Source organism: Chloroflexota bacterium, from assembly GCA_016235055.1.
In the GTDB taxonomy this organism is placed as follows: Bacteria; Chloroflexota; Anaerolineae; order JACRMK01; family JACRMK01; genus JACRMK01.
The window spans coordinates 1-57,671 of record JACRMK010000069.1; the positions used below are offsets into that span (position 1 = coordinate 1).

The following is a 57,671-nucleotide window of genomic DNA, read 5'->3' on the forward strand; positions in this document are numbered from 1 at the left end:
CACAACGCAAAAACAACCACGAGTTCATCAAACTCGCGACGCGTTAGCCCGGTCAGTGTCAGAAAATCTTTAGGGTTCCTTTTGAGCGTCTCGTAACTCAACATGCATAGTAGGATACCTTATTTTGAATAGAGTCTAATGGAACACGCTCAGTTATGGAAATCACGGATCAACAACTGACCGAGGGATTGTCTCGCAGCGGCCTGCGGCCATTCGCATGGGGACTGGCGGCGCTATGCGCGGCCATTGCCGTCTTGAATTGGCTGGTGCTGCCTCCTCCGCAATCGGTCGTACTGTCTGTTCTGGCGCTGGTGGCAGCCGGAGCGTTGGCCGCAAGCGCCTGGGCCGCCGGGCGCAGCACCGCTTGGCGGCGGCCGTCCGTGCTCGTCGCCTCAATGATCGCGCCTCCTTTGTTTCTGGCGTGCGCGCAGATGCTCGTCATGCGGGATCCGCTGCAGTCGACCTCATTCGCGATGATGGTGCTCGGCCTGGGCGCTGTCGCCCTGTCGAAGCGCATCTATGTTGCGGCGCTCATTGCCATTGAGGCGCTTTGGCTGCTTGGCGTCATCGTCATCGGACTGTCGCCACTCTGGCTGCACATGACTATCCTGCAACTGGCGGCCACGGTCTTTTCGTTGCTGCTGCGGGCTATCCAGATTGACGCGTTCAAGCGCTCGGCCGCAGCGCAAAAACTCGCCGCGGCGCGGACCACGGAATTGACCGCCGCCCTGAATGTCCTGCGGCACAGCGAGTCGGCGCGGCGCGTCAGCGAAGAACGCTACCGGGAGACGTCCAGCCTGGCGTCGGATTACATCTATAGCGTTACCGTGTCTGACCCCGGGCTGCTGCTTCTCGATTGGGCCACCGAGCTATCGCCGTTGACCGGGTACACGCCAGCCGAGTTGTCCGCGCATGGCGGCTGGCTTTCCATCGTACACCCTGACGATCGTCCGGCCTGGCTGCAAAGGCTTAGCCGCCTGCAACAAGGACACACCGACGCCAGCGAGTATCGTATCGTAACCAAAGACGGCGCCGTGAAGTGGTTGCGCGACTACGCGCGGCCGCGCTATGACGAGTTGTCGGATCGGGTGACCGGCTACACGGGAGCCGCGAAAGATATCAGCGAACAACGCGCCGCCGAAGACGCGCTTCAACTGAGCGAGCGCCGCTACCGCGAGGTGGTCGATCGCGCGGGCGAAATCATCTATGAGACCGACGCCGATGGGCGCGTCACGTTCTGCAACGACGCCGTCACGCGGGTCATCGGGTTTGAGCCATCCGATGTGATCGGTCGCACGCTCACGGACTTCGTACGACCCACCCATCGGCGCGTCGCGAAGTACGGCATGCGCCGGCAACTGTCTGGCAGGGCGCTGCCGACAACCATCGAACTGCCCAGCACGGCCAAAGATGGACGCACCGTATGGCTCGGGCACACGATCCAACCCATGATCGATCGTAATCGATCACAGGGACTTCAGGGCATTGCCCGAGACATTACCGAGCGACGGCTGGCGCAGGAAGAACTGCGCCGCCAGAAGCGCTTGTTCGAGAATCTCTACCGGGTCGCCCACGCCACCGGTGAATTGTCGGTGTTGGCCGAAACGCTGCAACATACACTGCGTATCGCGGCTTCACTCACTGGCGCGGCCAGCGGAAGCTTGTTCCTGGTGGACGAGCGCGGTGAGGTCACTCACAGCATTCTGGCTCAGGGCCGCTCCGGCACCATGCAGATACAGACGGTCGTCAAAGAGGTGATGGCCGACGGACTTGCCGGTTGGGTCGCCCGCCAGCGGGAGCCTGCGCTGGTATCCGACACCCTGCAGGATGCGCGCTGGCTCAGCACGCCCGGACAACCCTATGAGGTCCGCTCGGCGCTGGCGATGCCGATCCTGCGCGGTCCCCGGCTGCTTGGCGTCCTTACCCTGATGCACCCGTCGGCCAGCCATTTCGGGAGCGCCGAGCAGGAGTTCATGCTCGCGGCCACGGCCCAGATTGCGCTGGCGGTGCAGAACGCGCAAATGTACGACGCCCAGAAGGAACTGGCCGAGCAGCTCAGCCAGGCCCGTGATGCGGCGGAGGCCGCTAACCGGGCCAAGAGCGCCTTCCTGGCTACCGTCAGCCACGAACTGCGGACGCCGTTGGCCGTCATACTGGGCTTCGTCGAGACGCTGACCGACATGGACATTTCGTCTGTCGACACGCTTGACGTCATGCGGCAAGGTCTGGCACACATACGACGGTCCGCAGAACAGCAGTTGGAGACGGTCACGGCAGTACTCGACTACTCGCGGCTGGAGTCTGATCCACGACCAATTGTGGTCAGTCAAGTCGATCCGTGCGATTTGGTGGAAAGCGTGATCAGCGAGCATGCTGCCCGGGCTCATATGAAAGGGACAGGGATCGAGTGCCTGTGCGAGCCGAATCTGGGGCTTATGTGTACCGACCGTACCAAACTTCGACAGATCATTGGCAAACTGATCGAGAACGCGGTCAAGTTCACCGAGGCGGGCCGGATTCAGGTACTGGTCTCGCGCAGCGACCGAGTCGGTGCTCAATGGCGTTTTCGTATCAAGGATACCGGCGTCGGCATGACCGACGAGCAGCGCGCTCGCCTGTTCGTGCCATTTGCCCAGGGCGAACAGTGGATGACCCGTCGCGCGGGCGGCACCGGGCTTGGCCTGGTGATTAGCAAGCGGTTGATCGAAAGGCTTGGTGGAACAATCAGCGTCGTGAGCGCGCCCGGTCAGGGATCGGAATTCGTTGTCACGCTGCCGGAGGCGCTGCAGCCGGTCGACACGGACGTGAACTAGAATTAATGCCCGGCTAACCTGTGCTATAATAAATATGGTTCGCAGCGATGCGGATCGCCTGACCCGGGGATGCATGGTTTCGACGGGGAGGGCTGGTCAAAGGTGGCAAGCCGAGGGGCACCCCCTCGCAAATCCGGTGCAAACAATCAAGTGCTAAGACTAACCGTCTTGCCGCGCTTCCTCTCGCCGCGTAATTGCTGCTAGAGTAGGCGTCCGTTCCCTTCGGGGAGCGCGCTTCCCCATGGCCGTCCCTGCGGGCGATGGGCCGAGGCGACACAATCTGTTGGGTGCTCCGTCGCAACACCGGTAGCGATGGTTAAGCGTTTCCTTCGGGAAACACCGGCTGGCTTCTGCGCGCGCTCGGTCGGATGAGAGCCGCAGGGCGAGATCAGCAAGTCCGACTACGCTTGTAGGCATCTGCGATCGAACTCTTCGGACGCGGGTTCGATTCCCGCCATCTCCACCAATGTAAGGCTACTCCCGCGCTGGAGTAGCCTTGCGTTTTTCTATCGCCAAGTCCGTGCAGAGGAGTGCGGTATGTTGAAGACCAGGCACGAAGCGCTGGGCGCCTTATATGCGACCGCGCCGGATGACGGTATCGTCGAATACGCTGCCGGCGCGGATCGAGAATACCGCACGGCGCACGCGGCGGCTGTACTGGCAGATCGCTCGCTGGCAGGCCGCATCGAAGTCAGCGGCGCCGACCGCGTCGAGTTCTTGCAGCGCATGTCGACCAATGACATGCGGAACTGCCCGGACGGGGCCGGTCTGCAAACGGTCCTGACCACCCCTGAAGGTCGTATTGTCGACTTGCTGACGGTGTGCATGCAGGCTGAGAAGGCGCTCGTATTGACCAGCCTGCCAAACCGCCGCATAGTCGGCGATTGGTTCCGTCGCAACATCTTCTTTCGCGACAAAGTCAAGGTATCCGATGTAACGGATCACACCTGCCAATTCATGCTGGTGGGACCGCAGGCCAGCGCGCTTCTGGCGCAGCTTGGCGCGGGTGCGCATTCCGATCTGTCGGCTTGGCACACGCGGGAGATTACCATCAGCGGTAGTGCGGTCACGTTGATGGCTCACCCTCAGTTAGCTGGCGGGGGTTTCGATCTCATCGCGTCGGGGGCTTCCGGTCCGGCGCTCTGGGATACCGTGATGGCGGCCGGCGCCGAGATGGGTGTACTACCGATCGGCAGCCGAGCGCTGGAAATGTTGCGAATCGAGGCGGGCATTCCCGCTGCCGGTGCAGAACTGGGCGATGATGTCAACCCGTTGGAAGCCGGGCTGCGGGATGCCGTCAGCTTTTCCAAAGGTTGCTATACCGGCCAGGAAGTGATTGCGCGCGTGGAGAACTACCAGAAGCTGAAGCAGGCACTTGTGTGCGTACACCTTGATACCGTGCCTGCAATGGATCTGCCGCTGCCGCTTGTTGATGGAGAAGAAGTCGGCCGGTTGACCAGTTGCGCTGCCCTACCGGGACAGCCAGGAGCAATTGGGCTTGGCTATGTGCGTGCTAAGCACATTGTCAGCGGAGCGTCGTTTGGCGTTGGACCGGATGGCTGTTATGGGATGGCCACGATCACGCCGTTGGACTCGCTTCAGACGGAGGCGACGCGATGAGCGACGATGTCAGGCGAGTCAAGGACTCGCAAGTTTCGCTGGCGCTGGTCATGGGGCCAACGGACGCCAATCTATATGGCAACGTGCATGGCGGTGTGATCATGAAGCTGGTCGATGAGGCTGGCGCAATTGCAGCGGCCCGGCACGCGCAGCGCCCGGTGGTCACGGTGGTGATCGACTCGATGACGTTCATCTCGCCAGTGCACGTCGGCGATCTGCTGCGCCTGGATGCCTCGGTCAACTGGGTCGGGCACACGTCGGTGGAGGTCGGCGTGCGCGTGCAGGCGGAGAACATCCTGACCGGCGCGCTGACGCATACCAACACCGCGTTCTGCGTTTACGTGGCGCTTGGCGACGACGGGCGACCGACGTCCATCTCGTCGTTGCGAGTTGAGACAGATGACGAGCGGCGTCGCTTTGATGAGGGTGCGGTTCGACAGCAAATCCGCCTGGCGCGCAGGACGGTGCGTTCATGAAAGGCACGCTTCCGGCCGTGGCTGTTGTGGGCAGCTTCAACATGGATCTGGTGGTGCGCACGGCGCGCCGCCCGGCGCCTGGCGAAACCGTGTTCGGCACCGAGTTCGGAATGTTCCCGGGCGGCAAGGGCTTCAATCAGGCCATTGCCGCCGCACGGTTGGGCGTACGTGTGGCGATGACCGGGCGCGTGGGAACGGACTATTTCGGTGATGAGTTCCTGAACGCTCTGCGTGTGGATGGGGTCGATGCGCACCACGTGCTGTGCGACTCGTCCACTGGGACGGGTGTTGGCTTGCCGGTTATCGGTGCCGATGGGGACAACAGTATCGTGGTCGTGCCGCGCGCGAATATGGCTCTCACTCCGGCTGATGTGGAGATGGCTGCCGGTACAATTGCCTCGGCCGATGTGCTGCTGCTGCAACTCGAGGTTCCGCAGGCGGCGTCGTTGCGCGCGGCGCAGATTGCCCGGCAGGCGGGAACGGTGGTGGTGCTTAATCCCGCGCCGGCTGCAGAGGTCATGGGTGAATTGATCGCCCTGTCAGACGTAATCGTGCCAAACGAGTGGGAAGCGCGGTCGATGACCGGCATCATGCCGGACTCCGGGGATGCGTGTATTGCAGTCTGCGAGCGACTCTTTGCGCTTGGCGCTCGACAGGTGATCATCACGCTCGGCGATCAGGGCGCGTACGTGGCGTCGCCAGAAGTACGCGTTAGACTGCGCCCCTATCGTGTGTCGGTAGTCGATACAACTGGTGCCGGTGACGCGTTCTGCGGGGCATTGGCGTATGCGCTGGCGCTAGGGCAACCGCTGCTCGCAGCCGCCAGCCTTGCCAATCGAGCCGCCGCCTTGTCAGTTACAGTCCTAGGTGCGTACCCGTCGATGCCACGGCTTGCGGCGGTCGAGGCGCTTTCTTCTTTTGGATAATTTTGTGGTTTGAATTGGATAGTAGATCAGCCTACGCGATAATGACTCAGACGAGCCACAGCGGCAGCACGGCATCAAGCGCCTTTAGTGCCCGCTCGCTGAAGGCCGCATAGCGCGCTTTCTTCTGTCGAACCTCCGGCACCAACATCGGCATGATACCGTAGTTTGCCTTCATCGGCTGGAAGTCGTCGCCGGCCGCCGAGCAGACATAGTGGCACAGCGCGCCGAGCATCGTTTCCGGCGGCAGCGTCAGCGGCGAATCGCCGCGCAACAGGCGCGCCGCATTGATGCCGGCCACGAGCCCACTGCCGATGTTGCCCACGTAGCCCTCCACGCCGGTGATCTGCCCCGCAAACAGGAGGTCGTCGCGTTGCCGAAACTGCATGGTCGGGTGCAGCAAAGCCGGCGCGTTGATGAAGGTGTTGCGGTGCATCTGCCCGTAGCGCATAACCTCGCACTGCCCAAGCCCCGGGATCATGCGCAGCACGCGCTTCTGCTCGCCATAAGTCAGGTTGGTCTGAAAGCCAACGATATTGTAGAGCGTGCCCGCAGTGTTATCCTTGCGTAGCTGCACGACGGCATGCGGCCGCTGCCCGGTGCGCGGGTCGCGCAGGCCGATCGGCCGCATCGGGCCGAACGCCAGCGTCTCGCGTCCACGCTTCGCCATGATCTCGATTGGCAGGCAGCCCTCAAAGAACCGTGGGTCGTCGCGCTCGAACGCTTTGAGCGTGATCGTCTCGGCGCCGATCAGTGCGTCGATGAACACCTCGTACTCATCCTTTGACAGCGGGCAGTTTATGTAGTCGCCCGCGGGCCCATCCGTCGTCTCGCCACCGGCCGCGTCCCGCCCCCAGCGCGAAGCGCGCCACGCGATCGACATGTCAATTGTGTCGTGTGCCACGATCGGGCACATGGCGTCGTAGAAGTACAGGTACTGGCCGCCGCACAGCCGCGTGATGTCGGCCGTCAGCGCCTCGGACGTCAGCGGGCCGCTGGCGATGATCGTAGGTGCGTCCGGCACATGGATGACCTCTTCGCGCCGCAGCTCGATGTTCGGGTGCGCGCTGACGCGCTGCGTGACCAGTTCGGAGAAGCGGTCGCGGTCGACCGCCAGCGCATCGCCCGCCGACACCGCCGTGGCGGCCGCGCACTCCATCACGAACGAGCGCAGCCGGCGCAGTTCTTCCTTCAGCACGCCACCCGCCTTGCCAGTGCCGGTTGCGCCGAGCGAGTTGGAACAGACGAGCTCGGCCAGCCGGTCACTGGCGTGCGCCGCCGTCATGCGCACTGGCCGCATCTCGTAAAGCGCGACCTTCACGCCGCGTTCGGCCGCCTGCCACGCCGCCTCCGCGCCGGCCAGCCCACCACCGATGACAATCAGTTGAGCAGACATGCTGGGTAGTATAGCATCGGCGCGCAGCAATTCTCAATTTGGCTTTGTACGGGTACTTTCCAATGCCGCTTGCGATGCGCTGGCTCTCAGGCGCTTGTCACGCAAGCTGGCCCGCCGAAAAAGTGGCGCTGCCCTCCCCCCGACCCCCTCCCAACTTCGTGGGAGGGGGCGAGATTCTTAGGGGAGGTGCGCGGCGGCGCAGCCGCCGCGCACCTCCCCGTTAGCTTTTCCCCTGCTCCCCCGCGCGCGCGGGGGAGAAGGGGCTGGGGATGAGGGGGCACATTGGCAGCCGACTCCAAAATGAGAATTGCTGATCGGCGCGACCAGGCGTTGAATCGACGCGCAGACCGTGCTATACTCGCTGTGAGGACGACATTGAGCCGAATGAAAGGCAGACAGGCATGCGCGCCGTTGATCTAATTGCCCGCAAACGCGACGGACAGGAGTTGTCCGCATCAGAGATCGAGTTCCTCGTAGACGGCTTCACGCGCGGGGATATACCCGATTACCAGGTATCCGCCTGGCTGATGGCCGTCTATCTGCGCGGCATGACCAGCGCCGAAACGGCCGAGCTCACGCTGGCGATGGCCCGTTCCGGGCAAGTGCTTGACCTGTCGGACGTCAAAGCCAGTCTGGCCGTTTCCGGGGGCGTCCCGCCGCTCATCGCCGACAAACACTCCACCGGCGGCGTGGGAGACAAGACCACGCTAACCGTCTTGCCGATTGTCGCATCGTGCGGTGTGCCGGTCGGCAAGATGAGCGGGCGGGGACTCGGGCACACAGGCGGCACGCTGGACAAGCTCGAAAGCATTCCCGGTTTCTGCATCGATATCGACCAGACACAGTTCAAGCGGCAACTGGCCGACATCGGGTTGGTGCTGGCCGGGCAGACTCACGACCTGGCCCCGGCCGACGGCCGGCTCTATGCGTTGCGCGACGTCACAGCCACCGTGGCGTCGATGCCGCTGATTGCCAGTTCGATCATGAGTAAGAAGATCGCCGCCGGCGCCGATGCCATTGTGCTTGACGTCAAGGTCGGGCGCGGCGCGTTCATGCAGACCGAAGCGGATGCCGTTGCGCTGGCGCGCACGATGGTGGACATCGGCGACAGCGTCGGGCGCAAGGTCAGCGCGCTGATCGCCGATATGAATCAGCCGTTGGGAACAACCGTAGGTAACGCCTTGGAAGTGATGGAGGCCGTCGCCGCGCTGATGCCGGGTCGCAAATTCACTCAGGGTGCGCTTGAAATCGAGGCGGGTGAGGACTTCTGCGCTCACTGCGAAGCGGTCGCGGCGGAGATGCTCCAGTTGACCGGCCACGCCGCCTCGCCCGACGAGGCGATCGCAAAAGCGCGGCAGGTCATCCATGATGGCCGGGCACTCGCAAAATTTCGCAGTTGGATCGCGGCTCAGGGCGGCGACACGAGCTTTCTCGACGGTCAGGCGCGTCTGCCGCTGGCGTCACTGCACGTCACGATTCCTGCGCCGCGCGATGGCTATGTCGCCGGTCTGGATGCACTGGCGGTCGGAACGAGTGCCATGCATCTGGGCGCCGGGCGCGCCCGCAAGAGCGATTCAATTGATCTGGCGGTGGGGGTTGTGCTGCACAAGAAAGTTGGTGACCGAGCGAAGGAAAGTGAGCCGCTCTTTTCCGTTCACGCGAACGACGCCAGCCGCGCTGACGCTGCGCAGGCCGCCCTGCTGAGCGCCTATGCCTGGTCCGGTGCGCCCGTGGCCCGTCCGCCACATGTGCATCGGATCATCCGCTGACGCGCTTACCAGTTGGCGACAGCCCGCTCGGCGCAAATGCGCTGCATGATCGCCAGCTTCTGTTCGGCAATCGACCGCCAGCTATAGTGCTGGCGCACATCCGCGTAGGCACGTTCGGCGCGCAACTGAGCGGCGGCCGGATCTTCGAGCGTTATCGCAATCGCGTCGGCGAGCGCGCCAATCGACATCGGCGGCACGGACAGCCCGGTTTCGCCCGGCCGGACAACTTCCGCCAGGCCGCCGACCGCCGATGCCACCACGGGGCAACGCGCCGCCATCGCCTCCAGCGCGACGATTCCAAACGGCTCGTATAGCGAGGGGAACACCGCGCAGTCGGCGACCTTGAACATCGCGTCGCGCTCGGCGTCGTCGATATAGCCCATGAAAGAGCAGTTGGCGGCGATGCCGAGCGCGTCGGCGCGCGCGCGTAATACGTCCAACATGCTGCCTTTTCCGGCCAGTACGAGCTTGGTGTGTGGAACACGTGCCAGCACCGCAGGAGTCGCTTCGACGAGCACGTGCGCACCCTTCTCATAGACCATGCGCCCGATGCTGAATACCAGTTTCTCGGTTTCGGCCACATGGCGCGCACGAAACGCGGACATAGCCTCGGCTTCTAGCGCATCGTACGGACTGGTGTCCACGCCGTTCGGCACAACGTCGATCTTGTCGGCGGGCAGCGAGAAAAACGCGGCCAGCTCGGTCGCCATCGACCGACTGACCGTGTCCACCCGCCACGCCTCAAAGGTTAGCTGCCATTCGGCGCGGCTGATCGCCAGCGACAACCCGCCCTGAACGCTTCCGTTGTTGCGGCCGCGCTCCGTCGCGTGGACCGTTGCGAGCAGCGGAACGCGAAAGCGGTGCTTGAGGCGCGCGGCTGCGGCTCCGACCAGCCAGTCATGCGCGTGAATAATGTCGAACGGGAATGACCCACTCTCCAGCGCCTCGGCGGCCCTGGACAGCAGATCATTGACATACATGACTCGCGCATACCAGTCTTCGGGAGCGCCGCCAACCGCTACGCGATGAATGGTCAGCCCGGGCAACTGCTCGTGCGCCGCACCGCCCGCCAGCAGCGGCGTTACGACGGTAACGGCGGCGCCGAGATCGCGCAGCGCGGGCACAAGCGCCGTGATGTGGCTGCCAATGCCGCCAATCACATGCGGCGGATACTCCCAGGCCAGTTCAAGGATTCGCATGGCAATCGGTCTCTCGTCCGGCAACCGAACCGTGGTGTTAGCGCACGACCGTCGACGGCGACAAGACTGTGGTGGCGGCCTCATATACGGCGGCGGCCACGACGCCGGGCGGTGCGCCGCCCGAAATCTCGGCGTAACGCCGCGCAAACGCATCGTCCGTCGCGGGCGCAGTCGCCGCCACTCTAACGTACCGCACGGGTGGGCTTAGCACGGTGTAGGCAGCGCGAGCGAGGGTTTCGTCTTCCGGCGCGATCACAACGATCACGAAGAGCACATCAGGATCGACGGCCAGCGCGCGCGCCTGCCGGTGCAGCGCGTCAGAATTCGCACCACTGTCCAGCGCCAGCAGTTCTATGCGCGTTGTCGACTGGCGACCGCGATCATCCCGAATCGCCAGCCTGGCGGCATAGAGCGCATCGTAGCCGATGGCGCGGTTGCGCCCTTCAAATGGGGCCACCAAACCCAGCTTCGCAATGCGCGGCGTGACCGCCAGCAGCGGCGCGCACGCGCATGCGCAATACACGACGGCGATCGCAACCCCGGAAGCCAGCCTAGCGCTGATACTTCGCAATGTTGGCCTGATGCTCCTCGAATGTCCTGGCGAAGACATGCGAGCCATCGCCGCGTGCCAGGAAGAACAGGTATTCGGTCTTGGCCGGCTCAAATGCGGCCCGAATCGCTCCCAGTCCGGGACTGCAGATCGGCGTCGGCGGCAGGCCGTCGCGCAGGTAGGTGTTGTACGGCCCCGTCACCTTGCTGTACTCCTCAAGCTGCACCGGCGTCTTCCACCAGGTGCCCTTGTCCGGCTGATAGCCCATGGCGTACTGCACCGTCGGGTCCGCTTCCAGCCGCATGCCCTTCTTGACGCGGTTGAGGTACACGCTGGCGATGACCGGGCGCTCGTCGGCTTTAACCGCCTCGCGCTCCACAATCGAAGCGACAATCAGCAACTGGTAGGGTGACAGCTTCAAATCGCTCGACTTACTCCACACATCCGCAGGCACTTTGCGGTCGAAGTTTGCCAGCATAATGCCAACCAATTGCGCCGCCGTGGCGTCACGAGGAATCTGGTAGGTATCAGGGAACAAGAACCCTTCAAGTGATGAGCCGGATGGACGATCCTTGAGCGCCGGAATACCGAATGTCCCGGCCTTGGCCGCCGCCACAAAATCCGCCGCCTTCACTACACTCTGTCGCTCCAGCAGTTGCGCCACCTCTTCGACCCGGCGGCCCTCGGTAATAACAATCGTGTTCGGGCGCGTCACCCCATGTTGCAGCGCAACCAGGATTTCATCCATCGACATGCCGCGCTGAAGCGTGTAGTCGCCGACCTCAAGCGACTTCTCAACCGCCCGCGCCTTAGCCACTTGCCGGAACAAGTCGACGTCCTGCACCAGTCCGAGCTTCTGAAGGCGCGTCCCGATCGTGGCCGGATTGTCGCCCGCCTGCACGGCGAATGCGACATCGCCCGTTCCCGGCGATCGCCACTCCACGTCCGACTGCCGCACACGCAGATAGATGTCCACAGCCAGTTGGTCAAACGATGTGATGCGCGTCAGATCAATGCCCGGGATTTCGCCGCCCTCGACGCTCAGCAAGCTGGTGAAGGCGAAGTAACCTGCGCCGCCGCATACGGCGATCGCCAGTACAAATATGAGGAAACGAATCGGGGAGTATCTTGGTTTGTGCTCGGCATCCACTTTGGCGCGAAACGATTTGCGTTTCTCCATCCGCAATCCTTTGGCTCAGCAGGCCTATTCGAAGAACGGGTCTTCGACCACCGCCCGGCGCGCATCGAGGTACTCCTGCAATATGATCGCGGCCACCATGGCGTCCACGTGCGGTCGCTTGCGTGCGTGGCGGTACCGGCCGCCGCGCTCGACCAGCATCTGCTCGCTGCGGACGGTGGTCAATCGCTCATCCCACAAAGTCATTGGCAGGCGCAGATGGGTCTGAATGCGTTGGGCTTCGTCCTCCACCAGGCGGGCTTGCGGTCCGACATGGCCGTTCAGGCTGCGCGGATAACCGATAACGACGGACTCCACGTGTTGGCGCGCCACCACATCGGCCAGTTGCGCCAGCAGCAATTCAAAAGACGTGCGCGTCAGGATGCCGTAGGGCGTGGCGAGCGACTGCCCTTCATCGCTCAGCGCCACGCCAACCCGCTTCTCACCCAGATCAATAGCCATGATTCGCATGGACTTGCGGCTTTACGGGGCCACCTCGACCTGCACCCGGAACGCAAAGAACGGCAGGCGTCCCATATTTAGGACATCGGATCGGAGCTCAATCATCGGTTCACGGCGCATCGCCAACCGCTTGCTGAGCCGGGCCGCTGCATCGGCCGCGCCCATGCCGCGCACCTCGTTCGCCACAACGCCGCGGTCGATGGCCGTCGCCATCTGCCCTTTGGCCGTCAGATCGAAGCGCACACTATCGGCCGTCGTGCCGGTCAACTCGCCGGGCACAAATTGAATTGTGTCCGGCAGCAACTCGAAGCCATTGCGCACTGCCGTCTTCAGCCGTTCAAGCGCGACGATATTCGCGTCAGCGCCATTGACGATCAACGCGCGCCCCACCGCGTTGGCTGAAATCATCAAGCTGTCGGCGGGCTCGTCAACCAGAAAATCAAACGTGGGGAAATCAAGCGTGACGCTGACCGATTCGGGCGCCACGAACTCGCCCTCTTTCAGCATCCCTCGGAAACTTGTCAACGCTTCCTGGCGCAGGCGCTGAACAAGCAGAACGGCCGCGCGCTGCTTGTCCGACTCCGCCACAACCGGCACGCGCTTGACGCTGCCGCCGGCCATATTGTTCGAGTTGACTACGTTGACCGCCAGCGCAAACGGGCCTTCCGCCGTATTGATCGTAAAGCGGGCCACATTGCCGCCCGGCCCGGCTTCGACAGCCTGCACCGTCACTTCGGCCCGCCCGCGCGGCGCCAGTTCGGCGTCGGTCTGCGTCGAGAAACGGATCGGCACGCCGGATGATGTGGAAACTATGCTGCCTTTTGGGATCTTGATCGCCTGGTCGCTCTTGCTCGTGAAGACCACGATTCCGGTCGCCCTGGCGTCAGGCACGTCTTTCTTGTTCGCGGGCACAACCTTCTCGGAGCCGCCAAGCTGGATTTCCTGGATACGCGCCGGAATCTGCCCGAGCAGCGTGTTGACCGTCTTCTGTGTGGCGCTGGCCGTGATCGCTGTCTTGACGCTGGCCGACTCGCTGACGGGATACAGCGTTATCTTCGCAGACGGCATGAGCAGTGCGGACGTGGCCGCGATGAGCACCACGAGCACGGCCAGAATCACCGCGCCGGCAATGCGATAGGCGCGGCTGACGCGCGGCTCCGTGGGCGCAATGACCTTGAGATCGCCATCGATGTCGCCCGGTACAAACTCGGGCGCAGCGGCGGCGCCCCAGTTGTGCATGCCGGGCAGGCCGCGCTTCGTCCAGAAGACCGGCAGGCCGATCTCCCGCGCAAGCTTGGCCGTATCCTGATGGAAGGCCACCAGTGCCACGCTGACGGCTTCGTCGACCGCCGTGCGCTGCACGAGCTTGAGATTCATCTTATCGCGCATGGCGCGGTTGCGGTACGGCACCACCAGCACCACGCGCGGCGCATCCGCCCAGATGATCTTATCGCGGATCGAACCGATCTGATCGTCCGGGTCCAGATGAATGACCTGCTCTTTGTTGTCGTCGGCCATGTCAGTACGGGACATTCGTTGGTTGCTCGCGCGGTTGCCCCGCGGCTATTTCTTCATGCTCTGGGCGACGAACGCTGGAACGGACGCCATCGCTTCGCCTAACCGGCCGGCGTCTTTCCCGCCGGCCTGCGCCATATTCGGACGGCCGCCGCCGCTGCCGCCAATGCGTTGAGCCGCCTGCTTGACGATATTCCCGGCGTGCGCGCCGCGCGCGATCAGGTCCGGCGTGACCGACGCGATTATCAGCGGTTTATCGTCAACCACCGCCCCCAGCGCCACGATGCCCGAGCCCAGTTTGTCGCGCAGCCAGTCGCTCATCTCGCGCAGCACGTCCACACTGGCGGCGTTTACCGGGGCGGCAATCACCTTGACATCCCCCACGGTCTGAACGCCAGCCAGCAGCTCTTCAAGCCCGGCTTTGGCATGGGCTCGTTGCAGCGCCTGCAATTCGCGGCGCAGCGCGTCGCGTTCGGCGCGCAGTGCATCGATCTTGGTCGGCACCGCATCGGTCGTCGTTTCGAGCTGCATCGCTATGGCCCCCAGCATGTCGATCCGTTCGCGTGCATAGCGGCGCGCGCCGCGACCGGTGGTCGCCTCAATGCGCCGCAGGCCGGCCCCGACCGAGCTTTCACCAAGCAGAATGAACGCGCCGATCTCGCCGGTCGACTTGAGATGGGTGCCGCCGCACAGTTCGCGCGAGTAACAGCGCTCGCGGTCGCCCCAGTCGGCGACACAGACAACGCGCACCTCATCGCCGTATTTTTCGCCAAAAAGCGCCATCGCCCCCTGCCGCGTCGCGTCTTCCTTGGAGGTCACATACCAGTGGACCGGCAGGTCCCGTAGTATCACCTCGTTGACGCGCGCCTCAATCTGTTCGAGTTCATCGCGCGTCACCGCCGCCAGATGATTGAAGTCAAAACGCAGGTGATCGGGCGCCACGAGCGAGCCGCGCTGTGTGGCATGATGCCCCAGAATCTCGTGCAGCGCGCGGTGCAGGAGGTGCGTGGCCGTGTGATTGCGCATCGTATCATAGCGGCGCGCCTCGTCCACGCGTGCACGCACCGTGTCGCCGGTCCGCAGCAATCCTGAGTCCACCCGCACGTGGTGCGCGTAGACGCCTGGCACCGGCTTCTGCGTGTCGCTGACCGTGGCGCGCACCTGGGCACTCTCGATCAGACCGCTGTCGCCCACCTGCCCGCCCGATTCCCCGTAGAACGGCGTGCGATCCAGCAGAACCTGCACCTGGTCGCCGGCGCGCGCATCCGGCACGATCGCGCCGTCGCGGACGATTGCCACGACCAGCGCACCAGCCGACAGTGTTTCGTAGCCAACGAACTTTGTCTCGTCAAACCCGAAGGCGCGGTACGCATCCGCCTGATCGCCCATCTTGAAGCGGCCGGCTGCCTGCGATTGTTTGCGCTGTTCATCCATGGCACAGCGGAAGCCGTCGTCATCGAGCGTGAATCCGCGCTCCTGCGCCACATCGCGCGTCAGGTCAATCGGGAAGCCATAGGTATCCCACAGCAGGAACACGTCGGCCCCATCTATTACGGCGCTGTCGCGCCGCTGCGTCTCGGCGAAAATGCCCTCAAGGATGGCCAAACCCTTGTCTAACGCGGCCTGGAAGCGCTCTTCCTCCTGAGCAATGGCCTTGATGATGAACTCTTGCTTTTCCTGCAGGTCGGCATAATGCGCGCCCATGTGAGCGATCACCGCGCGTGCCACGTCGCCCAGGAACGGGCGCTGCACGCCCATCTTCTTGCCAAATCGCATCGCGCGCCGCATCACCATGCGCAGGACGTATGCGCGGCCCTCGTTGCCCGGCAGCACACCGTCCGACAGCAAGAACGTCATCGCGCGGCCGTGATCGGCAATCACGCGGTACGCGACCATGTTCTTCGCGCGTGTGGCGTCATCATGGCGCAGGTCTTCCTGAATCGCGTCCATGATCGGGGTGAACAGGTCGCTCTCATAATTACTGGCTACGCCCTGCACCACGGCCGCGAGGCGCTCCAGCCCCATGCCCGTGTCAACTCCGGGCCTGGGCAACGGCTCATCGAACTGGCCGGTGTGCCTTTCGTCCGGCTGCGTCCGGTTGTACTGCATGAATACCAGGTTCCACAACTCCAGGAACCGGTCGGTCTCGGCCTGCAAAGCCGGGATAACACCTTCGATGCCCGCTTCCGGGTTTCGGTCCCAGTGAACTTCGGACGTCGGGCCGCACGGTCCCGTGTCGGCCATCTGCCAGAAATTGGTTTTTGGCCCCATGCGCGCCACCCGGCGCGGATCGACGCCAACCTCGTCAACCCAGATCCTGTACGCTTCCTCATCGTTGTGAAAGACCGTGAACGCCAGCCGCTCGGGCGGCAGGCCGTAGACTTTCGTCAGCAACTCATAGGCAAACTTGATGGCGTCGCGTTTAAAGTAGTCGCCCAGCGAGAAGTTGCCAAGCATCTCGAAAAATGTGTGATGACGCGGCGACGGACCGACATTTTCGAGGTCGTTGTGCTTTCCGCTGACGCGCATGCACTTCTGGGACGTCGTCGCTCGCTCGTAAGCGCGCTTTTCGAGACCCAGAAAGGCATCCTTGAACTGCACCATGCCGGCATTCGTGAAAAGCAAGGTGGGATCAGATGGGACGAGCGATGACGAAGCCACCTCGCTGTGTCCCTGTTGCGTGAAGTAGTCCAGAAACGCGCGCCGGATCTGCGCACTGGTCATTTTGGCGGTCATGAAGTCGTTACCTGTGATTGGCCTGAGTTCAAGTGATTATAGTTGCATGTGTCCGGCTGTCAAAGTCGAATTGCCAAGTCAATAATTCGTCACGCAGTTTGTAGACGTTGAACGACGGTTAGAAGCGCATCATCGCTACCAACATTGCCCGGAAATATGACGTAGGGCATGCCCGGAAATCGCGTTTCGTCCCCCAGCAGCCACATTGGGACGCCCGGAAGGATCGGAGCCGGCGCGTAAGCTCGCTTCGCGCCGAGCGCCTGGGTGCCGATCACACTCGCGGTCCACCCGCCCTTCACGATCAGATAGGCTGGTTCACTTGATAAACTTCGTACTATGTTTACAACGGTTTGCGTAATGTTGGCGCCCAACTCCAGACTGTCTGTCGCCGAACGAGTTTCGACGGTGCGGGTAGTATAGAGCACGGCCGTGCGTCCTTGACGAATGGAATGCGCAATCAATGCGCCAGCGCGCTCCGTCTCCCTGGCCGCCCGCCCCTGAGCGATTTCCGGCACAGATAGTTCGATGCTGTCAACAGGCAAAGCGCGCATGAGCACGTTCAACTGTGCGGAACTCTTTGGCACATGCGATCCAACGATGACCAGCCCACCTCCCGGACGTTTGCTCAAGCCGGCGGCGATTGGCGGATTGCCCTGCCCGGCCCGCACGCGGACGAACGAGGCCGCTGTTCGGCAGACAAATCGCCATCCGGCGGCCTCCGCGCTCATCAGTCCGGCGACAAATACTTCCATGTCGCGATAGCTGGCGGCGTTGACGATAGTTGTTTGCCTACGCGACGACAGAAGCGACGCGGCTACCGCATCCGGTCCTCCACGCCGAATCAGTTCCAGCGATATCGACTGCACGTCGTCGGCCCGCATCCGGCCGTCCCACTTCTCTTCGACCCAGTTTCGCATATTGGAGTGCTGATAGCCAAACGCCAGGTCGCGCGCATATGGGGTCACGGCGGCGGGCAAGAGATGGTCGCCCTCGCGCACCCATTGCACATCGCCATAGGTATAGCGCCCACCTTCAAGGAAGAACGGCGCGATGATTGTGCCGTCGCAGTCGCCCAGCGCGTCGACTTCCGCCGGATAATGTCCGCGCAGCGTCGAATCGCTGCGTGAAACCAGCGCGTAGCGGCAGCCGACCGCTTCGGCAGCCACCCTGAGGTTTCCAGCAATCTCGCGGTGAAGTGCGACCGCACGATCCTCGGGCATAGCGCGTGTGTTCGCCAGGATGAAGAACAGCGGGCGAGGCTCCGCCAGCTCCCGCTGCAACGCATCGACGCTCCAATCCGTGAGCACATATACATCACTGATCGCTTGCGGCCCGGTGGGGTCGTCATCCAGCACCACGACCTTGGCGCCGCCGCGATTGCGCTCGCGGATACGTTCAAGCAGTGTGCTGTCGGGGTACTCCGGCGGCAGGCTGGCCTGCCACTCGGAAAACGCTACTGGCTCAGTCGGTTCGAAAATGGTCATGCGCCTATCATAGCGATTTTTGCTTGATTGCCAAAACAAACTCGACTATAATCGGCACAAGGATTGCCGCCTCGCGCAGGCGACAGGGTGCACATGCCAACCCGCAAACCCGCATCGACCCCCGATCTGTTCGACCAGGCCGCCGACGAGCAGATGAAGTCGGACGCCCCGCTGGCCGCGCGCATGCGTCCGCGCGCGTTAGACGACATCATCGGTCAGGACCACATTATCGGTCCCGGCCGCCTGCTGCGGCGCGCGGTCGAGGCGGATCGCTTGTTCTCTTCGCTAATCCTCTGGGGCCCGCCAGGCACCGGCAAGACGACGCTGGCGATGGTGATCGCCAATTCTTCGCGATCGCATTTCGAAATCCTCAACGCCGTGCTGGCGGGCGTCGCCGACATACGGCGGGTCGTCGGCGAGTCGCGCGAGCGCCTGCGCATGCACCGCCAGCGCACCATCCTGCTCGTGGACGAGATTCACCGCTTCAACAAGGGACAGCAGGATGCGCTACTACCGCACGTCGAAAACGGCACGCTGATTCTGATCGGCGCCACGACCGAAAACCCGTATTTCGAACTGGTCGGGCCGCTGCTCTCCCGCTCGCGCATCTTCCAGCTCAAGCCGCTCGGCAGCCCGGAGACGCTGATGCTGCTGCACCGCGCGCTTGCGGACTCCGAACGCGGCTACGGCGGGCGCGCCGTGGCAATCGATGACGAGGCGCTCGAACACCTGGCGTTCGTGGCCGGCGGCGACGCGCGAACCGCGCTCAATGCGCTTGAGCTGGCAATCGAATCGACCGCGCCCGATGCGCAAGGCGTGACGCATATCAATCTGGCGGCGGCGCAGGAATCGATTCAGGGGCGCTCGATCCGATACGACAAATCGGGCGACGAACACTACGACACGATCTCAGCGTTCATCAAATCTATCCGTGGTTCCGACCCGGACGCCACGCTATTCTGGCTTGCCAAGATGCTTTTCGCCGGCGAAGATCCCGAGTTCATTGCGCGCCGCCTCGTCATTCACGCCTCGGAAGATGTCGGGCTGGCCGATCCGATGGCGCTGGTCGTCGCCGTCGCCGCAGCGCAGGCATTGCAGTTTGTCGGCCTGCCGGAGGCGCAACTCAATTTGGCCGAAGCGGCGCTATATCTGGCCACCGCACCGAAGAGCAATTCCGTACTGGCGATCCATGAGGCGGTAGCCCACGTCAAGCAGCATGGCGAGACACAGGTGCCGCAGCATCTGCAGGACGCCAGTCGCGACGGCAAGGCTCTGGGCCACGGCCAGGGCTACCAATACCCGCACAACTTTCCGGATCACCACGTGGCACAGAGCTATTTGCCGAACGCCATCGTGGGCACGCAGTTCTACCGTCCGAGCGACCAAGGGTACGAGCAGGCGGTTGCCGAGCGCGTGGCAGCATGGCGGGCCGCGATCGCGACCAAAGCGTCAGACGGGCAACCAAAGGGGCGACCATGAAATCCACGAGGACAGCCGGGGCGCGATTCGCGCGGTCCGCGATAGCCATTCTGATTGGCATGCTTCCTTTGTGCCTTGGCCTCTGGCCTGCGCTACCCATTCCAAGCGCCCACGGCAGCCCTCAAGTTTTCGACCTGCAGATAAACAAGCTCGGACCAGGCAAAGCGCCCGCCGACAGCCGGATTACGTACACCTTGCAGATCACGAACAACTCCGGCGCCACCCTGAACGGCGTCTCGATCACCGATACGTGGACATTGCAGGACTATGACGGCGCGTACCAGACATTCGGCAGCGCGAGCGTAACCGCAGCGACGTTAGTCACTGCGCCGTTGCGCTATATGCGCTTCGATCTGTCCCCGCTCGCGCCGGGCGCGACTGGTCAAATCCAGATGGGCATGTACATCACGCGGGCGCTCCAACCCGATTACCGCTATCCGCCTACCGTGTTGGGCAACAGCGCGTACATCACGACATCGACTCCCGGCCGCACGGCCAACAGCGATAATGCGAATACGATCGTCGCGGGACCGGTTCTGCAGTTGATTCCCAACATTGTGCCTCCCCAACCGGTTGACGGCACGCGTGCCGGCCGCGTGATCACGTTCACCTACACCTTGGAAAACAAAGCGCGCAGCGATGCGATTGACGCAACCAATGTCGTGATCAGCCAGGTCATGCCGGCCCATACGGAGTTCTACAGCGCTTCGCCAGCCAGTCTCAGCGTATATTCGCCAACCAACAACACGGCCTACTGGCAACTGCCCTTGTTACAGGTCGGCGCCATTACGACCGTGACGCTCACGGCGCGCATTCACCCGACAGCGCCGGCTGGATTTATCGGCAACCCCTGGCTCTCATGTGGGGCGCTGGCCGACGCCCTCGTCAACGTGGTGGCCTGCTCCCAGGACACGAGCTTTGTCATCGACGACGTGTTTGAGAAGCGGTCATTCGCCGAAACGCCGCCGGTTCAATCGTTTCCCGTAAGCTCGACGTTCAATTCGCGCGTCTTGACGTATACTGTGTTTGTCTACAACCCCTTTACCCACACGGCCAGCCTCCGCGTAACCGATACGCTGCCGACGTATAACGGCGACACATCGCGCGCCTTTCAATATCTCGTGCCGATCACCGGCGTCAATCCGCCGACATTTGTAACATATACCGCCAATTCCGCAGTCTGGGATACCCCACCCATTGCGGGCTGGGATGTCTACTCGTTCACATTTCACGTCTGGGTTCCGGCAAACATGCCGATCGACCCCAACCAGGTGCGCCGCGAATACGTCAATACGCTCAGCGGGTCGTATGGCAGCCTGGCGCTTCCGCGAAACGACGGGTACCACGACTTCGGCATGCGCGTGTTCGTCGAGGCGCAAGTGCTGATCGACAAGATCGTGACGCCGACAACGCAGCTCAACGGGCTGCCGGTGACCTACACGCTGTCGCTCAGCAATACCGGGCCGACGCCGGTCAGCAATGTGCGCGTAACCGAGACGCTGCCCAACAACGTGCCCAACTGTAATTTCCAGTGGGGTGGCATAGTAAGCGGCACCGCGCCGGTCGTGGCAGGCGGCGACACCGCGATCTGGGACGGCATTTCGATTCCTCCGCACTCGGCATGGTCCGTCGTATTCACCGCGACCGTGTTCGGCAGGCTCTATGTCTATTGTGGAAACGTCATCTACGCCAGCAGTAGCGACACATTCATTCCCGCGCGTATCGGAATCGCGCCCGTTTACATTGACAGCTCGTTCCGCTACGACAAACAGGCCCTGCAACCTAGCGTGGTGCTGGGTGGCAGCCTCACTTATTACGTCTCCGAATTCAATATCGGCGGCGTCGCCGCTGTCATGAACGGCTTCACAGATACGCTGCCCGCCGGATTCTATTACGGGACCAGCCCCGTATACACCGATCACGTTGGCGCGCCGTTCACACTGCTGCCCAACCACCAGAATACGTATTCTTCGACGTTTGCGGTCAACGTCGTCAGCACGACCATTCCATGCGACGCGTTGCCGTTCTATGTGCCTCAAGACGTCGCCACGTTCGGCATGCGCATCACAAGCCCGGTCGATATGGCTGGCTTCTGGTACAACGCATCTCCCGCGGCCAGCGTTCTTATTCTGCCGCAGGTCACGCTGGTCAAAGACGCCAGCCGCATTGATTTGATTCCAGGCGATGTCACAACGTTCACACTTACCCTGAATAACAATACCGCCAACGCCATATCGGGTGTGCGAATTACGGATACGCTGCCAACACTTCCAGTCAACTGGACGTTTGTCGGTGTGCTGGCGGGCACCAGCGCGCCAGTCATTACCACACCGGTGATTGTATGGGACAATCAAACCATTCCGGCCAACGGCGCCCTCGTCCTCAAGTTCATCGCCATGGCGCCACCCAGCCAAGTTGTCGCAACCGTCCCGGCATGGAACTACTTGAAAGCAAGCGTGCCGGCAAACCCGCTGATCTGCATGCCTCAGACATCGAAATACCTTGAAATCCATCCGCCGGTGATCACGGTAAACAAGATCGCGGGACCGTCGTATCCGTACCCGCCAATTCAGGCACAGGTCCCACCGCTGGGCAAGTTCTACTATCAAGTCTCGTTCCACAACAACACTCCGTATTCGGTGACGATCCAACGTTTCACGGAGACGTTGCCTGGCCTAACGTCCAAGTGGCGTTTCGATTCGATGATCAGCCCGGCCGATGCGCAACCCGTCAGCACGTCGCCGCTGGTATGGCAGAACCTGGTTGTGCCCCGCTTCCAGGACTACATCCTCAGCTTTTACGTGCGCGCCAGCACCGATTTTGGCACCTATGTCAATACCTGGTCGAACAGTGCGCCGGCCGTCGGCACAGGCGTGATGACAGGCCTGGTCCCAAGCGGCTTTATCTTGACGGCGGTCATGGGCTACCTGGAGGCGCCCGTCCAGGTCATACCGGGCGTTGGACTCGACAAGGTTGTGAGCCCTGATACGTTGTTCAGCGGCGATCAAGCGATCTACACGATTACGCTGGTCAATCTGTCCGGCGGCACCATCAACAACGTGCGCATCACAGACACCCTGCCGGCCGGCTTCCAGTACGGGTCAATGGTCGTTGGGTCATCGCCGGTGTTGACCACCCCGCTTGTATGGGATGTCGGCAACGTACTCAACGGCGACGCCAATCGGGTGACAATCTCTTTCCGCGCGACCGTGGGGATTTCAACGGCGACAGGAACCTACTACAACCGGGTTACCGCCACCTCAAGCAACGTGCTGATTCCCCCGACCGATGACACGGCTCCCTTACGCGTCGTATCGTCGCTGGGACCGCAACCGGACTTGGAGGTCAGCAAGAGCGATGGCCAACCAACTGCGCTCGTCGGCGATGGGGTAACGTACACGATCAATTACACGAACGTCGGCGCGTTGGACGCAACCGGCATCGTTCTAACCGAAACGCTGCCCGCAAACACCGTTCTCGTCGGCCCGTCGGAGTGGCAGCCGTCAGCCGTCGCAGGCGTCTATACGCGAATAATGCCGGATTTGCCACCGACCCAGACCGCCGCCGTCACCATCGCCCTGCAAATTGCCGGGCCAGCACCGTCCGGTTTCTACACCAACAGCGTCTCGATTCGGGCGACCAATGAGCGCATCACGAACAACAACACAGCGATCGATGTCGACTTGATGCGCGTGCTGGATTTGCAGGTCAGCAAGAGCGACGGCGCGAATGAGGTGTCGGCCGGGCAGCTAATTACCTACCTCATCAACTATACGAATGCCGGTAACGACGTAGTGACGAATGTCGTAATGACGGACACATTGGGGCCAGGCCTCACGCGCATCGGACGCACCTGGTACCCGGCGGGGGGCGGTGTGTTTACGTACAGCGTCGGCGCGCTGGCGGCCGGGGCAAGCGGAGTCGTGCCCTTCGCGGCGCAAGTCGATTCGGGCGCGATCGGTGGCGCCTGGGTGAGCAACACGGTCGTCATTGGCTTCGACGGCCACGACAGCCATCCGGCAGACAATGCGGCCACCGACATCGACGTGGTCAGCTATGCCAATTTGCGCGTGACGCTTGACGATGGGGTTGGCGTCGTTCTTCCCGGACAGATGATCACGTACTCATTTGGCTACGGCAACAACGGCGGAGCCACCGCAGGCACGTCGGTGCTGACGGCCACACTACCGCCGTCACTCGCGTTGCTCTCGGCGCCGGGGTGGACTGTGGACTCATCCGGCTATGTGCTCGCACTCGGCGACCTCGGCCCAGGTGTGACCGGAACCGCCGCCATTGTGGTACAGGTGCCCGTCACGCTGAGTACAGGCACGCGGTTGACGGCTACCGTCATCGTGACCGGTGTCGGAGATGTCACGCCGGCCGACAATTTCGCGCGTGACATCGACATGGTGCAAACGACCGGCCCGGATCTGCAGATCAGTGGTGCAACTGCAGGCCCGGCAGTGGCGGGCTTCCCCGTGACCATCATCTTGACCGTAACCAATGCCGGGACCGGCGTCGCTGCCGACTGGTTCTGGGTCGATCTGTACATCAATCGCATGCCGACCAGCCGCGCCGATCTTGGAGACGACGCCAAAACGGCGGCGCCAACCGCCGCACCTCGCCGCATCATGGCGCCGGCCAATCTGTCGCCGGGCCAGTCGACGACTGTCGTATACCAGTTCACGCCACCCAGCGAAGGTACATACGCGCTCTATGCGCAGGTCGACACCTGCGACCTGTCGAGTGTAGGCCCCGGCGCCAACTGTTACGATCCATCCTACAGCCGCATCCTTGAGCTCAATGAGGCCAACAACGTATATGGACCGCTGGCGGTGGTCGCGCAGACACCGTTCCGGCAGTATTTACCCATACTGCGTCGCTAACCAGAGACGGTGCGGGGAATCGAACACGGGGCAGCGGAAATCCACTGCCCCGTGTCATTTGCTTGCCGCGCCTGACTACGCGACGAGCGTCGCCCCGTTGCTGGCGTTGGTGACCATCTTGGCATAGCGCTTGAGCCAGCCGGTCAATTCGCGCTGCACCGGCTTCCACTGCTCGCGCCGCGCCGCCAGCTCGCCATCGCTCAGCCTTACGTCGAGCCGGCGATTCGGAATATCGATTGAAATGATATCCCCGTTGCGCAGCAGCGCAATCGGCCCGCCCTCCGCCGCTTCCGGCGAGATGTGACCAATTGAGCCGCCGCGCGTCGCGCCGCTAAAGCGGCCGTCCGTGATGAGCGCCACCGATTCGCCCAGACCCATGCCGGCGATATTGCTGGTTGGCTGCAACATCTCCTGCATGCCGGGGCCGCCCTTCGGTCCTTCGTAGCGAATCACCACGACGTGCCCGGCCTTGACCATGCCGTTGAGAATGCCCGCTGCCGCTTCGTCGTGCGAGTCGAACACGATCGCCGCACCTTCGAACTTCAGCATCGATGGCGAGACGCCGGCCGCCTTGATGACCGAGCCCTCCGGCGCCAGGTTGCCGAACAGCACGGCCAGTCCGCCGTCCTGCGAGTACGGATTGTCCAGCGCACGAATGCACTGCCGGTCGCGCGACTCGGCGCCGTACACATTCTCGCCCAGCGTCCGCCCGGTGACGGTCAGCGCGCCAAGCTTCAATATGCCCCCGCGTCGTCCCAGTTCGTTGAGAATCGCCGACACGCCGCCGGCCGCATCCACGTCTTCGATGTGATACGCTGACGACGGCGACACCTTGCAGATGCACGGCACGCGCGCCGAAATCTCGTTCACGCGCGACAGCGGGTAGTCGATGCCGGCCTCCTGCGCGATCGCCAGCGCGTGCAGCACGGTGTTGGTGCTGCCACCCATCGCCATGTCGAGTGCAAACGCGTTGTCCAGCGCGTCTCCCGTCACGATGTCGCGCGGCTTGATGTCCTTCTCGATCAGATGCAGCAGCGCTGCGGCCGCATGCGTCGCCAGTTGGTCGCGACGTGGGTCGAGGGCCACGATCGTTCCGTTGCCCGGCAGCGCCATGCCGAGCGCCTCGCACAGGCAGTTCATTGAATTCGCAGTGAACATTCCAGAGCAGGAGCCGCAGGTCGGACAGGCGACCTGCTCGAGCATGCTCAAGCGTTCCGCCGAAATCCGGCCGGCCTTGAACGCACCCACGCCCTCGAACACCGAAGCGAGGTCGACTGTCTGGCCGTCGGGTGTTTTGCCGGCGCGCATCGGTCCGCCGCTGACAAACACCGTCGGGATATTCATGCGCAGCGACGCCATCAACATGCCCGGCACGATCTTGTCGCAATTCGGAATGCAGATCATGCCGTCGAACGCATGCGCCCCGACCATCGTTTCGACCGCATCCGCGATCAGTTCGCGGCTGGGCAGCGAATACTTCATGCCGTAATGCCCCATCGCGATGCCGTCGTCCACGCCAATCGTATTGAACATGAACGGCACGCCGCCGGCCGCGCGCACGGCCGCGCGCACCACCTCGCCGTACTCCTTCAGGTGCACGTGCCCCGGAATAATATCGGTGTACGAGTTCGCAATGGCGATGAACGGCTTGCCCCAGTCGGCTTCGCTCTGAATGACGCCGGTGGCCCGCAGCAGTGAACGGTGCGGCGCGCGGTCAAAGCCTTTCTTGATTCGGTCTGAACGCATCACGCTCTCCTTGTTGACATGGCAATTCGGATTTGAGCCATTGTACGCGAACTCCGTCGAAGACCTAAAATGGCCAGGCCGCCCACAAACTGGCGGCCTGGCCTGCATCTGCCTTCCCACGCACTCGCGCCGGTCATAAACCTTTGACAGCGCCCGCCATCAGCTACCCCCACAGATACACGTCGGCCCGGATCAACTCCGAGACCACGCCGACCGGAACCGCCTTGGACTGCACGTCGGTCAGGAACACGAGCGCGTAAATAAATTCGTTCCACGTCAGGGTGAACGAGAAGATGCCGACCGACAGCAGGCCCGGCAACGCCGGCGGCAAGACGAAGCCTTCACGCACCAGACGGTATTTCGCCCTATCCTGACGGGCGCATGTCATGCGCAACCAGCCTGTCCGGCGGTGCTGGCGACTGCGGCTGCGTCGCCGCCGCGCGAAGCGGCAGCCACACGGTCAGCGTCGTGCCCTGGCCCAGGAAGCTCTCAGCCGTTACCGATCCACCGTGCGCCGCCACGATCGCTTGCACGAGCGACAGGCCAACGCCCGTCCCGCCCGCCTTGCGAGTACGCGCCTTGTCTGCACGGAAGAAGCGGTCGAAGATGTGCGGCAGGTCTTCGCCGGCGATTCCGATGCCCGTGTCGCGCACCACGATGGACACACGGTCTCCGGTGGCGCGCGCGCTCAGCCATGCTTGCCCGCCGGCCGGTGTGTATTTGACGGCGTTGTCCAGCAAGTTGCGGATCACGATCCGCATTTCATCGCCATTCGCAAACACCTGTCCGAGATGCTCGGGCACGTCGACGGTCAGCGCCACGCCGGCGTCGTTGGCCAGGGGCGACACATCGTCAGCCACATCGTACAGCAACGGCGCCAGATCAGTCGCCTGGCGCGGCGCTTCCTGGCCTTGATCCAGCGCGCTGAGCGCGAAAAGGCGTTCCACCAGCCGCTGCAAGCTCTCCAGTTCGCGCGCCATCGACGCCAGATACGATTCGCGCAAACTCGCATCGTGCTCGCCGTGAGATCGGATCATGTCAAGGCGCAGCCGCAAGCTGGTCAACGGCGAGCGCAGTTCGTGCGCCGCGTCGCCCACAAACGCGCGCTGCTTAGCCAGCGTGTCGCACACCTGGTCGGCCATGCGGTTGAATGAATCGCCCAGGCGCTGGACCTCAATCGGCCCTTCGGGTGTAATGCGCCGGTTCAGATCGCCGGCGGCAATCGCGCCCGTGGCGGCCGTCAGGTGCATCAGCGGCTGCGCGATCTGCTGCGCCAGCCAGATCGACACCGTCGCGATGGCGACGAGGACGAGGAGCCCGCTGGCAATCAAGTTCAGCCACGTCGCCGCAAGCGTGGCATGCAGTGCCTCAAGCGGCATGCTCAGTTGAACATATCCGCCGGCATGCTCGCGATCATCTTCAATGCGCACGGCTGTGTACAGGCGCTCATCATCGGTTCCCGGCTCCCGCCGGATGACGGCCAGATCCACGCCGTTGCGCGCGCTGGCCAGTTCGGCCATTTGGGCCACGAGCGTCTCGCTCGCCCGTCCGTCGGATGCCGCTACGACCTGCATGTGCTCATCGTACAAGGTGACGCGACTGCCCGTTTGTCGCGCGTACGATTGCGCCAGTTCCACGACGCTGCGACCGGGCGTCGCTGCATGCTCCTCTTCGTGCACGAGCGGGTCGCGCAGGGCGTTAGCAATCAAGTGCGCTTGAAGCTCGATCGCGTGACCGGCTTCCACATACGCGGTCGCCTGCAGGCGGCTGCCGGTCCACAGAATCACCCCGCCCAGCCCGATGGCCGTCAGCAAAAGGTAAGTGACCAGCAGCCGCGCCCTCAATGTGCGGAAGATCATCACGCATCAACCCTGCGGCGCATTGTCTGAACCGCCGAAACGATAGCCGAAACCGCGCACGGTTTGAATATACACCGGCGCGGACGGATCGGCTTCGATTTTTTCACGCAGCCAGCGGATGTGCACGTCGAGCGTGCGTGTATCACCCACCCAATCTTCGCCCCAGACTCGGTCGAGCAGCGCCTGCCGCTGCTGCGCGACGGCGGGCCGCTCGATAAGCGCCAGCAGCAGATCGTACTCGCGCTGGGTGCATTCGACCAGCCGGCCATCACGCCAGACTTGCCGCGCCTCCCGATCGACCACCAGGCCGCCAACCGTAATGCGCCCGGTCGCACTTGCCCCATCCGGTTGATCCAGTTGACGGCGGCGCAGCGCCGCCCGCACGCGGGCCAGCAGTTCGCGGAAGCTGAACGGTTTGAGAATATAGCCGTCGGCGCCGAGTTCCAGCCCCATCACGCGCTCCATCTCCTGTCCGCGCGCGGTCAGCATCAGGATCGGCACCGCCGATTCGGCGCGCAGCGTCCGGCAGACGGCGAAGCCATCCATGCCCGGCAGCATCACGTCGAGCAGGACGACGTCGGGCTTTTCCGCGCGTGCCAGTGCCAGCCCCGTCACGCCGTCCGCGCCGTGCAGCACGCGAAAGCTCTCGGATTTCAGCCCGAACACCAGCGGTTCCGCGATGTTTTCGTCGTCCTCAACCACCAGTATAGTCGGCGTGCTCATGCATCCATCTTACCCGTTGCGCCGCAGGCCTGTCAAACATCGCAAGCTGCGGACGGGGCTTCCCTGGCGACCGCTGAGCTTGCCGTACCGCCCCGCGCAGACGGGGTCGAAGCGCAAAGCGCAGGCGCGGGCTTACTTGCCCGCGCCTGTGTGGAATGCCGTTCGGTCTTGCGATAGCCAGATCGACATATCGTGTCCGGGGTGCCGTCTGTACGGGAATCTAACTGCGCGGCGCGCGTGCCACGCCGCTCGCCTGCGGACGCGCCGATTTGCCGGCCGTCACACGGTAGATGAACAAGAACAGAACCGCGCCACCCGTTGCCCAGTAGTAGAGTTGCACCGGGACACCGGCTGTATCGGTGCCACTCATCACGGCATGTACCAGAACGCCAACAAACGCCAGGAGGCTGCTGTAGTGCAAAAGCCGCCATGTGCGATAGCCGATATAGCGCCGCACGTACACACTGAACGCCACGACCGCGCCCAAATAGATCGCAATCTGGCCAATGCCAACCCACACCGGCCGGTATTCGTTTCCACCGAACGGGATCAAGATCTGCGCGAGCGAGAAGTTCGCGTACTTGTCGCCCATCAGGATAAGTGCGTGAAACAGGCCAACCGAAAGACCGAGCAAGCTGGCAAACTCGTGTACGTCGGCTGCCGCCGGGCCGCCCGGCCAGATTCGCGCCATCCGGTTCGTGACCATCAAGCCCAGCGCCACCGAAACCCACACCAGGCCGTACGCGACCAGCGCGCTGGCCCGCGACAGATACCAGTACGCCTTGGGTTCCGGGCCCAGTAGCGACGACACCAGGCTCGGCATCCAGGCCGGCAGCACAACAGCCGCCACCAGTGCGCCGGCTGCCGCCCCCAACATCAGCCAGAGCGCCGTATCGATCGTCGTCGCTGGCTCGAACTCCTCAACTGCTTTGTTCGATCTATTGCTCATTGTGGCTCCCAGAGATATTCACGCATACGCTGACTATGGACAATATGGCCATCCGACAGTACCGCTAACCCGGCCAGCCATGGACGCGCATCGATCCACGCTAACCCCTGCTGGCTGCCCAGAATCAGCATAACCTTGGCCGCCGCCTCCGCCTCGCGGGCGGAGGGCGCCACCACCGTCGCCGTCAGGACATCCGTCTCGGCCGGTCGCCCGGTGCGCGGGTCGATCAGGTGATGCTGCGGCTGCCCGTTCTTAACCCATTGCCGGTAATCCCGCCCCGACGTCGCTACTCCGCCTGACCGGAGCATGACCATCGTCGGCGCAGCGGATCCTGCCCCGGCGATGTCCACGGCGATCGGCCATGGCTCGCCGTCCGCTTGCGGCCCGTTGACGGCGATATCGCCGCCGGCATCCATCAGCGCGGGGCCGACCGTCGCCAGCCGCGCCACCGTCTGGTCAGCCGCCCAGCCCTTCGCGGTTCCGCCCAGATCGAGTCCCGCGTGAGCCGGTACGCGCAGCGCATGCTGCCGCGCATCCCAATCCAAGTCGCGCCAGTCCGGCACGTTGGCCGGCGCTGCAAACGAGACGGCGCCGGCAACAGCCAGAAACTCGAAACTCCGATCATATCCGGCCGCCACCAGCGCGCCCAGCACCAGGGGCGTGACGATTCCCTGTGTCGCATGGGCCGATTCAATCGCCGCCTGCACCACCTCCCACAGCGCATCCCCGACCGGCACCCACTGCCCGGCATGCGCGTTCAATCGGTTTAGGTCGCTGTGCGCCCGAAAGCGGCTGAACGCCTGCTCCCAGCTTTCAAACCACGCCGGCACGTTGTCCAGTGCCGCCGTGGCCTCGCCATCGCCATCCACGATAGCCAGCATCTCGCAGCCCATCGCGCGGAACGGCAATCTGTGCATGATAACTCCAGGTACTCTGACCTACCCGTGCTACCGCGAAGACCGCGAGCGCGTTACCGGCGCCGGGGCCGCGCGCACGGTACGCAGCGCGCCCGTCGTGTTCAGTGCCGTGGTATTTGGGCTCGCCGGCGCAGCCGTGCCTGGCGTCGCTGCCCGCTCAACCGCACTTGCCACGCTCGTGGGGTTCATCAACGCGGCCGACGACATCTGCGCCCATCCGACTAGTGTACCCAGCACCGTGAAACCGATTAGCGCGCCTTTGATCGCCGCCGCTTTCGCTTGGCCGCCCTGGTTAGTCGCCATCGTCATCACCGTGCGTGCCGAAGATCGAACCGTGCTCGGCTTTGTGCTCTTTTTCGCCACGCTGCTGCGCGACGCTCTGAGCCGGTACCGCACCATTGTACAACACACGGGCCGTATTTATGTCAACGTATACCAGGCCCGTTGACAGCGTCACTTCGTACGCAGTGATTCCCATGTAATTGACGAGCTCCGGCGCGCGTAGCAACCGACCGCCCGGCGTCGACTTGAGCGCGGCGGTCGCCGCCTGCTCGGGCGAAATCTTCGGCGTGGGGACTGCCATGTCAACCGCAGACACCGGCTGCACGCTCGTGTTGGTTTTCGCCGGCTGTGCGACTGCTTCTGCACCGGATGTCGCCACACCAATCGTTGATAATTGGTAGAACAACACCCCTGCGATTGTCATTATGAATGTAGTCAGGCCGATAGCTATAGCCAATGCAGGACGTTTGATCATCTGAATCCTCCGGTCGTTCAAGATGATCCAAGCATATCACCTTTGGCTGGCCTTGTGGTTATCGGCTGGTAAGGAACATATTAAGGGCTGGTTAAGTTGGGTAGCGTGAAGCCCGGTCAAGCCGGGCTTCTGATACATCGTTCGACTACTGCTGTACGACTAGCGATACTACTTGGAGGAGCGCGTCTGTGCCGCCGGTGCCGGAGCACCACCGCCTCCACCACCGCCACCGCCCCCCCCGCTCTCTTTCGGGCGCGGCGGCGCGCTCACAACGCGCAGCGCCACCGGTGCCGGTTCGGGTGCCGAAGCTACCGCGGCAGCCGGCGCAGCCGCTGGAGCAATCGGCGCGGCCTGCGGAACATTGACTACCACCACCGGTGCGACGGTCGGCACCTTGAGCGGCGCAACGGTTGGCATGGCTGGCAGTTCAATTGTGAACTCGGCAACTGGCGCCACCTCAGCATTCGAAGCGGCCGCCGGCGCAAGGGCCATACTTGTTACGGCATCTTTGCGGGCTGCATGTTCAGCCAGCGTTAGGTTTGCCCAACCGCCCATCATCGCAACCAGCGACAGAGCAGAGAGTACAAGCTTGGCGTGCGGTGCGCCTTTAGTATTGGTTGATTGTGCCATGGTTAGCGTCCCTCGTGCTCGTCTTCGTGATGCTCGTCTTCATGGTGGTTATCTTCCTTACCGGCGTTGTTTTGCCCGGCACCCTGCTTGCGATCTTCGGGGCCGTCACTGTTCGCCTGCACCTCTACGTTTGTGAATAACACCTTGCCCGTATTGGCATCAATGTACACGACACCGGTGGCGTAGCCGATTTCATAGGCGGGCTTGCCCTCGAATTCGACCAACTCCGGGCCCTTGGTCGGTTTGGCTCCTTGTGTAGCGCCCCATGCGATGCCGACGGCCTGTTCTGGCGACACGGCAAACTTCGGTACGGCCGGCCTGGCCGGCGCTGTCGGCTGCGCAGCTGCTTTCGCTTGCGCCTCCTGAACCTGCTGGGCCTTCACACGGGCCGTCTGTGCTTCCGTCTCGGCCTTGTGCAGCGCCTCAGCCTGCTTCTGCATCTGGGCATTTGCCTCTTCAATCTGTTTGTTAGCCCGGTCCAGCAGTTGCTGGTATGACGCCTCGCGTTCGGCAATCGCCATCTTGATGGCCGACGTATCAAGCGTAGGCGTCGCCTCGACCTGCGCCGGCGTCACGGTCGGTGCCGAAGATGCGGTGGGTGCGCGTACGGCGTCGCTTGCTTGCGATACCTGGGTAATTAGTGCGCCAAGCATCGTCATAAAGAAAGCGGTCAGGGCTATGGCGACAACGAGTGCGGATTTTTGGCTCATGGCTTCCTCTCCCGTGAATTTGATGCGGCAACAAATGAATCTGAATACAGCGAGAATAACGTACCCCAATGGGGTTTGGTTACATGCCCGCACAAGTGAATTACCTGACAAACGAAAAAGCTGCGCCCTGCCATCTGGCAGGGCGCTGAAAGGCACGCGTGCAGCAAGGGTCAATCATCGCACTATGCGCGCTTAGATCAGGTGCACGCCATGCAGTTCATCGAGCATGTGAGCGCGCGTCTGCACCTCGGCCACCTTGTTCGACGCATAAGTAGAAGCGTCGACCAGCAACTTGTGCGCCTGCGCAGCGGGCAGTTGCTGGACCGTGTGGTACGTATATCCACGCGCCTGCAGGTACTCTTCCTCGAACATGCGCAGAAGCTCGGCCTGGCGATCTTCCAACATATTCCACCTCCTCACCTGCGGGGCTGGGCCGGAGCGCCAGTTCCCCAATCGCCGCTGTGCGCCATACCATTTGCACGTACAGGCCCACCTCGCCACAGTCACTTTACCACACTCTACGCGCGCCGTCACCGGGCAATTGTCCCTTCTCTGGCGGGATGTTCGACCGTACATTGGCAGTGCGCTGCCGCATGCCTGTCATTCGGGGTGGAGCGTGGATGGCGTCACTTTGACGCTCGACGCTTTGACATTTCTTCTTCGTACCACTACACTTTCCACATGACGGCCAACCATCCCGCGCCCCCCGGACTGCTTGTGCGCATGCGCGTCGGCGCGATCGAACGCATCCACAAACTGTTCATTATCCATCGCACGCGCCAGTCGCGTGAGCGCGGCGTAGGGACCGAGTTCCGGGTGCTCACCAAAGAAAATACCGACGGCACGCTGGAACTGCTCGGCTACACGTACAGATTTGACGGGACCAACGAGCACCAATCCGATGTGCTTCGTTCGCCATCCGTGCCGCCCGACAAGCTGATCGACATCATCAAACACCTCGTCGAGCGGACGCGCACCGACATCACGCAGTTGGAGGTCATCGACCTGACCACGCTGCCCACGCGCCTCGATCAGGCCGACCGACTCGCCCAGCGCGACCTGCTTGATGCCTTCAATTTCGAGTAAGGAGCCGCCGATGGGGATACGCGATCAACTGGAGGCTGCCGAGCGCGCCAACCTGGCCGCCTACGCCATGCTGAGCAGCCAGACGCGCGGCCGCGCCTACCCTGACCCCGAGCACCCGTACCGCACCGCCTTTCAGCGCGACCGCGACCGGGTGATTCACACCACGGCGTTCCGCCGGCTAGAGTACAAGACCCAGGTCTTCGTCAACACCGAGGGCGATTACTACCGTACTCGCCTGACACACACGATTGAGGTGGCGCAGATTGCGCGCACGATCGCGCGCGCTCTGCGCTGCAACGAGGACCTTGCCGAGGCGATCGCGCTGGCGCACGATCTCGGCCACACGCCGTTTGGCCACTCCGGCGAAAGCACGCTGAACGAGCTCATGCGCGATCTCGGCGGTTTCAACCACAACACACAGACCGTGCGCATCGTCGAGGAACTGGAAGAGCGCTTCGAAGACTACCCCGGCCTCAACCTGACCTGGGAAGTGCGCGAGGGGATCATCAAGCACGAGACGGCCTACGACAAATCCGACGCCGCGCACTACGACCCGGCCCTGCAGCCGACCCTGGAAGCCCAGCTCGTCAATTTCGCCGACGAGATTGCCTACACGACCGCCGACCTGGACGACGGCCTGCGCTCCGGCATGCTGGCGCCCGCCGAACTGCACGGGTTGGCACTGTGGGACGACGCATTTGTGTCCGAGCAAGAAGCGCCATTCACCGACAAACTGCGCCACAAGTTCGTCCGGCGCCTGATCAACTTGCTCGTCAGTGACGTGGTCGGCGAGACGGCGCAACAGATCGGGTCGCGCCAAATAGTGACAATCGACGACGTACGCGCGCAAGATGGCAAGATCGCGTGCCATTCGGCTGCTATCGCAACGGGCAACAAAGAACTGAAAGCGTTTCTGTTCAACAACTTCTATCGGCACCCGCGGGTCATGCGCATGTCGTTCAAGGCCAATCGCGTTCTCGTTGCACTGTTCAACGCATACCGCCACGAACCGCGTATGCTGCCCGTCACGACCCAGCGCAAGCTCCAACGCACGCCCCTGGAGCGTGTGGTTTGCGACTACATCGCCGGCATGACCGACCGCTTCGCCATGCAGGAATATTCCCGCCTGTTCGACCCGGGGGAGCGCGTCTAGCGATGCCGGTGCCGCGCGCCAGCCGGGGGCTGGCACTGTCGCTGACGACCATCGCCGCGCTCTGCCTGGTGCTCGCCACGTTCGGCGTGCTCGCGCTACCGGCGCAGGCGGCGCCGGCCGCCACCTTGCACGGCACGCTGACCGCGCTGCCATTCACCGTGGTCGATCCCGTCTACGTCACCCACGCGGGCGACGGCAGCGGGCGATTGTTTGTCGTGCAGCGTTCTGGCCAGATTCGCATATTCAGGAACAATCAACTGTCCGACGCGCCGTTCTTAAGCATCACAGCGCGCGTCGGGTCCGCTTCCGGCGAGCAGGGACTGCTGAGCGTCGCATTTCCATCCGGCTTCGCCGGCTCACAGCGCTTCTACGTCTATTACACCGACCTCGCCGGCACCATCACCATTTCGCGCTTCAACGTCTCCGCCAATCCTGACCGCGCCGATCCATCATCGGAAACGAAGATCATCACCATCCCGCATCCGACCTACTCCAACCACAACGGCGGCCAGTTGCAGTTCGGGCCGGATGGCTTCCTGTACGCCGGAACCGGTGACGGCGGCAGCGGGGGTGATCCGTTCAACAATGCGTTGTCGACCACCGTTTTGCTGGGCAAGCTGCTGCGCATCGATCCGGAATCGGCATACCCGGGCGTGCCAACCTACACGGTGCCGGCCTCCAACCCGTTCGCACAGACCGCTGGTTACCGGCACGAAATTTGGGCGCTCGGCCTGCGTAATCCGTGGCGCTTTTCGTTCGATCGACTGACCGGTGATCTGTACATCGGCGACGTAGGACAAGGCGCGTGGGAAGAGGTGGATGTTCAGCCGGCCGGCAGCGCGGGCGGCCAGAACTACGACTGGAGCTGCTTCGAGGGTTTCGTGCCGTATGCACCCAATGCCGCGCGCTGCGCCGGGGCGATCACGCACACGGCGCCGGTCACAGCATATCCGCATGGCGCAGAGTGCTCGGTCACTGGTGGCTACGTCTATCGCGGTGCGCAGTACGCGCAACTCGCCGGCCGCTACATCTTCGGCGACTTCTGCAGCGGGCGCATCTGGGCGCTGTCCCGCGCCGGCAACACATGGACGACGCAGGACGTTGGCGATGCGACATTCCAGATCTCGTCATTCGGCGAGGACGAATCCGGTGCGCTCTACATCGCTGCGTATAGCGAGGGGCGCATATACCGCCTCGGCAATCTCGAACCGGCCGCGTACCTGCCGCTCATATCGCGCTAAAGCGCGGCCCGCGTATGGGCGCTACGATGCCCTACCGCAGCAGCTTCTTCACAGTCGCATCGAGCGAACCGCCGCTCATCTCTCCGACCGCGACCTGCTTGATGACCCCGTCGCGCCCAATGAAGTACGTCGTCGGCAGCGCGTAGACGCGGTACAAGCGGCTCACACGGGAATCGCGGTCCAGCATCACCGGAAACGTCAGCTTGAGTTGTTGCAGGTACGGCGCCACGAGTGCGCTCTCCTCGCCATCGTTGATGCCCCACACCACGAAACCTTCGCCCGCATGCGCGTCGTAGGTCGCCTGGATCGCGGGCATCTCGTTGCGGCATGGACCGCACCAGGTCGCCCAGAAATTGATCAGCACCACCTGGCCCCGCAGTTCGCTCAGCGCATGTTCGGCGCCGTCTATTCCGCGCAACCGGAACTCCGGCGCGACGGCTCCGGCATACGTGCCGGCCATCGCGACCGAAGCCCTCTGCGATGGCTTCTCAATCCTGGCCGAAGCCCGTACACGGACCAACCACGTGGACAGCTTGGTCGAACGCTCAATCTCGGAGCCGGCCGCGAACGCATCGCTTGCGCTGAAGCGCCGCACCGTCAACTCCCGCGCCTCGTACCGGACCAGATCGTCGAAGGTCGCGCCGCCGAGCGCCAACTGCCGGTTGAGTTCGTCGCTTGTGGCGGGGGCCGCCGCCAGCATCTTTGAAATTTCTGTGCGTGCATCGTCGTCGCTCGCCGCGATGCCGGCCTGCGCCGCGCCTTGCACCATCAACTCGGAGTCAATCCACTTGTCCACCTGCAGCGACTCGTCCAGATCGGCGGTGCGCGCGCCACTCGTCAGCCATGCGACGACCTGAATGACCGCCATCCGCTGCTCAAGATCGCCGCGCGTCAGGCGCACGCCGTTGACGATCGCCATCACGTCGCCGGCGATGGCGGGAGTTGCCGTGCTCGTCGCGCCGGCGGATGGTGCGCCGGTCGGGTCCGGCCCCGAGCGCGCCACGTCCAGCAGCGCGCAGCCGCTGACCAGCAGCGCAATCAGGACGACCATGACCGGTTGTCTCATTTGGCCCCTCATGCTCACGTCCGATATAATCCACCCGATGATCGCGCCCGCCGAACAAGCTGCCTATACTGTACGACTACCCGATTTCGAAGGGCCGCTCGACCTGCTCTTGCACTTGATCGAGCGCGAAGAACTCGACATTACTCGCGTATCCCTGGCGCAAGTAACCGGCAATTATATGCAGTACCTGGCCGCCATGCAGCGTGTCGAGCCGGAGCACATCGCCGAGTTCCTCGTCGTGGCTGCCAAACTATTGTATATCAAATCGCGCCTGTTGCTGCCGCAGGACAGCACGCCGGGGCTTGCAGTCGAAGAGGACGTCGGCGACGAGTTGACGCGCCAGCTTCTCGAATACCGCCAGTACAAACAGGTCGCCACCCAGTTGAAAGAATGGGACATCAAAGGCCTGCATGCCTACCCTCGCATCGCGCCGCGCCCCAGGGTGGAGCCGAAGCTCGACCTGTCGCACGTGTCGCTCGACGACCTGGCCGCGCTGGTCGAGGTCGTGGTGGCGGCCAATCGCGCCGCGCCGATCGGCGACGTCGTCGCGCCGCTAGTCGTGCGGGTCAGCGACATGATGGAAGACATCCAGCAGCGGCTGGCGCGCGGCGAGCACGTGTCGTTCCGGCGCTGGCTCGGCGCCTCGCGCAGCCGGGTCGAGATCGTCGTCTCATTTCTGGCCGTGTTGGAACTGATGAAGCAGCGCAAGATCGTCGTGCGGCAGGACGAGTTGTTCGGCGACATCATGATCGAACTCGCGCCGATCGAGGCCGCCCCGCCCAGCAGTGCCACGCCTAACGAATCCGACGAGCCATCCTTCGTCGAACCCACAGCGTAACACTCAGGAGCACCGGCAACGCCGTGTCGATCAGCACGTCGCGCACACTGCCATCGCGACCGACAACGTGCTGGTGGATCTCATCCGAGATCGCATAGCCGGCCGTCAACAGCAGCGCCCACATAGCTGTCACCACGGGATCGCCCCCCACTCGTGACTTGAGTGCGCGCTGCCACAGGGCGAAGAGCAGCATGTACTCCAGCACGTGCAATGACTTGCGGAACGGATCGAACCCGATTCCCGGTATCGCCGGATTCATCTGGCTCGACCAGTAGAAAATCACCCCCATCCACGCGCCGAGCAGCGCCCAGTCCATCCATGGCGGCCACCGACTAGGCTGCATAGTGTCGTTCAAGCTGGGCCGCGATGGCTTCCCAGCGAAAGCATGTCTGCATCCGCTCGCGGGCCGCGGCGCCCATCGCCTGCGAAAGTGCGCGGTCATTCAGCATTCGCAGCACGGCTTCGGCAAACGCGTCACCGTCACCGGGCGGCACCAGCAGGCCCGAAACGCCGTCGACGATATACTCTCGATTTTGCCCGACCGCCTCCGCCACCACGGGCACCGCCGCATCGAGCAGTTCGGTCAGCTTGACCGCGCACTTGGCGCGGTTAAGCAGTGTGTCATCAAACGGGTAGATCGCGAGTGACGCTTCCGCAAACAGGCGGGGCAACTGCGCCGGTTCCACCCAGCCACGCCAGTCAACGCGCACTTCTGCTGCCGTGCCCGCCAGCAGCCGGCGCAATTCGTTCTCCTCGCCTCGAAATCCCTTGCCTGCGATGACATACCGCACCGTCGCGTGACGCTCGGACAGCGTGGCTAGCAAGCGGGCGACACGGCCCAAATCAAACTCGAAGAACCGAGTGTAAAGCAGTACCGCGTTGCCGTCACGCGGAACCTCGGTCGAGAGGACAGTCGGCCAAACGCCATTGGGTGCATAGCATACCCGCGTGCGCGGTACACCCAGCGCCCAGACAAGCGTCTCCAGCGCGCGGCTCGCAACGGTCACGGTATCCGCATGCGCCAACCCCCACCACTCCTGCCACGCGAAAAACCGTTTCAGCCAGCCCGGGTACGGCTCGACCTCGTTCCAACCACCGGCCCCCTCCCAATCGTCGCTATCGACGACCAGCCGCGCGCGGTGTATGCCAAGGCGACGCAAATACCAGAGCAACCACAGCGTCAGCCCGGCATAGGCTTTGGGTTTGAAGCCGTGAACGACAGCGGGGTGAAGCGCCAGCGCGCGCCGAACCAACGTCAGCGCCAGCCAGATGTGAAACAGACCGGGAATTCGGAGCGGCGGCAACGGCACGTTGACGACCTGCACACCGTCGTCAGCGTATGCGCGCCCGCTTTCATCGGGATTCGACCAGGGTGGCAGCAGCAGCGTGACGCGGTGCCCACGGGCCGCCAACGCGCGCGCCAGCGGCAGGGCACGCAAGCGCATCGTTTGTTTCGGCGCCATGCCAAACGGGCCGACCATCACGATATTCATGCTGCCGGCGCGCCTACCCGCCCACGCGCTCGCGGTAATGCCCGCGCTGCTCGGGCGGCAGCAGTTCGGCCAACCGGAGCATGACGCGGTCGGTCAGTTTCGCCAGTTGCTCGCGCGACGGTTTTTCGCCAAACTCGTTGAGGTACATCGGTGCGCCGGCGCGGGCCGACACACGCGTGCGGCGCAGCCGCCACGCATTTTTCCACACCGGCTTGCCGCCCGCCACCGCAAACGGCACCACCGCCGCGCCCGTGCGCGCCGCCAGCATCGCCAGGCCGTCATGCCCCGGCTGCAGTTGGCCGTCAGGCGAGCGCGTGCCTTCCGGCGCCATCAGCAGCACGCGCCCGCCGCGCAGCACCGCAAGCGCCGTCTTGATCGATTCGCGGTCGGCCTCGCCGCGCCGGATCGGGAACGCGCCGTACATCTTCACAACCCAGCCGCCGATCGGCAGGTCGAAGTTTTCAGCTTTCGACATCATGACGATCGGGCGTTTGACGTATGCGCCCGCCAGCAGCGGCTCGACGAAACTGCTGTGGTTGATTGCGATCACCACCGGGCCTGTCGCCGGCACGTTGGACAGCCCGTCGATGGTCAGCTTCATGATGACGGGGAACACGCGCCGCAGGCCCCAGTTCATGAATCGATATGCACGGTCACTCATGTGGCTATGTCCAGAGGCTGCAAATGGTTGCGACGACCGTGTTGGCGTCCATCAACTCAGTATCGATCACATGCGCGTCGTCGGCCGCGCGCAGCGGCGCCGTGGCCCGAGTGCTGTCCTGCGCGTCGCGCTGGCGGAGCGCCACCAGCACATCGGCATACGGCGTCAGGTCTCCGCGCGCGCAGTTCTCGCGGTGGCGTCGCCTTGCTCGCTCTTCTTCGCTCGCCGTCAGGAACACCTTCAGATCGGCGTGGGGCAGCACCACCGTGCCGATGTCGCGCCCGATCATCACGACATCGCCGCGCCCGCCGATTACACGCTGCTGCCGCACCATCGCCGCGCGCACGCGCGGGTACGCCGAAACCGCCGATACGTTCGCGTCGATCGCCCGGTCGCGCAGGCGCTGCGTCACGTCCGCGCCGTCCAGCAGGATCGTGTTCTGCCGGCCGTCGCTCACCGTTAGCGGCAGCACGTCAATGTGCACCCGTTCAGACAGCGCGCTGACCGCCGACTCGTCGCCCACGGCGATGCCTGCGCGCAGGATGGCGTGCGTTAGCGCACGATACATGACGCCGGTGTCAAAATACAGGTAGCCAAGCCGCCGGGCAAGCAGTTCGCCCACCGTGCTCTTGCCCGACGCCGACGGGCCGTCAATGGCGATCGTTCTTGGTATCACGATGCTGCCCGCGTCTCCTCCCGCCGGAGTGTGATGCGTCGCGTCGCTCACGACTGCTCGTCGCCTGCCGCAAATCGGCCACCTCGCGCGGCGTCAACCGTCGCCACTGGCCCGACGCCAGGTCGCCCAACCGCAGGGTCGCCAGGCGCGCCCGCACCAACCGCTTGACCGGATAGCCGACCGCTTCGAGCATGCGGCGCACCTGCCGGTTGCGGCCTTCGCGCATGATCACGCGCAGCCACGCGTCGCCGCTCACGCGGCTGTCGATCTCGAATCGTGCCGGCGCAGTATGCCCGTCCTCCAGGTCTATTCCCTCGCACAACTTCTTCAATACAGTATCCGGCGGCGTGCCCGTCACAAGGGCGCGATACTCGCGTTCCTGCTCGTAGCGGGGATGCAGCAATCGGTTCGCCATCGCACCGTCATCGGTCAACAGCATGAGTCCTTCGCTGTCGTAATCCAGCCGCCCGACCGGATAGACGCGCCGGTCACGCGGCACCAGATCGATGACCGTCTTTCGCCCTTCCGGGTCCGACGCCGTTGACACCACACCGCGCGGTTTGTTTAGCGCGAGGTAGACATGATCCTGGCGAATCTCGACCGGCTGGCCGTCCACCTGTATCCGGTCGCGGTCGGGCTTCACCTGCACACCCATCTCCCGCACGACCACGCCATTTACGCGCACGCGACCATCGGCGATCAGTGCTTCGGCATGCCGTCGCGAGGCCACCCCGGCGTCAGCCAGGACCTTGTGCAAGCGGATCGAGCCTGGCGTCGGCGTGGTCGTCGGGCGGTTAGCCGGCTCGCTGGCCGCCTGTCGCATCCAGCGCGGCTGCGGCGCCGCCGGGGCTGGATGTGCCGCTTCGCGCACCGGACGTCTCGCCGTCGTGCGCGTTGAGTTCGCCGGCGACGGGCGCGCTTCCGCCCGTAGCGGGCGTCGCGCCGGTGGTCGCACTGAGTTCATTGGAGGCCGGCTGTCCGGCCGTGATGTCGTTTGGCGCAGCGGCATCTTGGGTCTGCGCGATGAATTGCTCATGAGACTCCGTGGGTGCTGCAGGTGTCTGCGCCTCGGCAACTTGGGGCTCGGCCACGCGCAGGGGTGGAAGCTCGTCCAGACGCTGGATACCGAAATAGCGCATGAATTCAAAGGTCGTACCGTAGCGAATCGGGTGGCCGACCGTGTCGAGCCGCTCCAGCTCGCCAATCAACTGGCGTGCCATCAGCGTGCGCAGCACGCCGTCGCAGTCGACGCCGCGCAGTCCTTCGATCTCGGCCCTCGTAATCGGCTGGCGATAGGCGATGATAGCCAGCGTTTCGAGCGCCGCCTGCGATAGGCGTGTGGTCGCCGTCAGTCCGAGGAACTTCTCCACGTACGGTGACGCGTCGGATGCCGTGGCTAACTGCACACGCGCGCCCTTGCGCTGCACGCGGATGCCGCGTGTGGCGCATAGCGCTCCCAGCGCGGCCAGTGCCGCCTCAATCTCCGGCTCGGTTACGTCAAGCGCTCCGGCCAGTTGCGCCAGCTCGGCCGGCTCGGCCGACACAAACAACAAACTCTCCAGGTGCCGGATCAGTTCTTCCTGTGTCATGGTTCTTTCGCTGACAGCTGTGATATAATCCGCGCGGTTACTACAATGACTACGCCAAACTTGCGACGGCGCCGCCCGCGTGCGTTCTGGGCGCTGCTGATCTGCTTGTGGTGCGCCGCCGCATGCGGCGCAGGGATCGCCCCCGGCGCGTCCACGCCGCCCGGCGGAGGCGTGCGCGTCAGCACGGCGGCCGCCGACGAGCTCGAGAAGAACGTGCGCAACCAGATTATGGCGCCGAGCCGCCAGGAGTTTGCGCTGACCGTCACCAGCGAGCAGGTCACATCATTCGCGGCGCTGCGCAATACGAGCATCCCGCTGGAAAAGCCGCAGATCTGGTTCGCGGGCGGCCGGGCGTACGTGCGCGGCACGTTCACCGCGCTTTGCCTGTGGCACCCCGAGATTCTGGTCGTGGCGGCTCCGCGCCTGAATGCCGGGCGACTCGATGTGAATATTGTGCAGATCTATGTTGGCGCGAGCAGTGTGCCGCCCGACTGGCTGCCCACGATTTCGCAAAGCGTTCGCGACAGCGTCGAGGACGCCAACCTCGATCTTCAGTTTGAACGGGTGGACGTGGGCGACGGCAGCCTGTTATTGGCCGGGCGCAAGCGCGTCAAATAAAGCCGTGCCGCGTCCATCAAAAACCCGTTGTCACGAGGACAACGGGGTTTTGTTTTCGCCGGCCGGCGCCGCATCGCTCGCTGCCGGTGTCGGCGTCTGCACCGGCGCCGGCGGTTTGGCCGCCAACGGGGTCACCGCGCCGAGCCGTGGGAACGACGTGTGATGCAGGTGGATCTGCAGGCTCTTCAGCGTCAACCCCAGCCGTTCCTCCACCACCATGCGTGCCGTCTGCGCGATCTCGTCGGTCTTGGTGCGCACCTCGATGTCTGGCGTCGTTTCGACATCCAGCCGCACGCTCACGCTCTTGGCATCGGCCGTCAGACGCGGTCGCACCCGCACGATGCCGGGCAGCGCGTCAACGTAGTAGACGAGGCTCTGCGCCACCGCCTGCATGCTCAACGACGCCTCGCTGCTGCCGATCTTGGTGATGCGAATTGAATCGCGGCTGGTGCGCCGCACCTCCAGCCAGAGCAGCACCATCAGCGGCACAAACGTAATGAGGCCGAGGATGGTCACGTCCCGTTTGAGTTCGTTCAGGGTGCTGTTCCCAGGCCCGGCCCGGAGCGCGTTCCCGTATTTCACCACCAGGCTGCCGAGCGGTTCCGGGCTTAAGAGCAATACCAGGATGAAGAACGCGATCAGCAATGCACTGACGAGTAGAATGAGTGACATGGCCAGCCGATTAAACGAGTTCACTGGACAGGCTCCTTGCGACTAGGATAAGGTGATTATACATCAGCGGTTGGAGCGTGCCTAACAATCGCCGCCAATTAGCGCCGCCACGCCGCCATCGCCAACACGCCAAGCACGAGCATCGCGGCACCGGTCACCAGCGCGCCCATGGCGAGCGTGGCCGACTCGTAGCGCATCTCGATCGTGTGCGCTCCGCCGGGCAATCGCACGGCGCGGAAAAACGTGTCGGCCCGTTCGATGGGCGCCTCCTGCCCGTCCACCCACGCGCGCCAACCAGGATACCACGCGTCCTTCACCAACAGATAGCCTTCAGCCGAATCGCTCGTCCGCATCACAATACGCTCCGGCAGATATGTATCGACTGATGCGGCGGTCGGGGTGCCCGAGCCGTCCATGGGCGAGCCGCCGGCCAGCACAATCTGTGCGCTCGGCTCGAAGCCCGGCAAGCGCATCAGGTCCAGCGACCGGCCGTCGTCTGCCAATATCTGCGCCCGGTGTACGACGAGCGCGCGCGGCGCGCTGTCCGTCTTCTCGTAGATCTTCACGTCACCGCTGTGCGCGAGGCGAAACCGGCCCGCATCCGCAACTACCAGTGGTCTGCCGGTCGTGGTCGGCGCGTGCACAAGCGTCATCCCGTGCAGAACCAGGTCGCCTTGCGGCAGCAGACTGCGCGTCGTGACGCGTACCGGCCGCCCAGGCACGGCGAACGTCAGCAAACTATGATATTCGCGGGCATCGGGCCGATCACGCAGCGTGTGGACCGCTCGCGCGCCCGTCGGTGAAGCCGCGCTTTCAGCCGTGTCGTGTCCGGCACGCAGCACAAACGCCTGCTCGCGCCCGTCGGCAAACGTAACGGTAACGTCGGCAACCGGCGTGCCATCCGCTACCAACACCGCCCCATTCAGATACGACACCACACCAAGCCCGGTCGCCTCAAAATCGCCCGGCGCGTCAACTGTCTGCGTGCGGCCCGGCGGGAGCGTGGCGCCCAGCCCCAGATCGTAGTAGACGCCATCGACCCACACATCGAAGATCTTGTCGGCAATCACGTAGCGCACATTGAACAGGTCCAGCCACCGGCTATCCGGCACCGACCGCAGCCGCTCGCGCAGCCGGCCATCCGGATTGACCTGCTCGGGCGTCAGGAATAGGCTTTGCAATCCCACGTAGCGAGCCAATGGCAGGATGCCGCCGTCGTAGCCGTCGACCGACTGAATACCGTAGCGCAGCGGCAGATTCGGCGCGATAATCTCCTTGGCCTTGACCGCCACCGTGTACTCGTATATCGACTGCGGCGGAAGCGCGTCGCCAAACAAATCGCGGATATCGCGCAGGTCGCCGGGATCCCAGGTCAGGTCGGAGTAACTCAGAACTCGCCACGGTTGCGATTGGTCCTCCGAAAGCAGAAAGGCGATCGCCGGTCGCAACGCACTGAATGCCTCCGGCGCAGTCGGCTGATTGTACGGCAACCAGCGAGTCGCCGCATACAGTTCGATCGCCACGGTACCGAGCAGCAGCGTCTGCCGCAGACGCACCGGCAAACGTGGCGCGAAGAGAAGCGCAACGCACAACATTCCGGCGAAGAGCCACGGCCACACAACCGCCGGCGGTGGCATCACGAACAGCCGCCCCAGTACGAGCCCGGCCGCCAGCGCCATAATGATGCCGGCGGCAACCAGTGCCCGCGCGAGTGGCTTCCACGCGCCGGCCAGCGATCCGTTGCGCGCATACGCAAGCCCAATGCCGGCAAACCCGCCGGCGGCGAACGCGCTCAAGAATAGCCACCGCGCCGGCGCTCGAAACAGGCCAAACCCGGGCGCCAGCTTGAACAGCAAATAGTAAAGCGGGTCGAATACACCGAGCGCCAGCGCAAGTCCCCCTGCCAGCAGCAGCGTGAGCCCCGGGTGCTGTCGCCACGCAACGCCCACACCAAGCAACGCCAGCAATCCGGCGGCGACGCCCACAAACGCCACATACTCGCTGAATACGGGTACGCCCATCCCGTACGTCGGCAGCAGCGATTCGATCAATCGACCAGGCGGCAGCGAGAAGGCTACCGCTTCGCGGTAGGTCATCCCGCCACCCCGGATCGACAGGCGAGACAACTCCGCCATCGGCAGCAGTTGCACGGCGGCCAGCGCCGCGCCCGTCGCGCCGATGATACCCATGACGAGCACCGCCCGCAACGGCCACTGGACCACATGCCGCCGCACCGTGTGCAGCCACTGCCGCAGGCTGGCGGTCGCATCGCCCCAGCGTCCGAGAATCCACAACCCGCAGCCGAACACGCTGATGAACGACACCTGCGCGTGGCCCGCCAGCAGTTGGATGCCAAACACGATTCCGCCGGCAACCGCCCAGCGCCAGCCGCGGCCCTCCATCGCCCGATCCGCGCAGAGCAGCAGGAGCGGAAACCACGCCGCAGCCTGCAGTTGATTGACGTGCTCGACCAGCGATCCGGCGTACCCGCCCAGCGCAAATACGACCGCGGCGAGCACCGCCGGCACGGTCGGCAACGCCAAACGGTCGCGCGCAAACGCGAACAGCAATCCGGCCGCCAGGGCTACGTGCAGCACTATCGATGCATTGATCGCGCGCGGCGCGTCCAGCAAGGCCAGGGGCCAGTTAAGCGGGTAGAACAGTCCGGCCTGGCCGTTCGCCAGCAACGGCGCACCCATGAACAGGTACGGATTCCACAATGGCAGCCGCCCCTGGCTGATGGCATCGTTGATCGCCGCGCGATATGGGTAAAAGTAGGTGAATATGTCGACACCGACCAGGATCAGGTTGGTCAGCGCGATCTTCCAGAAGAACACCGCGACCAGCAGACACAGGCCCGCGAGTGCCAGCAGATCGGCCAAGCGTCGAGAGAATATCGGAGGCATGGTTTAGAAACAATGAGCTACGGAGTCTATCGATCGACCGGCACGATGCGCAGCAGTTGAACCATGGAACGCCCGTCAACACGTGCCGTGGTCTCCACACGCTCGACTTGGAGGCCGCGCGCCGCAAGCGCATCCGGCAGGTCGCCCCGGCGCCACTCTGCATCGGTCAGCGCCACAAAACGCCGCGCCCGGCTCATATGTGCGGCATCCGACGCCAGCGCAGTTGCATCCTGAAACCAGCGGCGATCGAGTTCGCGACCGTACGTATAGTAGTCGATCTCCCAGCTCAGATCATGCACATACAGCACCGTGGCACTGGTGTCATGCGTCCAGAAGTACGCGCCAATGGCATCGATGCCCGCGTGCCGTCCATAGTCGCGCGCCACATCGACTGCGCCGGACAGAGCCGCGCCCGCCGCCGCCACAAGACAGAACACCCACGCAGCACAAAATACCGGACGAACGAAGCCGGCGCGCAACCGATCATACCAGAGCACGCCCGCACGCGCCAGCCATATTGCCGCGACCGGCGCCAGCGGCAGCGCGTAGCGATCCCACACCGGGAAACTGATCACCACATGCAGCCCGATCCATACCAGCGCCACGGCCGGCAGCCCCAGGTCGGCTACCGTGCGCTTCGTGTGACACATCGCAAACACAATGGCCGCCACCGGCAACAGCCATGCCGGCGCGACCGTGGCGCTCAATGCAGCCCACTGGTTCGCACGCTCTAACCACGTGGCCGGCCCGGACCACGTCAACGGCGCATAGTGCAGCAGGCTGGCGCTCAGGAAATCTGGCTGCGGTCGCATCCAGACCCACACGGCGACCACGCCGACCGGCACGGACAGACCGGCCAGCCCGCGCAACCATGCGCGCCAGCGCATTGCGGGCAAGGTCGCCGCCCATCCAATCGCAACCAGCACCGGCAACAGAAGCAGCGCATCCTGTTTGGTCGCCAACGCCAGCCCGCACAGGAACCCGCACCATGCGATTCGTCCGCCCAGGGCCGCCCAGACGGCCGCCAGTGCCCACATCAACATGAACGGATCGGCAAATGCCGTAACCGAAAACAGCATCGCGATAGGCGACAGCGCCATCCCAATGGCCGCCACGACGGCGACGCGCAGGTCGCCGTAGAGCCGTTGCGCGATGCCGCCCGTGAGCACGACGCTGGCGACACTCGCGATCAGGTTCGGCAGCCGCGCAAGCTCTTCTGAGGCGCCGACCGTCGCGAAAGGCAAGGCCAGCACGTAAATGAATAACGGCGGCTTGTCGACGATCCGCTCAGCCAACCACACATCGCGGCCGGTCGCAATATCGCGTGCCCAGGTCGCATACAGCGCCTCGTCGGGGTGAAAGCGCTCACCCGATATGAGCGACACACGCAGCGAGGCGGCAACCACGGCGCACAGCAGCAACGCAACCGCCAGCGGACGCGCACGTACAAACTCGTTCAGGGCGCCCATCGTACGCACCGGCAGGCGATCACGCGACTGCTTGCCTGCCGTGTTCGACTGGTATATGATGTATGTGCAACCGCAAGCACTTGGAGGTATACCATGAAACTCGCCCGATTGGCTTTCGTCATCGCTGCCATTGCGCTCGCCGGGTTATACACGGCCGCCGTGGCGCGCGCCACGCCCGCCGCGGACCCGGAACCGTCTGACGCACCGTACATCGACCTGGAGTCCCACACCATCGCACCGCATACCGTCCAATGGTACCGCTTTGAATTTGTGGTCGACCAGCCCGGCTTCCTGTGCCACTTTCTGCCGTGCCCGAACCGCGCAGTCTATTCAGGCAATGCGGTCATCCGACTGAACGGCCTCGCCCGCTCCGGTATCCGCTTTGAACTCTATGCCCCGGAGCAGATTGCCAATTGGCGGGATACCGGTCCGATCGGCGCCGGCGGCGAATCCGACCAGGACTTGATCTGGGCCGGCGAGTCGTCGACCAACGGCACGTGGTATGTGCGCGTCGTCAACGATCGCGGCTACCCCATCACCTACCGCTTTGCCATTGCCGGCATACGTATCGCATTGTATCGCACTCCGGTTCCCACCGCCACCCCGTGGAGCGTCGCGGCAGCCGTTGAGGCGGCGCGCGGCGGCGGCGCCACGCCGACACCGACCGCCAAACCGCTCGGTCACAACATCAGCCCCGACACGGCGCTGATGATCGACGAGCGCACACAGACCATCGCGTCAAATTCGGATTTGTGGTACACGGCGGCGTTCCCGATGAACCCGGACCCGATCGCCATTCGCTTGATCGACGGCGCGAGCACCGGCCTGGCGTTCGAATTGTACATGCCCGCGCAGGCAGCCACCTGGTGGAAGGACGACCCGCTCGGCCGCGGCGGTATTGTTGGAAACGATCTCGTCTGGGCCGGGTCGCCGGACACAAACGACCGCCGGCTGATACGCGTCATCAACCGCACTGGCCGCGCTGTTTCGTTCGCGTTTTCCGTGCAATCCACGCGCCCTTCCGCGCCTGCCCCGTTGCCATTCACATTTTACTAAAGGTACGCTTCCATGTCTGCTCTCGATCCTGCCCGCGTCGTTGACGAACTTAAGGAGCTGCGCGCGCTCACCGGGAACGATGCCGGCGCGCAGCGCCTGTGCTGGACCGACACCTGGTTCCACGCGCGCGAATGGCTGCGCTCCAAACTGGCCGCGCTGCCTGTTCAGGTGGAGGTTGACGAGGCGGGCAACCAGTGGGCTACGCTGAAGGGCCGCTCGCCGCGCGCGCTGCTACTGGGCGGCCACCTCGACTCCGTACCGAATGGAGGCTGGCTGGACGGCGCACTCAACGTCGTCGGCGCGCTGGAGGTGCTGCGCCGCATCGCTGCGGAGGGCGAGCCGCCCGTGACCGTGCGCCTGGTCGACTGGGCCGACGAGGAAGGCGCGCGCTTCGGCCCCAGCCTCTTCGGTTCGAGCGCCGTATCCGGTTCGATAAACATCGAAACGATGCGCACGCTCGTCGATCGCGACGGCATCAAACTGGTCGACGCCGTCGCCCGCTTCGGCGTGGACCTCGATCGTACAGCGCTCGCCCGGCATCAACTGACTGACGCGGCCGCCTACTTGGAGCTGCACATCGAGCAAGGCCCCGTGCTGGAGCAACTGGGGCTGCCCTTGGGCGCGGTCATCGGCACCTTCGGTGTTGAACGCCATCGCTTGCGCTGGACCGGCCAGTCGGCACACGCCGGCTCGACGCCGATGGACAGCCGCCGCGACGCGCTGGCCGGCGCGGCCAAACTGGCGCTCGAAATCCGCTCGATCGCCCGCCGGCATGGCGGCGTGTGCACGGTCGGCCGCCTGGTCACATACCCCGGCATCGCCACGGCCGTCGTCGGCGAGTGCGAGATGACGCTCGACCAGCGGCACCTCGACGGCGCGGCGCTGGCAGCCATGCTGGCCGAGGCGCGTTCTGCATCCGGGCAATTTGCGGCCGAAGAGCGTGTCGTCGTCGCCTGGGAGCGCATCTGGCGCACCGATCCGCTGCCCTTCCACCCGCATTTGATCGACCTGTGCGCGGACGCGGTGCGCGAGACCTGCGGCACATCGCACCGGCTGCCCAGCGGGCCGCTGCACGATGCCGCGGAAGTCGCGCGGGCCGGCGTCCCCACGGTTATGCTGTTCGTACAGAGCCTGCGCGGACTGTCGCACGCCCGCGAGGAAGACACGCGCGAAGAGCATCTGGTGCTGAGTATCCAGGCGCTCGACCGCCTGGCGACCAAGACCATGCAGTGGATCACGGAGAGGTCGTAGCGCCAGTTCTGGAAATGCACCAGGGGTGCCGCGGCAGCGCGCACCCCTGGTGTGTTGTGGGTTCGCATCACGCGCCTAATTAAAGAAACGATAGCGGATCAGCGTCCACAGTGCGATGAAGCCGTCGCGCCAGGTGATCTTCTTGCCCTCGGCAAACTCGCGGCCGGCGTACGAGATCGGCACCTCGTAGATGCGGATGCCCTTCTTCAGCACGCGCGCCGTGATCTCCGGCTCCAACTCAAAGCGCCGCGATTTGAGCGGCATGCCCTTGACCACCTCGGCCTTGAAGACTTTGTAGCAGGTCTCCATGTCGCTGAGGATCGTGTCGTACAGCACGTTGGTGACGAGCGTCAGCAGCTTGTTGCCAAGCATGTGCGAGAAGAACATCGCGCGGCGCGGCCCGCCCAGGAAGCGGGAGCCATACACAACCGATGCCTTGCCCTCAAAGATCGGCTGGAGCAGCGTCTGGTATTCGCGCGGATCGTATTCCAGGTCGGCGTCCTGGATCAGCAGGATGTCGCCGGAGGCGCGCTCGAAGCCGTCGCGCACTGCGGCGCCCTTGCCGCCGTTCTTGGCGCGGTAGATGACCTGCACGATGCCGTCCGACTGCCGCTGCTGCAGGATCTCGCGCGTGCCGTCGGTCGAGCCATCGTCCACGACGATGATTTCCTTTTCGAACGGAGTCGCCTTGACGCGCTCGATGATTTCTGCAATGGTCGATTTCTCGTTGTAAGCCGGAATAATAATCGATAGTTTCAAAACGTGCTGCTCCTCTGATAATGTCTCTCAAGTATACGCGGGGAGCGCGCCAGGCGCCAAACGCAGCGTGGCCGGAGGCATCCGGAAGCCGCTGTTTTCCGTGGTTCGCGCGCGACGGCATCGCATTTGAGCAGAACGCATCCGAGCGGCATGACGCACCGTGCTATGCTATAATCCTCGTATGCAAAATGAACAGTCTGCGGTGCATGTCGCGCCCAACGAAATGTTGGCCGTAAAGACCGAGATGACATTTGGCGATGGCTTCCGCTTTGGCTGCGGATTCATGGCCGCCTTCGTTATCTTCTCGATCGCCTTCACGGTCTTCAGCCTGATCCTGACCGGGCTCGCCTTCCTCGTGGCGCCCGGACTCTCGGGTCTGTTGCCCCACTAGCGGGAGTACGGCCCCACGCGCGCCCGCGGCGTGGCCCTCGTCCAATGCGTCAGTCGAAAAGCAAAAAGCCCCGCTCAACAGGCCGGGGCTTTGTCGCGCCTGCAATCGCAAGCTACTCGGTCTGGCCATTCGGCCGGTCCGATGTGATAATGATCGCCTGCGCAATATCCTTCATCGGACGGCGCGTATTCATGCTCATCTTCTGGATACGCCGGAACGCTTCCGCCTCGGTCAGGTTCTTCTGTTCCATGAGGATACCCTTGGCGCGGTCGAGCAGTTTACGCGTCTCGTATTTGTCGCGCATGTCGGTCACTTCCAGATCGAGTATCCGCTTCTCATCATAGCGCGCTAGCGCCACCTCGATCGCCGGCGCGACCTCGCGCTCCTGGAACGGCTTGACCAGATACGCCATCACGCCCGCATCGCGCGCGCGCTCGACCCGCTCGCGGTCGCTGTACGCCGTCAGCAGCAGCACCGGACAGATGTGCTCATCAATGATCAACTTGGCCGCCTGGATGCCGTCCATCTCCGGCATTTCGATGTCGAAGATCGCCACGTCGGGTCGCAGTGCGCGCGCCAGTTCCACGGCCGAGCGTCCGTCGATCGCTTCGCCGACGACGTCGTACCCGCCCTTGGTCAGGACCGCGTGCAGGTCCATGCGCGTCATCGTCTCGTCTTCGGCCATCAAAACACGCCGCGGCGCCAACTCCGTGCCGGCCGGCGATTCCTGTGTCATTATTTGCCTCCGGGAATTAGCCTTGAGAACGTCAGACGAGCAACCAGCCCATGCGCGGGGAACGCCTGGTTGATCAACTCCAGTTCGCCGCGCAAGTCGCGCGCAAATCCGCGCGCAATTTGCAGCCCGTAGGTGCCCGGTTTCCGCGCGTCGAAGCCGGGTGACAGCCCGCGGCCATCGTCGATGACTGAGATCGTGATCTGCCCATTGTCATCTTCAAGCCCGACACGGATCGTACCGCCCTCGGCGCCAAACGCATGCTCTACCGCATTCTGCAGCAGCTCATTGACGATCAGCGCGCAGAATGTCGCTTGCTTCGACTGCAACGGTGTCGGGTCGCCTTCGATGTCAATGCTGATGCGCGTATCGGCCGGCAGCAGTCCCACACGAATCTGATCGGCAATCTGCCGGCACACGTCCTTCAACTCGATCTGATTCACGCCGGGCACGGTCAGATATTCGTGGATCTTCGCGACCGCGAACAGGCGCGTCTCGAGGTCGGACATCGCCTGGCGCGTTTCATCGTGCTGCGCTTCGCGTCCGCGCATCCGGGCATACGAAATCAGTTGCTGCAAGTTGTTTCCAAAGCGATGATGGATTTCGTGGCTGATGTTGGCCAGGCTCTCCGTCTCGCGCTCAAACCGCCGGGTCGCGGTCACATCCCGCAACAAGAGCAGCACATAGTCCGGGCGGCTCCTGCCCGGCGGCACCAACGGGATCGCGGTGCGCACCCACGTCTGGTCGCGCGCGGGCCCTTCGAGCACGACGCCGGACTTCTCGTGAATCGCTTGCCAGACGGCGCTTTCGTCGCCGGCGTCGAGGGCTTCGATCGTGCGCCCGTCCAATGATTTGTTGAAGCCCAATCGCCGGTACAGCCCGTCGGCCGCTGAGCTTACGTACCGCACGCGCCGTCCAGAGTCCAGCACGACCAGCCCGTCGTGGGCCTGGAAAGTTGCCGTGCCGCTGACCGGGGCCAAACCCGGGCCCACCATCAGATCTTTGAGGAGCTGCATGGCGCGCTTGAAGTGCGGGTTACGATTCTGCGCCCGTCGTTCGTGCTCGACGGCGGAAGATTCGATACCGATAGCGCCCAGAATCTCGCCGTGCCGATCGCGCACGGGCCGATACTCCTGGTGAACCCGTGTCGGTCCCGACGCGATCTGTACAAGCGCGTCGGCCACAGGCTTTCCGCGCAGCGCTTTGCCCAGCGCGCTGCCGGGGTCGGGTGCTTCGGAATCGCCTTTGCGACTGCGGACTTCTACGGACGGGGTTGAATGTGGCTGGGCATGCTCGACGACGACGAGCCTGGCTGGGGCAAGCAGTTCATAATACAGCACGTCGGCGCGCAGGATATCGGCGCACAACGGCAGGCCGTCGCAGATGCGCTGTTGGCGTTCAACTTCACGTTCAAGGACTTCGCTGTCCACATGGCCTCAATGAAAAACGGCTGGTGGGAATACCCACCGGCCGTCGAGATTATCCGCATGTACGCCAAGCCAATTGCACGCTACACGTCGGTGGGTAAGCGCATCGCCGATTCTGCGGTGCCGCCATTGTACCCTACATCATGCGACTTGGCAAAAACACCCGTGACCTGCGCACAATGCAAGCGGTCGATGGTGCCGACGCGCGCTTGGCAGCCAGACTACTCCCGAATAGCGGCCGCTTCGGCAAAGTTCGCCGGCGTCAGATTCAGTATCTTGCCAAAGCCGGCCACAAACCGCGCGCCCTGCGGCACAATGCCGTACAGCGAGAAATCCCCCAGGTCGAAATTCTGTTCCGACGCCGGGAACTTCTGCAGATACTGTTGTTTGATCGTCTCGAATCGCGTGTCGGCCCGCACGACAGCGACCGCATTCCCGCGCATGGACACGCGTGCCAGCGTCTGCGCGTCAGCTACGCCGGATTCGGATTCGGCGATCATGAGGCTGACGCGTGGGTCATTCATGATATCCTGTGTGTGCTGCGCCAACCGGCTGACGTGTACGTAGAACTCCGAGAAATCCTCGGCGGCCGAGAAGACTACCAGCGACACAAGCGGCGCTCCGTCGCGCAGGGTTCCCAGGGAAGCCACCCGGCCCTGCCGGATCAGCGCGGCAAGCTTCCGTGCTGAATAAGTGTCCATGCGTGCTCCAGAAATGATCGGCGCAGAGCATCGTAGCAACCGCGCTTGAGCGGATGTTAGCACGTTGATGCTATTGAGCCAAACGCGTGCCTGTGTATCCAGCAATTCTCAATTTGGCTTTGGCCGGTACTCTCCAATGTCGACTTGTCATGCACTGGTGCTCAGGTGCTTATCACCCAAGCCCGATTCGACGAGTACGTCATGCCACCCTCCCCCCGACCCCCTCCCAACTTCGTTGGGAGGGGGAGCGATTCGATGGGGAGGTGCGCGGCGGCTGCGCCGCCGCGCACCTCCCCCTTCCCTTTTCCCCTTCTCCCCCGCGCGCACGGGGGAGAAGGGGCCAGGGGCTGAGGGGGCAACCTGGTGGCCAGACTCCAAAATGAGAATTGCTGCTGTGTATCGTCAGGCTACCCCAAAGTTGGAAATGTGCCCGCCGTGTCACATGGCGTGCATCGATTTACACAGATCGCTTCCGAAACAGGCGCCAAAGCGTGTGTTTACATTCGTGGCTCCCTTTGACAGGCTCAGGGAGCGTTCAAGCGCGGACGTGAACGCAGGCGTGGCCGGATTGCGCCCCGGCTCCGGAGCACTATAATCAGTGTGCGCGTCACCGCGTCACTTCTCCTATGCACACCTTCACTCGCACGTTCCGCGTCCGCTCGTACGAATGCGACGCGTACGGCCACGTCAACAACGTCAACTATCTGCGCTACATGCAGGAGGCCGCCTTCGACGCCTCGGCGGCGCGCGGCTACGACCAGAGCGCCTATGCAGCCATGGGCAGGCTGTTTCTGGTGCGCGGCACAGAGATCGATTACCTGCAGCCACTGCGCTACGGCGACTCCGTGGCCGTCACGACCTGGGTCTCCGACTTCCGCCGTGTCCGCTCGCAGCGTGCGTACGAGCTCAAGCGCGTCGCCGACGATGTCGTCGTGGCGCGCGCGGCGACCGACTGGGTTTTTCTCGACCGCGATACACAGCGCCCCGCGACAATCCCGGAAGCGTTGATCGCCGCCTTCTTCCCGGACGGCGTCCCGCCTGTGCAGCCGCGCCCGCCCTTCCCGGTACCGCCGCCTCCGCCGCCCGGCGCTTTCCACATGCGCCGCCGCGTCGGTTGGCAGGAGATCGACTCGGCCGGGCACGTGAACAACGCGGCGTACCTCGGCTATGCGGACGACGCCGGCATGGAGGTCAGCATCGCGCACGGTTGGCCGCTGGCGCGCATGATGAAGCACGGCTTCGGGATCGTCGCGCGCCGCCACCAGATCGAGTACCGTGAAGCCGCCACCCTGGGCGATGAGATCGACGTGCAAACCTGGGTCAGCGACGTCAAACGTGTGAGCGCCGACCGCCACTACCTCATCCGGCGCGCTGCCGATGGCGTCGTCCTGACGCGGGTACGCTCTCACTTCGCATGGGTCGACCTCGCGAGCGGCCGCCCGATCCGCATCCCGCCCCAGTTCCTGAACGATTTTGCCGCCAACATCGCATCCTGAATCACGCACCGGAGACAATACCATGTTCACCCAACTGCTCAAGACCATCCGCGACGGCTACTCTGGCGACTCGGCCAAAGCGTACGTGACCGACATCGCGCGCTACCACCGGATTCAGGCGTCGCCCGGCTATCGTGCGGCCGCGCGCCACGTCTATCGCGTGCTGAGCGACCTAGGTCTGGAAGCCGAAGTGATCGCCTACCCGGCGACTTACGCGGCACAGTCCTGGTCGTCGCATCACTTCCAGGAGTGGGAGTGCACCGGCGCTACGCTGAAGTTGCTGGAACCGGCGGCCGAGACGCGCATGCTGGCCGACTACAACACGCAGCCGATGTCGATTATTCAACGCAGCGGTCCGTTCGAGGGCACGCTCGAGCTCGTCGCCATGGAGGACGGCACCTGCGAGGCGGATTACGCCGCGATCGACGTGACCGGCAAGCTCGTATTCACCTGCAAGCCGTTGGAAGCCGTGCGCGACCTGGCGATCGAGCGCCACAGCGCGGTTGGCATCCTGTCGGACTGGATCGCCGAGTCGGCCATCCGCGAGCGTTGGGACCTACCCGACGCCCTGCAGTACACCTCGTTCTGGTGGACCGGCCACGAGAGGCGCGCGTTCGGTTTCGTGCTCACGCCGCGCGAGGGTGCGCGGCTGCGTCAGTTGGTGCGCCGCGAGAATGCGGCCGGCCGCGTCGTGCGCGTGCAGGCCAGTGTCAAGAGCCGGTTCTACGATGGCGCGATGGAGGCGATCACCGCACTGATTCCGGGGCAGAGCGACGAGGAGGTCGTGCTGGTCGGTCACCTGTGCCACCCCGCACCGGGCGGCAACGACAACGCCTCCGGCGCGGCGGCCACGCTGGAAGCGGCGCGCGCCTTGCAGGCGCTGATCGCCGATGGGCGGCTGTCGCGCCCGCGCCGTTCGCTGCGCTTCCTCTGGATTCCGGAGATGAGCGGCACCTACGCCTATCTGGCCGGACGCGAGTCGGAGATAGGGCGCATGGTCGCCGGCATCAATATGGACATGGTTGGCGAGAACCAGGAGCTCTGCCGCTCGTCGTTCCTCATCGACCTGCCCCCGGAGGCGATGCCGTCGTTCGCTGGAGACCTGATCGAAGCGGTGCGCGATGAGATGGCGCGCGAGACAAGCGACTTCTACGACACAGGCGGCTTCGCGCTCTTCCGGCACGCGACCGTGCCGTTCGGCGGCGGCAGCGACCATTACATCTTCTCCGACCCCACGGTCGGGGTGCCGATGCCGATGTTGATTCAGGAGCCGGACAAGTTCTACCACACCAGCGCCGACACGCTCGACAAGGTCGACCCGCGCATGCTCGCCGTCATTGGCGGCACCGCGACCGCCTATGCTTACTGGATCGCCAACGCCGGCCCGGACGACGCGCGCCGGTTGGGCGAACTGATGCTGTCGCGCGGCAAACAGCGCATCATCCGACTGGTGCACGATGCCGCCATCGAGGACAGTCCTGAATCGCGCGCGCTTATGCTGCGGCGCGTAGCTTACCGTGCCGGGCGCGAACAGCTCGCGCTCGACAGTCTGAGTCGGCTGAGCCCGGGTATTGAGCTTGATAGCTGGAAAGCCGAGATCATGGAGTTCGCGC

General features: G+C 63.8%; 49 protein-coding genes and 1 other RNA gene (1 of these 50 running past the window's edge). 18 read left to right on the forward strand and 32 right to left on the reverse strand.

Features of this window, described 5'->3' with window-relative positions; genetic code table 11:
- The first annotated feature begins 476 nt into the window (after nucleotides 1-476).
- The 5 genes from HZB53_17160 (at nucleotide 477) to rbsK (ending at nucleotide 5,835) form a co-directional block, all read left to right on the forward strand.
- Nucleotides 477-2,813 carry a PAS domain S-box protein gene (locus HZB53_17160; protein ID MBI5879380.1) on the forward strand — a complete coding sequence of 779 codons (2,337 nt, stop codon included), beginning with the start codon at nucleotides 477-479 and terminating at the stop codon, nucleotides 2,811-2,813.
- A 65-nt stretch (nucleotides 2,814-2,878) separates the two neighbouring features.
- Nucleotides 2,879-3,279: a transfer-messenger RNA gene (gene ssrA, locus HZB53_17165) on the forward strand.
- 71 nt (nucleotides 3,280-3,350) lie between these two features.
- Nucleotides 3,351-4,433, forward strand: a complete 1,083-nt coding sequence (locus HZB53_17170) for an aminomethyl transferase family protein (protein MBI5879381.1) — start codon at nucleotides 3,351-3,353, stop codon at nucleotides 4,431-4,433.
- Complete coding sequence (locus tag HZB53_17175) at nucleotides 4,430-4,909, forward strand: acyl-CoA thioesterase (protein MBI5879382.1); 480 nt, start codon at nucleotides 4,430-4,432, stop codon at nucleotides 4,907-4,909. The genes HZB53_17170 and HZB53_17175 overlap by 4 nt, the downstream gene beginning before the upstream one ends.
- Entirely contained in the window at nucleotides 4,906-5,835 is a 930-nt protein-coding gene (gene rbsK, locus HZB53_17180) for a ribokinase (GenBank protein MBI5879383.1), read from the forward strand. Before HZB53_17175 ends, rbsK begins: the two co-directional genes overlap by 4 nt.
- 46 nt (nucleotides 5,836-5,881) lie before the next feature.
- On the opposite strand, the gene trmFO is transcribed toward rbsK, so the two are convergent.
- Nucleotides 5,882-7,228, reverse strand: a complete 1,347-nt coding sequence (gene trmFO / locus HZB53_17185) for a methylenetetrahydrofolate--tRNA-(uracil(54)-C(5))-methyltransferase (FADH(2)-oxidizing) TrmFO (GenBank protein MBI5879384.1) — start codon at nucleotides 7,226-7,228, stop codon at nucleotides 5,882-5,884.
- A gap of 401 nt (nucleotides 7,229-7,629) precedes the next feature.
- On the opposite strand from trmFO, the gene HZB53_17190 reads away from it, so the two are divergent.
- Nucleotides 7,630-8,997: a thymidine phosphorylase gene (locus HZB53_17190; GenBank protein ID MBI5879385.1), complete on the forward strand. Its 1,368-nt coding sequence runs from the start codon at nucleotides 7,630-7,632 to the stop codon at nucleotides 8,995-8,997.
- Between the two features lie 5 nt (nucleotides 8,998-9,002).
- Here HZB53_17190 and HZB53_17195 read toward each other — a convergent pair whose 3' ends face one another.
- The 7 genes from HZB53_17195 to HZB53_17225 all read right to left on the reverse strand — a co-directional run bounded on the left by HZB53_17195 (nucleotide 9,003) and on the right by HZB53_17225 (nucleotide 18,120).
- Nucleotides 9,003-10,196, reverse strand: a complete 1,194-nt coding sequence (locus HZB53_17195) for a glycosyltransferase family 4 protein (GenBank protein ID MBI5879386.1) — start codon at nucleotides 10,194-10,196, stop codon at nucleotides 9,003-9,005.
- Nucleotides 10,197-10,233: 37 nt separating this feature from the next.
- Complete coding sequence (locus tag HZB53_17200) at nucleotides 10,234-10,767, reverse strand: hypothetical protein (GenBank protein ID MBI5879387.1); 534 nt, start codon at nucleotides 10,765-10,767, stop codon at nucleotides 10,234-10,236.
- Nucleotides 10,748-11,926 carry an endolytic transglycosylase MltG gene (gene mltG, locus HZB53_17205; protein MBI5879388.1) on the reverse strand — a complete coding sequence of 393 codons (1,179 nt, stop codon included), beginning with the start codon at nucleotides 11,924-11,926 and terminating at the stop codon, nucleotides 10,748-10,750. The genes HZB53_17200 and mltG overlap by 20 nt, the downstream gene beginning before the upstream one ends.
- A 24-nt stretch (nucleotides 11,927-11,950) precedes the next feature.
- Nucleotides 11,951-12,385, reverse strand: coding sequence for a Holliday junction resolvase RuvX (gene ruvX / locus HZB53_17210; GenBank protein ID MBI5879389.1), 435 nt, complete (start codon nucleotides 12,383-12,385; stop codon nucleotides 11,951-11,953).
- A 21-nt stretch (nucleotides 12,386-12,406) separates the two neighbouring features.
- A complete protein-coding gene (locus HZB53_17215; GenBank protein MBI5879390.1) occupies nucleotides 12,407-13,918 on the reverse strand; it encodes a baseplate J/gp47 family protein in 1,512 nt (503 codons plus the stop codon).
- A 30-nt stretch (nucleotides 13,919-13,948) separates the two neighbouring features.
- A complete protein-coding gene (gene alaS / locus HZB53_17220) occupies nucleotides 13,949-16,624 on the reverse strand; it encodes an alanine--tRNA ligase (GenBank protein MBI5879391.1) in 2,676 nt (891 codons plus the stop codon).
- Nucleotides 16,625-16,725: 101 nt separating this feature from the next.
- The gene (locus tag HZB53_17225; protein ID MBI5879392.1) at nucleotides 16,726-18,120 is read right to left on the reverse strand and encodes a hypothetical protein; all 1,395 of its coding nucleotides are present in this window, start codon (nucleotides 18,118-18,120) and stop codon (nucleotides 16,726-16,728) included.
- 93 nt (nucleotides 18,121-18,213) lie between these two features.
- On the opposite strand from HZB53_17225, the gene HZB53_17230 reads away from it, so the two are divergent.
- Both HZB53_17230 and HZB53_17235 read left to right on the forward strand, forming a co-directional pair.
- Nucleotides 18,214-19,599, forward strand: a complete 1,386-nt coding sequence (locus tag HZB53_17230; GenBank protein MBI5879393.1) for an AAA family ATPase — start codon at nucleotides 18,214-18,216, stop codon at nucleotides 19,597-19,599.
- Nucleotides 19,600-19,793: 194 nt separating this feature from the next.
- A complete protein-coding gene (locus tag HZB53_17235) occupies nucleotides 19,794-24,485 on the forward strand; it encodes a DUF11 domain-containing protein (GenBank protein MBI5879394.1) in 4,692 nt (1,563 codons plus the stop codon).
- A gap of 75 nt (nucleotides 24,486-24,560) precedes the next feature.
- On the opposite strand, the gene ilvD is transcribed toward HZB53_17235, so the two are convergent.
- The 10 genes from ilvD to HZB53_17285 form a co-directional block, all read right to left on the reverse strand.
- Complete coding sequence (ilvD, locus tag HZB53_17240; protein ID MBI5879395.1) at nucleotides 24,561-26,231, reverse strand: dihydroxy-acid dehydratase; 1,671 nt, start codon at nucleotides 26,229-26,231, stop codon at nucleotides 24,561-24,563.
- A gap of 163 nt (nucleotides 26,232-26,394) precedes the next feature.
- Complete coding sequence (locus tag HZB53_17245; protein ID MBI5879396.1) at nucleotides 26,395-26,619, reverse strand: hypothetical protein; 225 nt, start codon at nucleotides 26,617-26,619, stop codon at nucleotides 26,395-26,397.
- Nucleotides 26,597-28,090: a HAMP domain-containing histidine kinase gene (locus HZB53_17250; GenBank protein MBI5879397.1), complete on the reverse strand. Its 1,494-nt coding sequence runs from the start codon at nucleotides 28,088-28,090 to the stop codon at nucleotides 26,597-26,599. The genes HZB53_17245 and HZB53_17250 overlap by 23 nt, the downstream gene beginning before the upstream one ends.
- A 6-nt stretch (nucleotides 28,091-28,096) precedes the next feature.
- A complete protein-coding gene (locus HZB53_17255) occupies nucleotides 28,097-28,813 on the reverse strand; it encodes a response regulator transcription factor (GenBank protein MBI5879398.1) in 717 nt (238 codons plus the stop codon).
- A 220-nt stretch (nucleotides 28,814-29,033) separates the two neighbouring features.
- The gene (locus tag HZB53_17260; GenBank protein ID MBI5879399.1) at nucleotides 29,034-29,762 is read right to left on the reverse strand and encodes a hypothetical protein; all 729 of its coding nucleotides are present in this window, start codon (nucleotides 29,760-29,762) and stop codon (nucleotides 29,034-29,036) included.
- Nucleotides 29,759-30,679: an FAD:protein FMN transferase gene (locus HZB53_17265; protein MBI5879400.1), complete on the reverse strand. Its 921-nt coding sequence runs from the start codon at nucleotides 30,677-30,679 to the stop codon at nucleotides 29,759-29,761. The genes HZB53_17260 and HZB53_17265 overlap by 4 nt, the downstream gene beginning before the upstream one ends.
- Before the next feature lie 30 nt (nucleotides 30,680-30,709).
- Nucleotides 30,710-30,982: a hypothetical protein gene (locus HZB53_17270; protein MBI5879401.1), complete on the reverse strand. Its 273-nt coding sequence runs from the start codon at nucleotides 30,980-30,982 to the stop codon at nucleotides 30,710-30,712.
- Entirely contained in the window at nucleotides 30,972-31,436 is a 465-nt protein-coding gene (locus HZB53_17275; protein MBI5879402.1) for a PepSY domain-containing protein, read from the reverse strand. Before HZB53_17275 ends, HZB53_17270 begins: the two co-directional genes overlap by 11 nt.
- 632 nt (nucleotides 31,437-32,068) lie before the next feature.
- Entirely contained in the window at nucleotides 32,069-32,776 is a 708-nt protein-coding gene (locus tag HZB53_17280) for a PepSY domain-containing protein (protein MBI5879403.1), read from the reverse strand.
- Nucleotides 32,777-32,968: 192 nt separating this feature from the next.
- Entirely contained in the window at nucleotides 32,969-33,181 is a 213-nt protein-coding gene (locus HZB53_17285; protein ID MBI5879404.1) for a hypothetical protein, read from the reverse strand.
- 276 nt (nucleotides 33,182-33,457) lie between these two features.
- On the opposite strand from HZB53_17285, the gene HZB53_17290 reads away from it, so the two are divergent.
- The 3 genes from HZB53_17290 to HZB53_17300 are packed head-to-tail and all read left to right on the forward strand — an operon-like array spanning nucleotide 33,458 to nucleotide 36,256.
- Nucleotides 33,458-33,862 carry a hypothetical protein gene (locus HZB53_17290; protein ID MBI5879405.1) on the forward strand — a complete coding sequence of 135 codons (405 nt, stop codon included), beginning with the start codon at nucleotides 33,458-33,460 and terminating at the stop codon, nucleotides 33,860-33,862.
- A gap of 10 nt (nucleotides 33,863-33,872) precedes the next feature.
- Complete coding sequence (locus HZB53_17295) at nucleotides 33,873-35,015, forward strand: deoxyguanosinetriphosphate triphosphohydrolase (GenBank protein ID MBI5879406.1); 1,143 nt, start codon at nucleotides 33,873-33,875, stop codon at nucleotides 35,013-35,015.
- A 2-nt stretch (nucleotides 35,016-35,017) separates the two neighbouring features.
- Nucleotides 35,018-36,256: a PQQ-dependent sugar dehydrogenase gene (locus tag HZB53_17300; GenBank protein ID MBI5879407.1), complete on the forward strand. Its 1,239-nt coding sequence runs from the start codon at nucleotides 35,018-35,020 to the stop codon at nucleotides 36,254-36,256.
- 31 nt (nucleotides 36,257-36,287) lie between these two features.
- Here the strand turns inward: HZB53_17300 and HZB53_17305 are convergent, their stop codons facing one another.
- Nucleotides 36,288-37,322: a TlpA family protein disulfide reductase gene (locus HZB53_17305; GenBank protein MBI5879408.1), complete on the reverse strand. Its 1,035-nt coding sequence runs from the start codon at nucleotides 37,320-37,322 to the stop codon at nucleotides 36,288-36,290.
- 10 nt (nucleotides 37,323-37,332) lie between these two features.
- Between HZB53_17305 and HZB53_17310 the strand changes: the two genes are divergently transcribed.
- Complete coding sequence (locus HZB53_17310) at nucleotides 37,333-38,160, forward strand: segregation/condensation protein A (GenBank protein ID MBI5879409.1); 828 nt, start codon at nucleotides 37,333-37,335, stop codon at nucleotides 38,158-38,160.
- Here the strand turns inward: HZB53_17310 and vanZ are convergent.
- From vanZ to scpB, 6 genes are read right to left on the reverse strand one after another with little or no spacing between them, the layout of a single operon-like run.
- On the reverse strand, nucleotides 38,117-38,476 hold the full coding sequence (vanZ, locus tag HZB53_17315) for a VanZ family protein (GenBank protein MBI5879410.1): 360 nt from the start codon (nucleotides 38,474-38,476) through the stop codon (nucleotides 38,117-38,119). The genes HZB53_17310 and vanZ overlap by 44 nt on opposite strands.
- A 16-nt stretch (nucleotides 38,477-38,492) precedes the next feature.
- Nucleotides 38,493-39,653, reverse strand: coding sequence for a glycosyltransferase family 4 protein (locus HZB53_17320; protein ID MBI5879411.1), 1,161 nt, complete (start codon nucleotides 39,651-39,653; stop codon nucleotides 38,493-38,495).
- A 13-nt stretch (nucleotides 39,654-39,666) separates the two neighbouring features.
- Complete coding sequence (locus tag HZB53_17325) at nucleotides 39,667-40,314, reverse strand: 1-acyl-sn-glycerol-3-phosphate acyltransferase (protein ID MBI5879412.1); 648 nt, start codon at nucleotides 40,312-40,314, stop codon at nucleotides 39,667-39,669.
- Nucleotides 40,315-40,318: 4 nt separating this feature from the next.
- Nucleotides 40,319-40,993, reverse strand: coding sequence for a (d)CMP kinase (locus HZB53_17330; protein MBI5879413.1), 675 nt, complete (start codon nucleotides 40,991-40,993; stop codon nucleotides 40,319-40,321).
- Entirely contained in the window at nucleotides 40,965-41,813 is an 849-nt protein-coding gene (locus HZB53_17335; protein ID MBI5879414.1) for an rRNA pseudouridine synthase, read from the reverse strand. The genes HZB53_17330 and HZB53_17335 overlap by 29 nt, the downstream gene beginning before the upstream one ends.
- Nucleotides 41,785-42,579 carry an SMC-Scp complex subunit ScpB gene (scpB, locus tag HZB53_17340; protein ID MBI5879415.1) on the reverse strand — a complete coding sequence of 265 codons (795 nt, stop codon included), beginning with the start codon at nucleotides 42,577-42,579 and terminating at the stop codon, nucleotides 41,785-41,787. Before scpB ends, HZB53_17335 begins: the two co-directional genes overlap by 29 nt.
- Before the next feature lie 45 nt (nucleotides 42,580-42,624).
- Here scpB and HZB53_17345 point away from each other — a divergent pair, with 45 nt between their 5' ends.
- Nucleotides 42,625-43,197, forward strand: coding sequence for a hypothetical protein (locus HZB53_17345; protein MBI5879416.1), 573 nt, complete (start codon nucleotides 42,625-42,627; stop codon nucleotides 43,195-43,197).
- Between the two features lie 30 nt (nucleotides 43,198-43,227).
- Here the strand turns inward: HZB53_17345 and HZB53_17350 are convergent, their stop codons facing one another.
- The 3 genes from HZB53_17350 to HZB53_17360 all read right to left on the reverse strand — a co-directional run bounded on the left by HZB53_17350 (nucleotide 43,228) and on the right by HZB53_17360 (nucleotide 48,244).
- Complete coding sequence (locus HZB53_17350) at nucleotides 43,228-43,893, reverse strand: hypothetical protein (GenBank protein ID MBI5879417.1); 666 nt, start codon at nucleotides 43,891-43,893, stop codon at nucleotides 43,228-43,230.
- A 74-nt stretch (nucleotides 43,894-43,967) separates the two neighbouring features.
- Entirely contained in the window at nucleotides 43,968-46,775 is a 2,808-nt protein-coding gene (locus tag HZB53_17355) for a YfhO family protein (GenBank protein ID MBI5879418.1), read from the reverse strand.
- Between the two features lie 26 nt (nucleotides 46,776-46,801).
- Nucleotides 46,802-48,244 carry a glycosyltransferase family 39 protein gene (locus HZB53_17360; protein ID MBI5879419.1) on the reverse strand — a complete coding sequence of 481 codons (1,443 nt, stop codon included), beginning with the start codon at nucleotides 48,242-48,244 and terminating at the stop codon, nucleotides 46,802-46,804.
- Nucleotides 48,245-48,337: 93 nt separating this feature from the next.
- Between HZB53_17360 and HZB53_17365 the strand changes: the two genes are divergently transcribed.
- Together HZB53_17365 and HZB53_17370 are read left to right on the forward strand one after the other, a co-directional pair.
- Nucleotides 48,338-49,300, forward strand: coding sequence for a hypothetical protein (locus HZB53_17365; GenBank protein ID MBI5879420.1), 963 nt, complete (start codon nucleotides 48,338-48,340; stop codon nucleotides 49,298-49,300).
- A gap of 12 nt (nucleotides 49,301-49,312) precedes the next feature.
- The gene (locus HZB53_17370) at nucleotides 49,313-50,551 is read left to right on the forward strand and encodes a Zn-dependent hydrolase (protein ID MBI5879421.1); all 1,239 of its coding nucleotides are present in this window, start codon (nucleotides 49,313-49,315) and stop codon (nucleotides 50,549-50,551) included.
- Between the two features lie 75 nt (nucleotides 50,552-50,626).
- Here the strand turns inward: HZB53_17370 and HZB53_17375 are convergent, their stop codons facing one another.
- Nucleotides 50,627-51,310 carry a glycosyltransferase family 2 protein gene (locus HZB53_17375; protein MBI5879422.1) on the reverse strand — a complete coding sequence of 228 codons (684 nt, stop codon included), beginning with the start codon at nucleotides 51,308-51,310 and terminating at the stop codon, nucleotides 50,627-50,629.
- 181 nt (nucleotides 51,311-51,491) lie between these two features.
- On the opposite strand from HZB53_17375, the gene HZB53_17380 reads away from it, so the two are divergent.
- On the forward strand, nucleotides 51,492-51,701 hold the full coding sequence (locus HZB53_17380) for a hypothetical protein (protein MBI5879423.1): 210 nt from the start codon (nucleotides 51,492-51,494) through the stop codon (nucleotides 51,699-51,701).
- A 112-nt stretch (nucleotides 51,702-51,813) separates the two neighbouring features.
- Here the strand turns inward: HZB53_17380 and HZB53_17385 are convergent, their stop codons facing one another.
- The 3 genes from HZB53_17385 to HZB53_17395 form a co-directional block, all read right to left on the reverse strand.
- Nucleotides 51,814-52,437: a response regulator gene (locus HZB53_17385; GenBank protein ID MBI5879424.1), complete on the reverse strand. Its 624-nt coding sequence runs from the start codon at nucleotides 52,435-52,437 to the stop codon at nucleotides 51,814-51,816.
- The gene (locus HZB53_17390; GenBank protein ID MBI5879425.1) at nucleotides 52,437-53,864 is read right to left on the reverse strand and encodes a histidine kinase N-terminal domain-containing protein; all 1,428 of its coding nucleotides are present in this window, start codon (nucleotides 53,862-53,864) and stop codon (nucleotides 52,437-52,439) included. The genes HZB53_17385 and HZB53_17390 overlap by 1 nt, the downstream gene beginning before the upstream one ends.
- Nucleotides 53,865-54,082: 218 nt before the next feature.
- Nucleotides 54,083-54,562 carry a pyridoxamine 5'-phosphate oxidase family protein gene (locus HZB53_17395; GenBank protein ID MBI5879426.1) on the reverse strand — a complete coding sequence of 160 codons (480 nt, stop codon included), beginning with the start codon at nucleotides 54,560-54,562 and terminating at the stop codon, nucleotides 54,083-54,085.
- A gap of 626 nt (nucleotides 54,563-55,188) precedes the next feature.
- Between HZB53_17395 and HZB53_17400 the strand changes: the two genes are divergently transcribed.
- Nucleotides 55,189-56,058, forward strand: a complete 870-nt coding sequence (locus HZB53_17400) for an acyl-CoA thioesterase (GenBank protein ID MBI5879427.1) — start codon at nucleotides 55,189-55,191, stop codon at nucleotides 56,056-56,058.
- Nucleotides 56,059-56,080: 22 nt separating this feature from the next.
- A protein-coding gene (locus HZB53_17405; protein MBI5879428.1) for a DUF4910 domain-containing protein crosses the window boundary here: on the forward strand, nucleotides 56,081-57,671 show its 5' portion. The gene runs 365 nt beyond the window's last position; the window shows 1,591 of its 1,956 coding nt (coding positions 1-1,591); the start codon lies at nucleotides 56,081-56,083; the stop codon falls past the right edge of the window.

Coding starts and splice junctions, on each gene's coding strand:
- HZB53_17160 (MBI5879380.1), top strand. CDS start 477: ATGGTGCTCGGCCTGGGCGCTGTCGCCCTGTCGAAGCGCATCTATGTT.
- HZB53_17170 (MBI5879381.1), top strand. CDS start 3,351: ATGTTGAAGACCAGGCACGAAGCGCTGGGCGCCTTATATGCGACCGCG.
- HZB53_17175 (MBI5879382.1), top strand. CDS start 4,430: ATGAGCGACGATGTCAGGCGAGTCAAGGACTCGCAAGTTTCGCTGGCG.
- rbsK (MBI5879383.1), top strand. CDS start 4,906: ATGAAAGGCACGCTTCCGGCCGTGGCTGTTGTGGGCAGCTTCAACATG.
- trmFO (MBI5879384.1), bottom strand. CDS start 7,228: ATGTCTGCTCAACTGATTGTCATCGGTGGTGGGCTGGCCGGCGCGGAG.
- HZB53_17190 (MBI5879385.1), top strand. CDS start 7,630: ATGCGCGCCGTTGATCTAATTGCCCGCAAACGCGACGGACAGGAGTTG.
- HZB53_17195 (MBI5879386.1), bottom strand. CDS start 10,196: ATGCGAATCCTTGAACTGGCCTGGGAGTATCCGCCGCATGTGATTGGC.
- mltG (MBI5879388.1), bottom strand. CDS start 11,926: ATGGAGAAACGCAAATCGTTTCGCGCCAAAGTGGATGCCGAGCACAAA.
- ruvX (MBI5879389.1), bottom strand. CDS start 12,385: ATGGCTATTGATCTGGGTGAGAAGCGGGTTGGCGTGGCGCTGAGCGAT.
- HZB53_17215 (MBI5879390.1), bottom strand. CDS start 13,918: ATGTCCCGTACTGACATGGCCGACGACAACAAAGAGCAGGTCATTCAT.
- alaS (MBI5879391.1), bottom strand. CDS start 16,624: ATGACCAGTGCGCAGATCCGGCGCGCGTTTCTGGACTACTTCACGCAA.
- HZB53_17225 (MBI5879392.1), bottom strand. CDS start 18,120: ATGACCATTTTCGAACCGACTGAGCCAGTAGCGTTTTCCGAGTGGCAG.
- HZB53_17230 (MBI5879393.1), top strand. CDS start 18,214: ATGCCAACCCGCAAACCCGCATCGACCCCCGATCTGTTCGACCAGGCC.
- ilvD (MBI5879395.1), bottom strand. CDS start 26,231: ATGCGTTCAGACCGAATCAAGAAAGGCTTTGACCGCGCGCCGCACCGT.
- HZB53_17245 (MBI5879396.1), bottom strand. CDS start 26,619: ATGACATGCGCCCGTCAGGATAGGGCGAAATACCGTCTGGTGCGTGAA.
- HZB53_17250 (MBI5879397.1), bottom strand. CDS start 28,090: ATGATCTTCCGCACATTGAGGGCGCGGCTGCTGGTCACTTACCTTTTG.
- HZB53_17255 (MBI5879398.1), bottom strand. CDS start 28,813: ATGAGCACGCCGACTATACTGGTGGTTGAGGACGACGAAAACATCGCG.
- HZB53_17260 (MBI5879399.1), bottom strand. CDS start 29,762: ATGAGCAATAGATCGAACAAAGCAGTTGAGGAGTTCGAGCCAGCGACG.
- HZB53_17265 (MBI5879400.1), bottom strand. CDS start 30,679: ATGCACAGATTGCCGTTCCGCGCGATGGGCTGCGAGATGCTGGCTATC.
- HZB53_17270 (MBI5879401.1), bottom strand. CDS start 30,982: ATGGCGACTAACCAGGGCGGCCAAGCGAAAGCGGCGGCGATCAAAGGC.
- HZB53_17275 (MBI5879402.1), bottom strand. CDS start 31,436: ATGATCAAACGTCCTGCATTGGCTATAGCTATCGGCCTGACTACATTC.
- HZB53_17280 (MBI5879403.1), bottom strand. CDS start 32,776: ATGAGCCAAAAATCCGCACTCGTTGTCGCCATAGCCCTGACCGCTTTC.
- HZB53_17285 (MBI5879404.1), bottom strand. CDS start 33,181: ATGTTGGAAGATCGCCAGGCCGAGCTTCTGCGCATGTTCGAGGAAGAG.
- HZB53_17290 (MBI5879405.1), top strand. CDS start 33,458: ATGACGGCCAACCATCCCGCGCCCCCCGGACTGCTTGTGCGCATGCGC.
- HZB53_17295 (MBI5879406.1), top strand. CDS start 33,873: ATGGGGATACGCGATCAACTGGAGGCTGCCGAGCGCGCCAACCTGGCC.
- HZB53_17300 (MBI5879407.1), top strand. CDS start 35,018: ATGCCGGTGCCGCGCGCCAGCCGGGGGCTGGCACTGTCGCTGACGACC.
- HZB53_17305 (MBI5879408.1), bottom strand. CDS start 37,322: ATGAGACAACCGGTCATGGTCGTCCTGATTGCGCTGCTGGTCAGCGGC.
- HZB53_17310 (MBI5879409.1), top strand. CDS start 37,333: ATGCTCACGTCCGATATAATCCACCCGATGATCGCGCCCGCCGAACAA.
- vanZ (MBI5879410.1), bottom strand. CDS start 38,476: ATGGACTGGGCGCTGCTCGGCGCGTGGATGGGGGTGATTTTCTACTGG.
- HZB53_17320 (MBI5879411.1), bottom strand. CDS start 39,653: ATGAATATCGTGATGGTCGGCCCGTTTGGCATGGCGCCGAAACAAACG.
- HZB53_17325 (MBI5879412.1), bottom strand. CDS start 40,314: ATGAGTGACCGTGCATATCGATTCATGAACTGGGGCCTGCGGCGCGTG.
- HZB53_17335 (MBI5879414.1), bottom strand. CDS start 41,813: ATGCGACAGGCGGCCAGCGAGCCGGCTAACCGCCCGACGACCACGCCG.
- scpB (MBI5879415.1), bottom strand. CDS start 42,579: ATGACACAGGAAGAACTGATCCGGCACCTGGAGAGTTTGTTGTTTGTG.
- HZB53_17345 (MBI5879416.1), top strand. CDS start 42,625: ATGACTACGCCAAACTTGCGACGGCGCCGCCCGCGTGCGTTCTGGGCG.
- HZB53_17355 (MBI5879418.1), bottom strand. CDS start 46,775: ATGCCTCCGATATTCTCTCGACGCTTGGCCGATCTGCTGGCACTCGCG.
- HZB53_17360 (MBI5879419.1), bottom strand. CDS start 48,244: ATGGGCGCCCTGAACGAGTTTGTACGTGCGCGTCCGCTGGCGGTTGCG.
- HZB53_17365 (MBI5879420.1), top strand. CDS start 48,338: ATGAAACTCGCCCGATTGGCTTTCGTCATCGCTGCCATTGCGCTCGCC.
- HZB53_17370 (MBI5879421.1), top strand. CDS start 49,313: ATGTCTGCTCTCGATCCTGCCCGCGTCGTTGACGAACTTAAGGAGCTG.
- HZB53_17380 (MBI5879423.1), top strand. CDS start 51,492: ATGCAAAATGAACAGTCTGCGGTGCATGTCGCGCCCAACGAAATGTTG.
- HZB53_17385 (MBI5879424.1), bottom strand. CDS start 52,437: ATGACACAGGAATCGCCGGCCGGCACGGAGTTGGCGCCGCGGCGTGTT.
- HZB53_17395 (MBI5879426.1), bottom strand. CDS start 54,562: ATGGACACTTATTCAGCACGGAAGCTTGCCGCGCTGATCCGGCAGGGC.
- HZB53_17400 (MBI5879427.1), top strand. CDS start 55,189: ATGCACACCTTCACTCGCACGTTCCGCGTCCGCTCGTACGAATGCGAC.